At 43.6% G+C, this 57,671-nt stretch carries 48 protein-coding genes (1 of these 48 running past the window's edge); 13 read left to right on the plus strand and 35 right to left on the minus strand.

Translation table 11 applies throughout. The annotated features are described in order from the left end of the window. Nucleotides 1–99: 99 nt before the first annotated feature. From J2T20_RS11930 to J2T20_RS11940, 3 genes are read right to left on the minus strand one after another with little or no spacing between them, the layout of a single operon-like run. A complete protein-coding gene (locus J2T20_RS11930; RefSeq protein WP_307588565.1) occupies nt 100–1,302 on the minus strand; it encodes an Acg family FMN-binding oxidoreductase in 1,203 nt (400 codons plus the stop codon). A 2-nt stretch (nt 1,303–1,304) separates the two neighbouring features. Further along, nucleotides 1,305–2,141 (minus strand): TetR/AcrR family transcriptional regulator, encoded by an 837-nt coding sequence (locus J2T20_RS11935; protein ID WP_307588567.1) that lies wholly within the window; start codon nt 2,139–2,141, stop codon nt 1,305–1,307. Next, nucleotides 2,087–2,776, minus strand: coding sequence for a pseudouridine synthase (locus J2T20_RS11940; protein WP_307588569.1), 690 nt, complete (start codon nt 2,774–2,776; stop codon nt 2,087–2,089). Before J2T20_RS11940 ends, J2T20_RS11935 begins: the two co-directional genes overlap by 55 nt. Before the next feature lie 122 nt (nt 2,777–2,898). On the opposite strand from J2T20_RS11940, the gene J2T20_RS11945 reads away from it, so the two are divergent. Continuing rightward, nucleotides 2,899–3,027 (plus strand): DUF4023 domain-containing protein, encoded by a 129-nt coding sequence (locus J2T20_RS11945; RefSeq protein WP_084146640.1) that lies wholly within the window; start codon nt 2,899–2,901, stop codon nt 3,025–3,027. 70 nt (nt 3,028–3,097) lie between these two features. Here J2T20_RS11945 and J2T20_RS11950 read toward each other — a convergent pair whose 3' ends face one another. Continuing rightward, nucleotides 3,098–3,802 carry a hypothetical protein gene (locus J2T20_RS11950; RefSeq protein ID WP_307588570.1) on the minus strand — a complete coding sequence of 235 codons (705 nt, stop codon included), beginning with the start codon at nt 3,800–3,802 and terminating at the stop codon, nt 3,098–3,100. A 367-nt stretch (nt 3,803–4,169) separates the two neighbouring features. On the opposite strand from J2T20_RS11950, the gene J2T20_RS11955 reads away from it, so the two are divergent. The 7 genes from J2T20_RS11955 to J2T20_RS11985 all read left to right on the plus strand — a co-directional run bounded on the left by J2T20_RS11955 (nt 4,170) and on the right by J2T20_RS11985 (nt 10,236). Continuing rightward, nucleotides 4,170–6,104: an asparagine synthase-related protein gene (locus J2T20_RS11955; protein ID WP_307588571.1), complete on the plus strand. Its 1,935-nt coding sequence runs from the start codon at nt 4,170–4,172 to the stop codon at nt 6,102–6,104. Between the two features lie 30 nt (nt 6,105–6,134). Next, nucleotides 6,135–6,260: a paeninodin family lasso peptide gene (locus J2T20_RS11960; protein ID WP_307588573.1), complete on the plus strand. Its 126-nt coding sequence runs from the start codon at nt 6,135–6,137 to the stop codon at nt 6,258–6,260. Nucleotides 6,261–6,359: 99 nt separating this feature from the next. Continuing rightward, nucleotides 6,360–7,286, plus strand: coding sequence for an aldolase (locus J2T20_RS11965; protein WP_307588575.1), 927 nt, complete (start codon nt 6,360–6,362; stop codon nt 7,284–7,286). A 2-nt stretch (nt 7,287–7,288) separates the two neighbouring features. Next, nucleotides 7,289–7,588, plus strand: a complete 300-nt coding sequence (locus J2T20_RS11970; protein WP_307588576.1) for a lasso peptide biosynthesis PqqD family chaperone — start codon at nt 7,289–7,291, stop codon at nt 7,586–7,588. After that, nucleotides 7,585–8,034, plus strand: coding sequence for a lasso peptide biosynthesis B2 protein (locus tag J2T20_RS11975; RefSeq protein WP_307588578.1), 450 nt, complete (start codon nt 7,585–7,587; stop codon nt 8,032–8,034). Before J2T20_RS11970 ends, J2T20_RS11975 begins: the two co-directional genes overlap by 4 nt. A gap of 20 nt (nt 8,035–8,054) precedes the next feature. Further along, a complete protein-coding gene (locus J2T20_RS11980) occupies nt 8,055–9,854 on the plus strand; it encodes an ABC transporter ATP-binding protein (protein WP_307588579.1) in 1,800 nt (599 codons plus the stop codon). A 52-nt stretch (nt 9,855–9,906) separates the two neighbouring features. Beyond that, entirely contained in the window at nt 9,907–10,236 is a 330-nt protein-coding gene (locus J2T20_RS11985; RefSeq protein WP_307588580.1) for a helix-turn-helix domain-containing protein, read from the plus strand. 59 nt (nt 10,237–10,295) lie between these two features. Here the strand turns inward: J2T20_RS11985 and galE are convergent, their stop codons facing one another. The 9 genes from galE to J2T20_RS12030 are packed head-to-tail and all read right to left on the minus strand — an operon-like array spanning nt 10,296 to nt 21,117. Then, a complete protein-coding gene (galE, locus tag J2T20_RS11990) occupies nt 10,296–11,330 on the minus strand; it encodes a UDP-glucose 4-epimerase GalE (protein ID WP_307588582.1) in 1,035 nt (344 codons plus the stop codon). Nucleotides 11,331–11,335: 5 nt separating this feature from the next. Continuing rightward, entirely contained in the window at nt 11,336–12,883 is a 1,548-nt protein-coding gene (locus tag J2T20_RS11995) for a lipopolysaccharide biosynthesis protein (RefSeq protein WP_307588584.1), read from the minus strand. 10 nt (nt 12,884–12,893) lie between these two features. Further along, the gene (locus tag J2T20_RS12000; RefSeq protein WP_307588585.1) at nt 12,894–14,096 is read right to left on the minus strand and encodes a glycoside hydrolase family 88 protein; all 1,203 of its coding nucleotides are present in this window, start codon (nt 14,094–14,096) and stop codon (nt 12,894–12,896) included. A gap of 20 nt (nt 14,097–14,116) precedes the next feature. Next, nucleotides 14,117–15,301 (minus strand): glycosyltransferase, encoded by a 1,185-nt coding sequence (locus J2T20_RS12005; protein ID WP_307588587.1) that lies wholly within the window; start codon nt 15,299–15,301, stop codon nt 14,117–14,119. Nucleotides 15,302–15,312: 11 nt separating this feature from the next. Then, nucleotides 15,313–16,506 carry a glycosyltransferase gene (locus J2T20_RS12010; RefSeq protein ID WP_307588589.1) on the minus strand — a complete coding sequence of 398 codons (1,194 nt, stop codon included), beginning with the start codon at nt 16,504–16,506 and terminating at the stop codon, nt 15,313–15,315. Between the two features lie 7 nt (nt 16,507–16,513). Then, complete coding sequence (locus J2T20_RS12015; RefSeq protein ID WP_307588591.1) at nt 16,514–17,671, minus strand: polysaccharide pyruvyl transferase family protein; 1,158 nt, start codon at nt 17,669–17,671, stop codon at nt 16,514–16,516. Continuing rightward, entirely contained in the window at nt 17,668–18,720 is a 1,053-nt protein-coding gene (locus tag J2T20_RS12020) for a glycosyltransferase (protein ID WP_307588593.1), read from the minus strand. The genes J2T20_RS12015 and J2T20_RS12020 overlap by 4 nt, the downstream gene beginning before the upstream one ends. Continuing rightward, nucleotides 18,710–19,933: a glycosyltransferase gene (locus J2T20_RS12025; protein WP_307588594.1), complete on the minus strand. Its 1,224-nt coding sequence runs from the start codon at nt 19,931–19,933 to the stop codon at nt 18,710–18,712. The genes J2T20_RS12020 and J2T20_RS12025 overlap by 11 nt, the downstream gene beginning before the upstream one ends. 2 nt (nt 19,934–19,935) lie before the next feature. After that, complete coding sequence (locus tag J2T20_RS12030; RefSeq protein ID WP_307588595.1) at nt 19,936–21,117, minus strand: nucleotidyltransferase domain-containing protein; 1,182 nt, start codon at nt 21,115–21,117, stop codon at nt 19,936–19,938. Nucleotides 21,118–21,307: 190 nt separating this feature from the next. Here J2T20_RS12030 and J2T20_RS12035 point away from each other — a divergent pair, with 190 nt between their 5' ends. Beyond that, nucleotides 21,308–21,964 (plus strand): acetyltransferase, encoded by a 657-nt coding sequence (locus J2T20_RS12035; protein ID WP_307588598.1) that lies wholly within the window; start codon nt 21,308–21,310, stop codon nt 21,962–21,964. A 20-nt stretch (nt 21,965–21,984) separates the two neighbouring features. Here the strand turns inward: J2T20_RS12035 and J2T20_RS12040 are convergent, their stop codons facing one another. The 10 genes from J2T20_RS12040 to J2T20_RS12085 all read right to left on the minus strand — a co-directional run bounded on the left by J2T20_RS12040 (nt 21,985) and on the right by J2T20_RS12085 (nt 33,282). Continuing rightward, nucleotides 21,985–23,151 (minus strand): DegT/DnrJ/EryC1/StrS family aminotransferase, encoded by a 1,167-nt coding sequence (locus tag J2T20_RS12040; RefSeq protein ID WP_307588600.1) that lies wholly within the window; start codon nt 23,149–23,151, stop codon nt 21,985–21,987. Between the two features lie 5 nt (nt 23,152–23,156). Beyond that, the gene (locus J2T20_RS12045; RefSeq protein WP_307588602.1) at nt 23,157–23,771 is read right to left on the minus strand and encodes a sugar transferase; all 615 of its coding nucleotides are present in this window, start codon (nt 23,769–23,771) and stop codon (nt 23,157–23,159) included. 13 nt (nt 23,772–23,784) lie between these two features. After that, the gene (locus tag J2T20_RS12050) at nt 23,785–24,519 is read right to left on the minus strand and encodes a glycosyltransferase family 32 protein (RefSeq protein ID WP_307588604.1); all 735 of its coding nucleotides are present in this window, start codon (nt 24,517–24,519) and stop codon (nt 23,785–23,787) included. Between the two features lie 13 nt (nt 24,520–24,532). Beyond that, nucleotides 24,533–25,606 carry an EpsG family protein gene (locus J2T20_RS12055; protein WP_307588606.1) on the minus strand — a complete coding sequence of 358 codons (1,074 nt, stop codon included), beginning with the start codon at nt 25,604–25,606 and terminating at the stop codon, nt 24,533–24,535. 13 nt (nt 25,607–25,619) lie between these two features. Then, entirely contained in the window at nt 25,620–26,507 is an 888-nt protein-coding gene (locus J2T20_RS12060) for a glycosyltransferase family 2 protein (protein WP_307588608.1), read from the minus strand. Nucleotides 26,508–26,514: 7 nt separating this feature from the next. Beyond that, nucleotides 26,515–27,669: a glycosyltransferase family 4 protein gene (locus tag J2T20_RS12065; RefSeq protein WP_307588610.1), complete on the minus strand. Its 1,155-nt coding sequence runs from the start codon at nt 27,667–27,669 to the stop codon at nt 26,515–26,517. 18 nt (nt 27,670–27,687) lie between these two features. Further along, on the minus strand, nt 27,688–29,535 hold the full coding sequence (locus J2T20_RS12070; protein ID WP_307588613.1) for a polysaccharide biosynthesis protein: 1,848 nt from the start codon (nt 29,533–29,535) through the stop codon (nt 27,688–27,690). Between the two features lie 29 nt (nt 29,536–29,564). Beyond that, the gene (locus J2T20_RS12075; RefSeq protein WP_307588614.1) at nt 29,565–30,230 is read right to left on the minus strand and encodes a CpsD/CapB family tyrosine-protein kinase; all 666 of its coding nucleotides are present in this window, start codon (nt 30,228–30,230) and stop codon (nt 29,565–29,567) included. Next, complete coding sequence (locus tag J2T20_RS12080) at nt 30,220–30,966, minus strand: YveK family protein (RefSeq protein WP_307588616.1); 747 nt, start codon at nt 30,964–30,966, stop codon at nt 30,220–30,222. Before J2T20_RS12080 ends, J2T20_RS12075 begins: the two co-directional genes overlap by 11 nt. Nucleotides 30,967–31,191: 225 nt before the next feature. After that, complete coding sequence (locus tag J2T20_RS12085) at nt 31,192–33,282, minus strand: right-handed parallel beta-helix repeat-containing protein (RefSeq protein ID WP_307588618.1); 2,091 nt, start codon at nt 33,280–33,282, stop codon at nt 31,192–31,194. A 319-nt stretch (nt 33,283–33,601) separates the two neighbouring features. Here J2T20_RS12085 and J2T20_RS12090 point away from each other — a divergent pair, with 319 nt between their 5' ends. Continuing rightward, nucleotides 33,602–37,555, plus strand: a complete 3,954-nt coding sequence (locus tag J2T20_RS12090) for an S-layer homology domain-containing protein (RefSeq protein WP_307588620.1) — start codon at nt 33,602–33,604, stop codon at nt 37,553–37,555. 50 nt (nt 37,556–37,605) lie between these two features. Here J2T20_RS12090 and J2T20_RS12095 read toward each other — a convergent pair whose 3' ends face one another. The 6 genes from J2T20_RS12095 to J2T20_RS12120 all read right to left on the minus strand — a co-directional run bounded on the left by J2T20_RS12095 (nt 37,606) and on the right by J2T20_RS12120 (nt 43,853). Continuing rightward, the gene (locus J2T20_RS12095; protein ID WP_307588622.1) at nt 37,606–38,979 is read right to left on the minus strand and encodes a DUF3329 domain-containing protein; all 1,374 of its coding nucleotides are present in this window, start codon (nt 38,977–38,979) and stop codon (nt 37,606–37,608) included. Between the two features lie 27 nt (nt 38,980–39,006). After that, nucleotides 39,007–39,402, minus strand: coding sequence for a GtrA family protein (locus J2T20_RS12100; protein WP_307588624.1), 396 nt, complete (start codon nt 39,400–39,402; stop codon nt 39,007–39,009). A gap of 9 nt (nt 39,403–39,411) precedes the next feature. Next, a complete protein-coding gene (locus J2T20_RS12105) occupies nt 39,412–40,392 on the minus strand; it encodes a glycosyltransferase family 2 protein (protein ID WP_307588625.1) in 981 nt (326 codons plus the stop codon). Between the two features lie 178 nt (nt 40,393–40,570). Beyond that, nucleotides 40,571–40,891 (minus strand): hypothetical protein, encoded by a 321-nt coding sequence (locus tag J2T20_RS12110; RefSeq protein WP_307588627.1) that lies wholly within the window; start codon nt 40,889–40,891, stop codon nt 40,571–40,573. Nucleotides 40,892–41,008: 117 nt separating this feature from the next. Next, complete coding sequence (locus J2T20_RS12115; protein WP_307588629.1) at nt 41,009–42,085, minus strand: acyltransferase family protein; 1,077 nt, start codon at nt 42,083–42,085, stop codon at nt 41,009–41,011. Then, nucleotides 42,078–43,853: a class I adenylate-forming enzyme family protein gene (locus J2T20_RS12120; protein ID WP_307588631.1), complete on the minus strand. Its 1,776-nt coding sequence runs from the start codon at nt 43,851–43,853 to the stop codon at nt 42,078–42,080. Before J2T20_RS12120 ends, J2T20_RS12115 begins: the two co-directional genes overlap by 8 nt. Nucleotides 43,854–44,148: 295 nt before the next feature. Here J2T20_RS12120 and J2T20_RS12125 point away from each other — a divergent pair, with 295 nt between their 5' ends. Further along, nucleotides 44,149–45,732: an acyl-CoA synthetase gene (locus tag J2T20_RS12125; protein ID WP_307588634.1), complete on the plus strand. Its 1,584-nt coding sequence runs from the start codon at nt 44,149–44,151 to the stop codon at nt 45,730–45,732. Between the two features lie 553 nt (nt 45,733–46,285). Here the strand turns inward: J2T20_RS12125 and J2T20_RS12130 are convergent. Genes J2T20_RS12130 through J2T20_RS12140 form a run of 3 tightly spaced genes read right to left on the minus strand, consistent with a single transcriptional unit; the run spans nt 46,286 to nt 49,315 of the window. After that, nucleotides 46,286–46,855, minus strand: a complete 570-nt coding sequence (locus tag J2T20_RS12130; RefSeq protein ID WP_307588635.1) for a hypothetical protein — start codon at nt 46,853–46,855, stop codon at nt 46,286–46,288. Nucleotides 46,856–46,904: 49 nt separating this feature from the next. Beyond that, on the minus strand, nt 46,905–48,053 hold the full coding sequence (locus tag J2T20_RS12135; RefSeq protein WP_307588637.1) for a S1C family serine protease: 1,149 nt from the start codon (nt 48,051–48,053) through the stop codon (nt 46,905–46,907). A gap of 11 nt (nt 48,054–48,064) precedes the next feature. Then, complete coding sequence (locus J2T20_RS12140) at nt 48,065–49,315, minus strand: FxLYD domain-containing protein (RefSeq protein ID WP_307588639.1); 1,251 nt, start codon at nt 49,313–49,315, stop codon at nt 48,065–48,067. Between the two features lie 256 nt (nt 49,316–49,571). On the opposite strand from J2T20_RS12140, the gene J2T20_RS12145 reads away from it, so the two are divergent. Together J2T20_RS12145 and J2T20_RS12150 are read left to right on the plus strand one after the other, a co-directional pair. Then, nucleotides 49,572–51,503, plus strand: a complete 1,932-nt coding sequence (locus J2T20_RS12145; protein WP_307588641.1) for a VWA domain-containing protein — start codon at nt 49,572–49,574, stop codon at nt 51,501–51,503. A 40-nt stretch (nt 51,504–51,543) separates the two neighbouring features. Then, a complete protein-coding gene (locus J2T20_RS12150; RefSeq protein ID WP_307588643.1) occupies nt 51,544–53,886 on the plus strand; it encodes a zinc ribbon domain-containing protein in 2,343 nt (780 codons plus the stop codon). A gap of 61 nt (nt 53,887–53,947) precedes the next feature. Here J2T20_RS12150 and J2T20_RS12155 read toward each other — a convergent pair whose 3' ends face one another. From J2T20_RS12155 to thiC, 3 genes are all read right to left on the minus strand, one after another. Beyond that, complete coding sequence (locus J2T20_RS12155) at nt 53,948–54,793, minus strand: N-acetylmuramoyl-L-alanine amidase family protein (RefSeq protein ID WP_307588645.1); 846 nt, start codon at nt 54,791–54,793, stop codon at nt 53,948–53,950. Between the two features lie 17 nt (nt 54,794–54,810). After that, nucleotides 54,811–56,517 (minus strand): VWA domain-containing protein, encoded by a 1,707-nt coding sequence (locus J2T20_RS12160; RefSeq protein ID WP_307588647.1) that lies wholly within the window; start codon nt 56,515–56,517, stop codon nt 54,811–54,813. A 273-nt stretch (nt 56,518–56,790) separates the two neighbouring features. Beyond that, nucleotides 56,791–57,671 carry the 3' end of a phosphomethylpyrimidine synthase ThiC gene (gene thiC / locus J2T20_RS12165; protein ID WP_307588649.1) on the minus strand. Its footprint extends 913 nt past the window's final position, so the window shows 881 of its 1,794 coding nt (coding positions 914–1,794); its start codon lies off the right edge, out of view; it ends in the stop codon at nt 56,791–56,793.

Below are 57,671 nucleotides of genomic sequence, written 5' to 3' on the forward strand. Positions count from 1 at the left end.
CTCTTTTTTTCAACTTCTTTTTCGAGCTCGGCATCAACATTTCTTGGCCGGAATAAGAATATATCATGTATAGAAATCAATTGCAAGCTTTTTTTGAAATTAATATTCCGTATCCATTAAGTCCATTACATCCCGCCTCATGGTTTGAGGGAATGCCTGTGTAGGTTTACCTAGTCGAAAAAACATCTGTATCGTACTGCCCGCATTGGTATATCCACGATGTATATTACTATATTGTTCTTTCATCTCTGGATACTCCTCCAGCACCTGGCTTGGCGGCTGCATAACAAATCCTAATCGGTGAGCATTCAATACCAACCTGCTATAAAGCATTCCACTCTTAACCTGTTCTATACGTGTATTACCTTTCGTAATGATCATCGAATACGCTGGCGTATGATTTATCGCTGTTTGAGTAGACTTCACAAAAATATCTGCTGTGGTCTTCTCGCTGTTAATAGAAGGAAGGATTGTTATAAGTCCTTGCATGATGTGTTTCATTACACCAGAGGTCCCTTGCCCTTCAAGAGAAAAACCGTAGCGATACTTATTCTTCTGGTATTCATTAGCTCGAAAGATGGCCGCCGATTCTTCATTGATTCGATGGATGCTCGATTCGATTATTGCTCCTTTTATAGCGTAGTTTCCCAGCTTCTCCATATTCTCTTTATCCTGATATATCTTCAATGTTAAATCATCTTCGTTGTTGATACTTGCCAATTGACTGAGCTGTTCCTCAGTGAATGGGGTATTTTCATACGGGCCCCTATTTGTGTCTGGGGAAAATATGAAGCTATACAGTGGACTGTGTTGTGGGGAAGTCTTCATTAGCGTTACTTTTGCCACTGGCTTTATACTCATATCTTCTATTAGGTTTTGTTCATCATAATTACCGTCAGGGAAAAGTTCTAATACAGTCTTATACCCCAGCTCTCCCCCTGCCACCTGAACATATTCCAGAAAAGTGCCTTGGGAAATCATAGTTTGTCGAGCATAAGGGTCTACCTGCTTGGCTAGACGGTCGCTATCGGCATATAAATAGAAGACCCTAGAATCCTTCGTATCCAATCTGATCTTCCAGGGTTGCATGTTATGACCATTCGCCGCTAATAACCCATGAGCTGCCAGACGTATCCTCGGATCATCAAATTGCTCTGAATATGTTCGCTCCCAGGGCTGCAAATATAACGGTTGTTTCATAATCCCGCTTGAGGCAAATAAAACAACAAGAGTCAGAATCAATAACACAGCCAGCCCTGAAAGGATCATTAGAACAACCTTCTTTATCCCCCTCTTCTTCATTGTTAATGTTCTCCTTTCTTCCGTTGTATAGAACTAATTAAAAGCTCAAATGCTTCAAATACTAATTGATCCGGTTTCCTTTCATGATAATTATTAATGTATTCAGCCTTTTTCTTCGTTGTAGTGAAAACACCAATAATACAGGCCCATAAAATAAGAGTGGTATTTACCACATCCAACTCACTACGAATAACTCCTTGTTCAATCCCTTCAATTAAAGCGCCTGATAAAAACAGAGCCAACTTCTCCCCAAGGGCATAACACTCTTCGCGGGATTTATCGGGTATGCCATTTTTAAAATCCATTTCCCCATTCTCGTATCCAACTATAGCTGTAAAATAATCGGAATAATCATTACTAAATCTATATATGGCCCTGCCGATTTGTTTTATTTTGTCTAATGCATTCATTGGTTTGTTGTTACTCAGTTCATCTTCCAGCATCCCAATTAATAATCTGTATCCTCGAATCATGACTTCAAAGTAGATTTGCTCCTTACTATTAAAATAAACATACACCGTTCTTTTGCTGAACTCGGCTTCCTTAGCCACATTATTCATAGTAGCGGCAGTATACCCATCTCTGAAGAACACCCTTTCGGCTGCATCAACAATGTCATTTCTGCGAATTTCCTTTTCCTTCTCTTTCCGGTCATCAAATCCCACTAAAAACCACACCTTTCTTTTAAAAATGCACAGTGGTGCAATAAAGTATACTAACGGTTTACTTAACAGCATTGTATTGCCAATTCCATCCACAGTCAATACTTTTTCTACTACAGAAGTCAATTTAATTGAGCGAGAAGAGTCCTTAATTCTTCTTTCGTAAGGTTTCTCCACTCACCTTGTTCTAAATCACCTTTTGTAATATTCATTATTCGAATACGCTCCAGCCTTGTCACTCTATACCCGAGAGCTTTGCACATTCTGCGTATCTGAAGGTTAAGTCCTTGGGTCAGGATAATCCGGAACTCATATTTACTTAAGGAAGTTACTTCGCACGGCTTAGTCGTTACTCCAAGGATGTCAACACCACCAGCCATAGCTCGCAGGAATTCCTCAGTTACTGGTTTGTCTACGGTTACCCAATACTCCTTTTCATGACCATTCTCCGAACGCATCATTTTATTAACGATATCTCCTTCATTAGTAAGTAAAATGAGCCCTTCAGAATCCTTATCCAATCTTCCGACAGCAAATATCCGAGAAGGGTGGTTCACAAAATCAATAATGTTACCCTTGACCTGTCTGGCCGCTGTACAAACAATACCTACTGGCTTATTCAAAACAATATAAACGGCTTCCCCTTTACTTGGAATGGTTTTGCCATCGATAAGCACGATATCCTCTTGCTCGACTTCAGCATCGCCTTTACAAACCTCTCCATTAATCGTAATTCTTCCGGCTTGAAGTAATCGGTTGGTTTCTCTTCTAGAGCAATACCCTGTATCGCTTATATATTTATTGATTCTCATTATGAACCTACTTTCTTTTCACATGACTTTTATCCCTTAATTCGGCATAGGATTCGACACATGATTTTGCAGAGGAATGGTTAAATTAACTACAATGATTATAACCTTAGGAGGATAAATAAATGGACAATACCCATGAATTTGTAGAGAAATTGCACGATACTCAAAAGAAAGCGGAGAAGAACAAAAAACACGGCAAAGGAACTCCAAATGAAAATTTACCTACTAAGCAGCACGGCACAAATAAATAGAATTATCCTATAAAAATCAAACAACCCGCCTAATCCGAATGGATTGACGGGTTTGTTAGATATTCTTTGTTTATTGAATCAATTTAGCTACACTTATAGCGACTTTCTCGATCTGTGCTTTGTTCAGAGCCTTATCAGGTGAACTAATTGTTACCGTCCGGTTATCCAGGCTAAAGCCTAACATAAGGTTATCCGCAGAAGGGCTGTACCACTTCGCTTTCGTTCCATTGGACAACTGCACCTCTTGGCTGTCATAGCCGGTGGAATAATCTCTTGGTGAGATTACTACTCTCATGTGATCGAACAAGAAGCTCACACCGTCATCGGATGCAACCACTTTCTGGAAGGCATCCCCCTTAACCATTTGAATCGGAGCATATGCCGTTTCAAACCCCTGGAAACCTCCGAATGCTGTGAGTATAGCTTGTTTTTGTGCTGCATTATACTCTATTGCTTCCAGATTACTAGTAGAGCCAGTATTTGTACCAGTTCCAATTACTACTTGATGGGTCGCGGCATTATAGTTTACAGGAACCTTCAGAACATCGGCTAAGGCACGAACTGGCAGGTAGGTTGTATCCCGGTAGGTAATAGGCGACAATGTATTCCCTTTATTATCAACTGGAGTGTAGGCAGAACCGTTAACTGTGAACCCGATGCTATGATTCAGGAAGGCACTTATTTTTTCCATACTAGTTCCTGCATATACACCCGCCGATCCTGTTACCGCCATCCCAAACACCATTGTTGCTATGATCATCTTCTTGCTTTTCATTTAGATCGTCTCCTCGTATTTGTAATCTATCTCCCTTACTGCTTAATTCAATTTAACCATTAAGTCGTTTCCAACTTGTATCCACTATGTAAATAAGTCCGCATCCCTCTATAATCCACAATCTGTAAAATATTGCGTATCATAAGGGTCATTTGATGCTTATGTAAGAGCCTTTCCGAGACCTCATCTGTTAACTTTACAAAAAATAGTCAAAGTTAGTTGACAATGTTTTGAAGGGAATGGTACTTTATAGTTACAACATGTTCTTTATAAAGAACATGTTGAGCTGAATATTGATTTTCTTTAGAGATAACAGTCTCACTACAGGAAAAAATGTACTCATTTAAAGAACGCTTGGGGGATTAGGATGAGCGCAATTGCCGGTATATACCACCTGCAGCACGGTAGCATAGATTCCGAACAAGGTCCTCTTATGATGAAAACATTGCAGAAGTATCCTGCAGACCGGGTGCTTACCTGGCAGGATAGAGATGTATTCTTCGGATGCCATGCACAATGGATTACACCTGAATCCATCCACGAAGTATTGCCCTATTACGACGTAGAGAGAGGACTGGCTATTACTTCAGACGCGATTATCGATAATCGCACAGAGCTATTCGAGATGCTGCAAGTACCCAAGTCAGACCAACTTTCTATACCCGACAGTCTTTTAATCCTTCTAGCCTATGAAAAATGGGGTAATGAAGCCCCTTCCTATTTAGTAGGAGATTTCGCTTTTATGATTTGGGATGAGAAGAGACGCTCCTTATTCGGGGCACGAGACTTTTCAGGCAGCCGCACCCTTTATTTCCATCGTACCGCCCAGTTATTTGCCTTTAGCACCATTATTGCTCCTTTGTTTTCTCTAGTAGGAGTAAATAAGGTCATCAATGAGCAATGGGCATCTGAATTTTTAACCATTCCTATTTCAACCGATGCTATAGATTCTTTTTCCACCATATATAAAGGAATTGAACAACTGGCCCCTTCCCATTCGATTACCATATTAGACGGACGCGTAAGCTTCTCTAGATATTGCAGATTATATCCACAACCTAAGCTTCGGCTGAAGTCGAATGGTGAATATGAGGAGGCCTTCCGAGAAGTGTTCGGGAGAGCGGTCTCCGACCGATTAAGGACTCACCATGAAGTGGGAGCACATCTAAGCGGAGGTCTTGATTCCGGCTCCGTGGTTAGCTTTGCAGCTGGGCTTCTTCGTGGGAAGAATAAGCCATTACATACGTTCAGCTCCTATCCTGTAGATGGATTCGTGGATTTCAACTTACCACGACGCTTTGCGGATGAAAGACCCTATATACAATCAACGATCGATCATGTAGGGAATATCGAACCGAACTTCTTGAATTTCCCAGAAATGAATCCCTATTCGGAAATTGATGATTGGCTGGATACTCTTGAAATGCCCTATAAATTCTTCGAGAATTCATATTGGCTTAAGGGGATCTATGATAAAGCCAGTGCCAAGGGCGTGGGTATTCTGCTCAGCGGCCAGAGAGGCAATTGGACGATTTCATGGGGACCTGCACTGGATTACCAAGCTAGACTGATTAAGCAGTTCAGTTGGGTTCGCTTTTTTTGGGAGAATAGACGTTATACACAAACCACCTACGCCAACAAAAAGCAGGTTCTTCAAATTGTAGGAACAAAGGTCTTCCCTCCTCTGGCTCGATTTATCGCTCCAGATAAAGAAGAACCATTCCCCGTGCTTATCAACTCAGATTTCGCTAGAACAACGAATGTACACGATCGACTGCGTTCCTCCGGAATTGAGAATTGGGGTTCTGGTTTGGATGCTTATGACATCCGAAAAGATCAATTCAATCAATTATATTTTTGGAACATCAATGGAACGATCAGCACCAAGCTTTCGCTGAAATACCGTATTTGGGATAGAGATGCAACTAATGATTTACGTGTTATCCGCTTCTGCTTGTCTGTACCGGAGAATCAATATGTCCAGGAGGGTGTGGACCGTTCTCTGATCCGCAGAGCAATGATCGGGCTATTGCCGGACAAGATTCGCCTAAACCGAAAAACCCGAGGAGTTCAGGGAGCTGACGGGGTTCATCGAATGCTTCCTAACTGGAATTTGTTCGTTAGTGAAGCGCAGGCCATGATAAAAGATATACGCATTGCCCCCTATCTGAATACTGCCGTTCTGAATGAATGCCTTAACAGAATCCGTACTTCTACCAATCCCGCGATCGTTGACGGTTTCGACTTCCGCATTCTCATGCGTGGGTTAATCTTCTATCGTTTTATCCAGAGATTATCATAATTACCGAATGAATTGAGGGGAGGTGATATTATGAAAAAAGAATACAGCAAACCTTCTTTGGAAGTCCTTGACGTAAATATGACTTTGGCAGGACCCGGTATAAAAAAGCCTGATGCTGTTCAAGCGGATCCTACCGAGATTGTTCATTACTCCTAGAATTCTGTTATAATCGCCCCTTATATCCTTACAAGGATATAAGGGTATCTTTAAATAGCACGCTATTACGGCGAAATTAGATACTATGGAGTGAGGTTCATGACAAATATGACTCAACATCTCGCATACAAGGCCTTTGGTCTGAACATAGAAAGTGAATTCCCCTTACCTGAGCTGCCTTATATGGATAGTCCAGCAGTTTTGGGAAATATAACTGTGATCAGAGAAGACCTATCGCAGCGATGGAAGGCCATTCCGAAGCTAAATTCCTACTTAAGTGTGTCGGATAACGAGGTAATGTTCCAAGTTGCAGATGTCGCTATTTTCAGTATACGGGGCGGCAACACTATCACTGTTTCTCCCTTTGTTACTACTGATGAAGACTGTATTCGCCTATATATATTGGGAAGCTGCATGGGCATCCTCCTGATGCAAAGAAATGTCCTTCCACTTCACGGAAGCGCAATTGTAATTCAAAATAAAGCCTACGCATTAGTAGGCCACTCGGGTGCAGGCAAATCTACACTCGCTTCTTATCTTATGGAACAGGGCTACCGCTTGATCAGTGATGATGTTATTCCAATTAAACTGACAGATAGCACTCCTCTAGCCATACCAGGATATCCACAACAAAAGTTATGGGAGCAGAGTCTGCAGTACTTGGGACGCCAATCATCAGATTACCTGCCTCTATTTAAAAGAGAAACCAAATTCGCCGTGCCGGTGCATGATCAATTTCATTCAGAGCCACTGCAGCTTGCTGGTCTATTTGAACTCGTAGTCAAATCAGAAGGTTCTGTAACGATCGAACCGATCCAAGGAATGGAGCGGTTTCATACGTTATTTAATCATACCTACCAAAATCTCATGATAGACCGTATGGGCCTCAGACAGTGGCATTTCAGCATGCTTGCCCAATTCGTCAATCAGTTGCCTATGCATCAATTAAGCAGGCCAGCAGAAGGCTTCAGCAGTTCCGAACTAACATCACTTCTATTAGAAGCAATCACTGAAGGAGGAGATTAACGATGAGTAAAGTGAGCACATTATCCGTCAATGACGTCCTCGTTCAATGCGAAGGAAATATTGTAAGTGACATGGATGGCGAAAAGGTCATGCTAAGTATCGAAAAAGGAAAATATTACAATCTTGGCGAAGTAGGCGGGGCTATCTGGGAGACGTTGAGCACTCCTCTATCTGTTAAGGACATTATCTATAAGATCCAAACAGCCTACGAAGTTGAAGCCGACATTTGCGAGCAGGATGTCATTCCTTTTCTGCAGCATCTTATAGAAGAAGAACTTATCCGATTTACCCATGCAGGATGAGAACGCTTAGAAGATTAAGATTGTTGTTAACATTCGATAGGACTACGGTTATATTGTTCGCTGAAGCCTTCCTTATGTTAGGTTGGGCACGCATCTTGATGTTCTTAAAATTTGCTAAGATTGCACACCAGCTCGGACAGAAATCCCAGGAAACGCCAGAGGAATTCCGGAATGATGATATCCGTCCCATTAAAAATATCTCCAGTGCCATTCATATCGTCAGCAAATATACACCCTGGGATAGCAAGTGTCTGGTCAAAGCCATAGCCGGGATGAAAATGCTGGAAAGGCGGCACATTAACAGCACGCTTTATTTAGGTACTGCTAAGGATGAGAATGGAAGCATGATCGCCCACGCTTGGCTACGCAGCGGCCCCTTTTATATATCCGGAGCTGATGTTATGAACCGCTTTGTTGTCGTGGAGAAGTTTGCCAAAGAGGTTTAACTGACAATCGGGGTGTTCCTATGAAAACAATTATGTATTACATTAAGCAACTACATGCTTTTTCAGGAATACAACTGTATCTCAATATGGCCGGTATGGTTATAAGCGGACTGCTGGAGAGTGCAGCATTTCTACTATTGATTCCCATGCTCGGCATAGCTGGTATTCAGTTGGGGGGGCAAGCTGCAAGCTTCCACTTCATAGGTTTTGATAAACTGCAGGATCTACCCCAAATCGCTGTCATTATTACGGTGCTTGCCGTCTACTTGTCCATAGTATTCGGTCAGAACATGATTTCGCGTTCGGTAATAATCCGGAATGTGTATATTCAACAGAGATTCAGCCGCAAGCTTAGATTCGAGGTCTACAGTGCTCTGCTTCGGGCGGAGTGGCCCTTTTTCCTGAAGAAACGAACCTCTGACCTAGTTAATTTAATGACCACGGAATCTGCGCGCGTAATCAGTGGTATCAACTACTTTTTGCAGTTCATCACCTCCTTTCTCTTCACGCTGGTTCAGATCGGATTCGCCTTCTGGCTGTCGCCCCCAATGACTTCGATCGTTCTCGGCTGCGGTCTTGTTCTCTCTATGTTCTCCCGTCGATTTATCCGGAGCGCCAAAAAGTTAGGCAGCCGCACATCCCAAAATGGACAGGCTTATCTAGCTGGCATTACGGACCAACTCAACGGAATCAAGGATATTAAGAGCAATAATCTGGAGAGTTCACGGTTGGACTGGCTGCAGACCGTCACACATGGAATGTTAGATGAGCAGATTGAATATATGAGACTCAGAATGAGCTCTCAGCTTCTATACAAGATGTCATCAGCCCTGCTTATTTCCATGTTCATATTCATGTCCTTTCAATTCCTCCATATGGATGGTCCCTATCTACTTTTAGTTATTCTAATCTTTGCCCGTTTATGGCCCACATTCACTACACTGCAATCTCTTCTTGAACAATTGGCTTCTATGCTTCCTTCCTTTAAGGCTCTACAGCAGTTGCAGGATGAATGTCTGGAACACGCGGAGAAAGGCATCCGATCTCACGATGAACAATCAATCACTCCCATTCGAATGGAGAAGGGGTTAGAGGTCAAAGGGGTCTCCTTCCGTTATCACGCAGATATCCCTGTTTATTCATTACAGGATATCAATGTATCCATTCCCGCTAACCGCATGACAGCAGTTGTAGGCCGTTCAGGAGCCGGAAAAAGTACCCTTATTGATCTGCTCATGGGTCTAATGCAGCCTGAAACCGGAGTAATCCTGGTAGACGGAATGCCAATCACAGGTGATAACTTACTTCCATTTAGACGTTCGATCGGTTATGTTGCGCAGGATCCCTTTCTATATAATGCAACTATCCGGGACAATCTGATGATGATTAAGCCTGATTCGAAGGAAGACGAGCTATGGGAAGCTTTGGAGTTCGCCTCCTCGGCTGATTTTGTACGCCGGTTGCCTGACGGATTGGATACCTTAATTGGTGATCGTGGAGTACGGTTATCCGGAGGAGAACGTCAACGCCTTGTCTTAGCGAGGGCTATGATTCGGAAGCCTTCGATTCTGGTATTGGATGAAGCTACCAGCGCACTGGATACGGAGAACGAAAAGAACATCCAGGAAGCACTGGAGCGTTTGAAGCATTCCATTACCATCATTGTTATTGCCCATAGGCTCTCAACCATCCGCAACGCGGATCAAATTCTAGTTATCGATAGCGGACATGTAGTACAGCAAGGAAAGTTTACAGGTCTTGCCTCCGAACAAGGTGGGGTATTTAGCAGCCTGTTGAGTAATCAGGAAGAGGCTATGTAAGTTGTTCCAAGCACTTCCTCTTCCTATGAATCAATTAACGGAGGTATAACCCATGATTGGTGAACGAATTCAAATGCTTCGTAAAAAGAATAACTACTCTCTGACTGAGCTTTCTGAAAGAGCAGGCGTCGCGAAGTCTTATTTAAGTTCAATTGAACGCGGAATTCAACAAAATCCTTCCATTCAATTCTTAGAAAAAGTAGGATCGGTATTAGGTATTACTGTGGAGGAATTCCTCCACAAGGAGAATACTGCAGATAATAAGGACCCTATTGATATGGAGTGGACTGCTCTTGTGAAGGAAGCCATGCATTCCGGTGTTAGCAAAGTGCAGTTCAGAGAGTTTTTGGATTATAACAAATGGAAGCTAAAGCGTGAATAAAAAAAACGTCTCATCAGTAGAATTCTACTTTAGAGGCGCTCTTCTCTTTACTCTTTTCTTCAATTCGCTTGTTCCCATTCCTTCTTACTATAGCCGCTCGGATTAGCTAACTGCCACCTCCAAGTATCCTCGCACATTTCTCCTATATCCTTCTTCGCACTCCATTGCAATTCACGATTTGCCTTAGAGGCGTCCGCATAACACACCGCTATATCTCCAGGCCTCCGCTCAGTCAAAGCATAAGGGATTCTACGTCCTGTGACATCCTCAAAAGAAGTGATCATCTCCAGTACACTCAGACCTTTACCGGTACCTAGGTTATATACATCTACTCCTGCGTGATTCATTATCCGCTCCAGTGCTTTAATATGCCCCTTCGCCAAATCCACGACATGAATATAATCCCGAATCCCCGTTCCATCTATAGTAGAATAATCACTTCCGAACACATTCAGCTGCTTCAGCTTACCAATCGCTACCTGGGAAATATAAGGCACAAGATTGTTCGGAATACCATTTGGATTCTCACCGATTCTTCCGCTTGGATGAGCTCCAATCGGATTAAAGTACCGTAGAATAGAAATGCCCCAGCGAGGATCGGACAAGGCTAAGTCCTGTAGAATTTCCTCTATCATCTGTTTCGTGCGTCCATACGGATTAGTAGCGCCAATAGAGGCATCCTCTTTGATCGGAACACTCTCCGGTGCGCCGTATACAGTTGCCGAGGAGCTGAAGACGATCTTAAATACGCCATGCCTTTCCATCGTCTCACATAAGCATAGTGTGCTTAAAACATTGGTGTGATAGTACTTAAGGGGGAGCTGTACCGATTCACCTACCGCCTTAAGTCCGGCAAAATGAATGACTGCATCAATGCGGTGTGCAGCAAATACATTGTTCAGGGCCTCCGCGTCCAGTACATCCAATTCATAGAAGGTAAACGATTTATTGGTGATTTCTTCAATTCGTTCTATGGCCTCCGGGTGACTGTTAATAAAATTGTCCACACTTACAATCTCATATCCTGCCTCCAGCAGTTCAACCGTCGTATGACTACCGATGTAGCCGGCACCTCCGGTAATTAAAATAGCCATTGAAATCAACCTCCATTATTTAAATTGGGTTTAATTTTCACGGTAAGCTTCCCCAGCATTGTTTTGGCTATACCTACCAGGTACTCGAACTCTTCTTTCCGGTAGAACACGAGGACGTAGAATATATTAATAGAAGTAAAAACAATTAACGCTTTGGCTATCAAGAGCAGAAAAGTATTTGCTTCAATAAGTCCACCTGCCAAGTCACCAATGACAAAAGCACTTATTCCTACCAAAACGTAATAAGTATACTTACGATAGTGATCTGCAACAGACAGATGAAACACTTTTTTATAGACAAGATAAGGGGTGGTCCAAAAAGGCATGGCCATCGAGCTGATCAAGGAACCTATAAACACTCCCGGAATACCGATGGATTGAACAAGAACAATAGAAATAATGAGGCCGATGGCCGCTTGGCCCAAAGGTACAAATCGATCTTCATGAAATATACCAGCCGTTGTTTTTACCGTCGAAATGGGATTTCGCATCCCCCTCTCAAAAAACAGGAGAAGCAGTATAATCAATACTCCGTTCGACATTAGGTACGAATTCCCGATCCACAATGAGATAAAAGGTTGTATCAGAATATACAAGAGAATCGTTAATAAAGAATACAACCAGAAGGTAAGCAGCAGCAGCACTTTATAAACGCTGTATATTTTTTTTTCACTCTCACTGGATACGAGGTTGCCTACACTGTGATACAAATTACTAAAGACTTGGTTGATAAACGTCCGAGCAATATCCACCAGCATCTTATAATTGGAATACAGTCCGACAGCAGCAACGCTAACGAATGATGAAATGAGAATATTCTCGGTTCCCAACACAAGATAGCTGCCCACATTTTGCAGAACAATGGCCTTGACGTTCTTAATAATTCCACCTTTGGTCTCCGCATCGAGCTTTCCGGTAACTTTTTTCTTTAAATAAGGGTATTTCTTATTAGCAATGGTTGTTAATGTAACGGCTGTTGTTATTGTGATGAAGCTGTCTATAATGAGAAACATAATGTAATTGGCCGTATAATACAGGATCCCAATTTTGAGACAGGTGGATATAATGGAAGAAACCGAAAAGGCTACCGTTACAATATAGCCCTTTTGATTTACATTCAAAAATGAGTTCTTGTAGGAAAAAAGGTAAGGTGTCACCGTGTTAATGAGAAAGATAAGATAAATAAGATGTACATTCTCTATGCTTGTATCCTTAACGATGGTATTTAAAAAAGGGAGCAGTGACAGTCCCAGCAGAGTAACTACTAAGGCAATAACCAGATAGGCGCTTCTGTACAACCGCATCAGTCTGTTGATTTTTTCATAATCATTTTCCGCGATAGGTTTATACAAGCTGTACATGATGCTGGTACCAATACCCGCTTCCGCCAGTGTCAGCATCATCAATATGTTGGTGAACAAGCCATTCACACCGAGATACTCAATTCCTAAGGAATTAATAAATACGGTTCTGGAGATAAAACTCAACATCGTGATAATTAACTGGTTACCAATCCCTGCGGTTATGTTGATCAGCGAGTTTTTTACTCTCATAGGCATCCCTTCATCTTAAAAATTGATCATCAATCTCCACAGCCCTATTATGGATTATCCGAATACAGAATCCTTGTGTAAAAGGCAACACATTAAATAGTGAGGAATACACACCGATATCTTTAGTGTCACCCTGCGAGAAATCAACGGCTCCGTTCCTGCGAGTAACCTTCATTAAGTAGTTGACGGCCTGGTCAGCGCTTTTGCTGCAATCCTCGCTTAATTCCTCTATGGTAGCGGCATGCAGCATGAACCAACCCAATGTGGCTGTGGCAGAGGAGTCACTTCTGGACTCTGGACGGGTCGCCGTCCAGTTCCAATTCCCTTCAGGATTCTGCAAAGGCAGTACTGAACGAGCAAACTTTATAACAGAGTCTTTCAGTGTCTCCTTGCATTCGTGGTTATCAGGAAGCTCCCTCCATGCATCAATCAAACCGATAGCATACCAGCCCAATCCCCTCCCCCAGCCATAGAGACCAAGCGGGTAACGGGTCTTAATATGATAAGCATGGCAAGGTATGTAGTGCTCATTCAGCATTCCGAAATGTTCATACGTCTTAATTTGCTTAACCGCAAGCTGTACGCATTCCGGTTTGTCGTACTTCAACCCGTACGAAATCAGAAACGGACAGATAAAACCGATCGTATCTACATAACGGTAATCCTTCATCCACTTTCGATATAAGACGGTACCGTCTTCTTCACCGATATGTTCCTGAATTAGCTGCCACAACTTATCCATGGCCGGTTTGTAATGCCCGGAATCTACGACGGTTTGATTCATGACAGCATAAGCTAGTATGCCGACATCCACATGGTCAGGGTTAACCTTCCAATCACCGCTTTCGGTAAATTTGGAGCTCAAGTATTGTCTTATCGATTTGGCAGACCGTTCATCTTCACGATGCTGTATGGATTCATTAAGACCGAGCAGGATCGCTGCCTCCTGCCAATGTTGAATAGCTGACTTGGAGTAATTCCCTTGCAGCATATCGATTACAATCAACCTGGTATGATCCGTCACCTTGATCTTTGGCGTCTTATTCAGCCATACGATTCCTTTATCCGTTATAGACTGCCCCCATACTTGCCTATCGTTAAATCTGCCGATATGAATACGGCCCAGCCAATCCCCGGCAATCGGAACAACATCTATAAGCAAGACGATAACGGCAATGAATAATAAGATCCCTGCTATGGATTGGATGATCACAGTTATTCCTCCGTTCTGTATTACTGCACTAGTTGATACATCTTTTCAACTTCCGATTCCGTATTCAGATCCTCTTCCGTTAAGTTCCGGGCAAACTTACTACCAAGTTCTTTGTCATCAATTAATCTGCGAATGCCCTCAGTAAGGCCTTCAGGACTCATGTCTACGATTAAACCGTTGTAATTATCCTGAATTTGATCCTTGGCTGTGGAGAAATCAGTTACGATTATAGGCTTGCACATAATTTTCGCTTCATCTATTGCAATGGATTTTCCTTCAAATCTTGATGACTGTACATAAATGTCCGCTTCCTTGATATAGGGATAGGGATTCTCCTTAAGCCCAAGCAGGATGAAATTTCTCTGCAGCGAGCATTCGGCAATCAGCTTCTCCAAGCTGCTTCGTTCCTCGCCTTCTCCAATCACGTACCAACGAAGATCATAACCCAGGTCCACCAAGCGCCGGCAGGCCTCAACAGCCCATTCGAATCCTTTTTGAAAGGTTAATCTTCCTATAGATAATAGCTTGATTCCTTCATGGTGACTCCAGTCAGCCTTCTCTGACGACATTTTATGGATAAGCTCCGGGGAAACAATATTCTGGATCACCTGCACTTTGGAAGATAGATCGGGAAAACGATTCTGTAATACAGTCCCGCACTCATCCGACACGGTAACCAGATAATCCAAACTTCGAAAGTAGAATTCGTCGATGGCAGGGTCCATGCCCAGCTTGTCATAATCGTTATGAATAAAGCCTATCTTTGTGGTGGCATTGGTTTTCTCGATAACATAATATATAGGGCTCTTCTCCATAAAACCGATGGCTGCATCATAACGTTTGGTTAGACGAGACAGTGATTTGGATAGATGCTTCCATACCCGCTGCTCCCGAACCGCCGGATGGGTTTCTGTGCGAAAGATCAGACCGGCACGGATACGGTGTATGGCCAGACCCGGTTTTCTTTTATTCAAACTATCCTTAACAGCCGCCATGACAGGCATATCATAATGCCTATAGAATTCAGGTTCCTCCAAGATATGGACTTGCTCAGGGACCCTGCTAAAAAAGAGCCCTTCGTGCTTGAAAAGAAATAAATCGACCTCATATTTGGAGTAATCCAGACTTTGAAGCAGGGAGATCAGCGACTTCTCAGCACCTCCGCAGTTCAGATTACCCATTACGAACAGGAGCTTTTGCTTCATCGGAATTCCACCTATACCAGCAATTTGTAGAACTTATGGATTTCCTCTTCGGTACCCAGTGATGACTGTGCCAACTGATCGGTGATTCTGGCTCTAAGCGCTTTATCCTGAATCAACTTCTCAATGCCTGCTGCAACAGCCTCTGCATTCATATCTACAATCAAGCCGTCCACACCGTCCTCAATCTGATCCTTGGCTGTGCTGAAGCGCGTTACAACAATCGGTTTATTCAATATTTTCGCTTCATCAATCGCAATCGATTTCCCTTCAAATCTGGAGGTTTGAACATAAAGATCCGCTTTCTTCAGATAGGGATATGGATTAGACCTCAGTCCGAGCAGCGTAAAATGATTCTCCAGTCCATTGGCTTGGATCAGGTCGGATAACTTCTGTCTTTCTTCCCCTTCTCCAATAATTGCCCATTGAACAGGATATCCTTTATCCACAAGCTTCCGACAGGCTTCAATCGCCAGCTCGAATGCCTTTTGGTAATGCAACCGGCCGATGGACAATATGGAAATTTCCTCATCCTTGGTAACCGCAGTCTCATTTTTACTCTGATCAGCCAGCTGTCTAATAACCTTTGGAGAAACAATATTATGGATGACACTGATTTTTTCACGCTGCTGCGGAAAACGGTTCTTTAAAATGTCAGCGCACTCTTCCGAGACGGTAACAATATGATCCAGCTGCTTAAAATACGAAACATCGAAGTTAGGGTCCATTCCCAACTGGTCATAATCAATGTGAATCCATCCAACCTTTGTATTCGCCTGTACCTTATCGACACCAAAGTAAATGGATGTCTTCTCCATAAACCCAACCACAGTATCATAAGGCTGTTCCAAAGATTCAAAAAAGACGGACATATGTTTCCAGCTATACTGTTCTCTAAGAGCAGTTGATCTGAACAATCTATTTTTTAATGCAAACATAAATCTGTGGTAGGCAAGGCCAAACTCGCCCTTAAAAAGTAATAGTGACATAGACTTCCACAACGCCAGGGTGAACTGCTGATACTTATCCGGCAAAGGCAGCAAATGGACATGTTTCGGAATAAACTCCATAAAAAGCCCATCATGGTTTAATAGAAACAAATCCACCTCATACATTTCATAATCAACCTGACTCAGCAGATTAACCAAACTTCGCTCACCACCGCCGGAGCTTAACCCGGGCATAATAAACAGCAGTTTTTTTCTCATAGTCACCTCATGCCAATTCTCTTAAGTATTCCACTGCTTGATAAGACATTTGTTTGATTTGCGGTATGGCCTGCTTCAGTCTGTCTCGGATCGCCTGCTCTTCCTGCACCATTTCCTCAAATTTAGAGGCCAGAAGTTCACCCGATGAGATTTCCTCGATACCAAGCACCAGCTTCTCCTCGCCGAACAAGTCTGTGGCGATTCCCTTTGATTTCACGCTGTATCCCAGCACTATAGTGGGAACCATATTGGAATAAGCAGCAATCGTCGCATGAGTCCTTGCACCTATGAAAAATCTCATTCTAGCGATATACCCCTTGTATTGCACAGCCGTCAGGTTGCCCGGCAGCAGAATAACACGTCCCGTATGCTTGAACTCCCGATAATACTCATTCAGAACATCAAAGTCGTTGTTGCCATCTTCAATGACATGAGGGGTCAAGGCAATAGTCATATCTGTAGTCTGCAGAATATGGCTGATCAGTTCCCGAATCGCTCCCTTGGATTGTTGATTTCGGCTCATAACCAGAGGGCTGAAATTGAGGCCGATGGTATTCCCCTCTTGCCATCCTACAGGAAGAGCAAGCTCTATCTTTTCCATGGTAAACGCTGGATCGGCTACTAATCTCACATTCGTAAGTCCTTTATTCTTAAGCATGTTATAGGTCAGGGTCTCCCGGGCCAGAATGAGGTCAAAGAGCTTCAAATCCTCCAATTTACGGGGGGTGATATCCTCTTCACCGATGGAGCAGCCCCATAGAACCAGCTTTTTCCCTTTTTTCTTAATTCTTCGGTTGATTTCGTACCAGCCCGGTTGCTCACCATAACAATAGTTGTCCCCTCCAATCGACATACAGACATCAGCCAGTCCAATACGCTTTATTACGTTGTGATGAATTTGACCGAGAGCATATTTCTCATCCTTGAACAGCCTTACTCTTAGCAATGACATCAACCATTGGGGTGAATATTTAGAGATTGGTATTGCAGAACCGTCATAGATATGATCAAGCGTGCCGATGATTCGATCCGTATCCGGTCTATCGGATAACAAAAAGACCTTAGCTCCGCCTATTCCTTCTTTGATAATTCCCGTAGAGGAGCGAACAATGGCCTCGCATCCCCTGTTTAAGCTGCCTCCATGGGCGAACATCATGATTCTCACATTGCTTTCCTCCCCTTCGATTGATTACGGATTCTGCTGTAAAGAATAGCCAGATAAATACCGCCGACTTGCCTCCTGCGCATCATTTCAACAATCCATTTGTAATATCTGCCCAGCGAACTAAATTCCTCCTCGTAATATAAAGGAATCGACGCCTGTATCTGTTCATTGTTTACCACACTTCTGATATAGGCGTATCTCGTTCTGAAATCAACCTCACGGGTTGGCTCCATATAAATATGTAGAATGGCTAAAGCCGAATGAATGAGCCTGATGGATTTGAGTCTTCCAATATCGACATTTTCAAGCTTAGCCACATAAGCATCAGGTAAAATAGTTTGATAAACCTCTAGCGCTCTCTTGAGATAGTCCTGCTTCACTATGTTTCTTGTGGCACTCCCTGGAGTCTCCCGATAGTGGTATCCGGTATAATCCATGTATTTGGCTCTCTCTGCAACACAGAAGAAGCTCATATTGAACATCCCGTCTTCCCCTAAGGCCACCCTCTCCGGAAAAACAATGCCATGCTCTATTAATGTTTGTCTCTTGTATAGTTTGCTGCAGGCTGTATTGCAATTATCGTTTTTGATGAAATAGGGAAGGATGTCCCGCTTGATATCTACTTCATGAAGGACCGCTTCCACTGAGAAAGGATACCTAGTAATTACAGTGTGGATTCCGAGTTCACTTTCAAAATTGGTGATCACCGCATCGCAATTATCTTGTACTGCAGCTAAATACAGAGTTTCGAACATTTCTCTCTCCACGGTATCGTCCGCATCCACAAAACCGATGTACTCTCCCGAGGCTGCCGTCATGCCTGCGTTCCTAGCTGCACTAACCCCCTGATTATCTTGATCTATCAGAACCATTCGCGTATCCTTCTTTGCATGTTCCCTTAGAATTTCTAAGCTGCCATCCTCAGAACCGTCATTTACAAATACAAACTGGCATTCGTGAAGACTCTGGGATAGGAGAGAATGTATACACGGAATTAGATACTGCTCAGCATTATATACGGGGATGATAACACTCACCTTATATTGCACTGAGAACAGCCTCCTCCCTTTCGCTGATCAGGCCATACAGCTTCTCCAATTCATAAGTGTTACTGTGATCAGATCTACTGCAATGACCGGATAACCTTTGGCGCAGGTCCGCGTTCAAATACAAACGCTCAATACCTTGGACAATTCCTTCTACAGATAAATCTGTAATGAAACCATCAACTCCATTCGTAACCTGACTGGGTGCTGTGGAGTAGTTGGTAATCAATATCGGTTTCCCTAAAATTTTGGCCTCAGTAACTGTCACAGCCTTACCCTCATAGCGCGAAGGTTGAACATATAAATCGCATGAACTCATATATGGGTATGGGTTGGTTTGTTTACCCAGTAGGATAAAGCTGTCCTCCAGATGATGTTCAGCTATCATCTCTTTCAGCATGGCCTCATCATTTCCATACCCGACAATGTACCAGTTGATCTTGTCATAACCCTTGTCTCTCAGTCTTCTTAAAGCTTTAACAGCAAGGTCCAGCCCTTTCTGATAAGACAATCTTCCCACGGTAACCAATTTGAAGTTAGGGTCATTCACCATGGGGTTTACTGCCTCTTTATTGGCCATTATTCTAATAAAATCAGGGGATGTGATATTCTCAATCACAACTACCTTCTCTTCCAGTGACCCGTATTTCTGCAAAAAAGAGACTTTGCACGCTTCCGACACCGCGATAATATAATCAAACTTGCTCCACATTTTAAAATCAGCCTGGATATCTGTTTCGATCGTTAAATAATCGGTATGAATCCATCCGATCTTCAGCTTGGCTTTCACTTTATCGGCTACAAAGTAATGAGGCCATAAATAACTGATCGCAACGTCATACTCCTGTTGAAGCTTAGGGAGGTAAGGCAGCACATACTTCCACATCAGCTGCATTTGATAATAGCCGGGTTCAGTTATCTTGCGGATTCTTCGAATACATTCCGTATGGATTTTTGCCAAAATGCGTCCCATTGCGATGCGATAATGACCTTCCCTGAATGCTTCCTGTATTGTTTTTCGAAAGGTTGAATAGGTGGGCTGCTCCTCCAGCAAATTCACCTGCGGGGAAAGCAAGTCCAGAAAATCACCCTGATGGCGATACAGCATCAGATCCACATCATGGTTCTCATAGTCAAAATGCTCCAGCATGCTGGCCAGACTTCTTTCCACCCCTCCCACTTCCATATCATATGAGGTGATCAATATCTTCTTCATCCTTACCCTCCAATCGTCTTCCTCCAGGCCCATAAGACCGGTCTCAACGGAAAATAGAGAAAATGTAGATTCCTCGGTAACGGTAACGTCTCCGCATCCTCCGGGTACGGAAATAGAAAGCTCAGAACAAACAAGAACTTACGGCTGATTGTCAGTAATGCGAATTGATGCCGCTTATGATAACTCTCTACTTCAGGTGGAATAGGAGGTGAATGCAGATTAACCATCCGTTCCAGATAAAATAGCGCTTCTTTCGCTAACTGTCTGGACTTGTTCGCACTTTCCATAGGCTGAAGCTGCGAATCTATGGAAACAGACAGCAACCCGGAAGTAAGTGCCAGCGCCTGTCCTCCAATGTAATAATAATGATGTTTACGGAGAAGAGCGGTAAGCGTTGGAGCGTCCAACTGCTGTAGAAGCAGCTGCTTTATATCCAGCAGCCAACGTATTCTCGACCAACCATGCCTCGCTCCATGGGATACAAGAAAGAGGAACAAGTCTTCACGTCCCAAGTAATAAATGGGGTGCTTTGTTAAACTGCTTGTTCTTCTATGCTTCCACAATTCGGCGAATGATGGTTCTTTAGCTGGAGCGGGGTTAAGCCTCCAATGAAGTTCAAGCTTGATCCCCTTCCCGGAATGGAAGAAAACAATATGATGATGCCTCCATTTCCAATCATTCAAAACGGTACGTATGTAATCATCTTTGAGATAACCCTGCTGAAGCAGAATTTCTTCCGCCTTTGACAAATCTTCAATAGGAAGAATTAAATCCAGATCGCAGGAGGTTCTAAGCGAAATATCCCCGTAAAGGTCCTTGGCAATAACCGGCCCCTTTAAGAAAAGACAATCAATATCGTTATCCGTAAACAGCTTGCCGACTCGTTCCATTTCACCGCTTAAATGAAGCATCTGAAAGGTGTTTTTAGTATATAAGTTAAACATTCTCCTAACGACCCAGGCTGGAACCCACGCATCACCCATATGCTTAAGCCGTCGGTATAGATAAGGGTAAACTCTATGATGCAGGGCAAGTTCTATAAAGATCTCCCAATCGGTCTCACGGAACAGCTCCGGCTGAGACACCAGTAGATCATTCGGATTATGGTCTTCAGCAAGAAAGGCAAGCAATAGCCGCATTTCTTTTGATAAAGTCCCCGTGCTAAGACCCAGAGCATTTCCCATGGGGTTTCTCCTCACTCTAAGCGGATAACGAACAAAATTATTAGCTTTTGTTCTATTTAACGAACACAAATAAAGCGTAACACTCTATCTGGAAAGTTGTCAATTGATTGTTACAATAAGTTACAAATTACTCTAGCTCATCAGATGAGTATGATATAGTTTGAGAATAGAAAGGGAGGCGGATGGAGTTTTGGAAAAGATCATTGTATTCGGTGCAGGAGGCCATGCCAAAGCCGTAATTGATGTTATTGAGAAAGCAGGTTTGTACGAGATCATCGGAATACTGGACAGCTATAAGGCACCAGGCTCCATGATTTACGGTTATGAAGTTCTTGGTGATGAGCAGGTGGTTTTCAACTTGGGGAGCCAGATTTACGGCGGGATTATAGCTATCGGGGATAATTGGAGACGATCGCAGCTGGTTGACCATATGACTTCACTACATCCGGAATTTAATTTTATTTCTGCTGTACATCCCTCCGCCACACTCGCCAAAGGCACTGTCATAGGGCAGGGGTGTGTGATTATGGCTGGTGCTATAATCGGCAGCGATACGAACATCGGAGATCATTGCATTCTATACTCCCAAGCCTCGGTTGATCATGATAGTACGTTAGGAAACTTTGTGACGTTCGCACCCCATACCGCTACAGGCGGAAATGTACATATCGGTGATTACAGTGTGATCTCCATAGGTGCCAATATCATCCACTCTACAGTAATTGGTGAACATACAGTTATTGGGGCAGGATCCACCGTATTAACCGATATATCGGGCTACTGTGTCGCCTACGGCACTCCTGCCCGGATTGTACGTGCCCGTCAGCTAGGGGAACGCTATCTATAGCCAATAGAGCAAAATGAAGATTAGCGGGACTGGGGAGACACGGTCATTAAAGATTCCTCAATACAAGTAATCACTCTTTGCTGTTCACCCAGACTCATGCTAGAGCCCGAAGGAAGGCATAGCCCAGTTTGGAATAACTGCTCGGATACACAAGTTTCATCGTTATGGGAATAGAACAAGGTACCTGCGAATAACGGCTGCATATGAAGAGGCTTCCATACAGGACGTGCCTCTATATTTTGATCCGCCAACGCCTTTAGCAGCTCCGGGAGCTTAATCCCATTTTCCTCCTCGTCAACAGTAAGGGCAGTCAGCCAGCGGTTTGACTTTGTACCTGCCAGCTCCGGCATGAAGTGGAGTCTATCTATGCCTCCGAGTGAAACCTGGTACCTATCAAATATAGCCCTTCTCGATTCCACTCGCTCATCCAGCACCTGCAGCTGTGCTCTGCCTACACCGGCTAGAAGATTGCTTAACCGGTAATTGTAGCCCATAATGCTGTGCTGGTAATGCGGAGCAGGATCCCTGGCCTGAGTCGCCAGAAAACGCGCTTTTCTCAAGGCTTCCTCATCATTCGAAATGAGCATACCTCCACCAGAGGTTGTAATAATCTTATTACCATTAAAGGAAAAGATTCCGAACTTTCCAAGCGAGCCGCTAGGCTGTCCTTGGTATGTAGAACCAAGCGATTCAGCAGCATCTTCAATAAGCGGAATATCGTACTGATTGCAGAGGGATAGGATTTCCTTCATCTTGGCACTTTGCCCATATAAATGCACTACGATGACAGCCTTTGGCAGCTTGCCTATACGATCAGCCTCTTCCAGAGCACGCTGCAGGGCGCTTGGAGACATGTTCCATGTATCAGGTTCAGAGTCTATGAAGACGGGCTCTGCATTCAAGTAGCAGATCGGATTCGCACTGGCTACAAAAGTTAAAGTCGAGCAGAACACCCGGTCTCCCTTACCGACTTCAAGCAGCTGCAGGGCAATATGAAGGGCTGCGGTACCAGAGCTCAATGCCGCGGCACCCCTCACACCCGAATAGTCGGCAATTTCTTGTTCAAAAGCATCCACATTGGGTCCAAGCGGAGCGATCCAGTTGGTCTCGAATGCTTCATTAATATAGTATTGTTCTCTACCGCTCATGTGAGGCGGAGACAGAAAGATCCGATTGTTGGTTGTCATAGGTCTCACCCTCTACTTCCCTCTTCATTTTTAACAGCTCCTAAGAACATCGGCATGGTAGCATGATCCGCACTGTTAATCCCCTCAGTCTTAACCACTTTAAGCAGCGTAAGCCATAATATCTTGAGATCCAGCAGGAAGCTATAGTGATCCACATACCATATATCCAGTCTGAACTTATCCTCCCAGGATATCGTATTGCGGCCGTTAACCTGAGCCCAGCCGGTAATCCCGGGTTTAACCTCATGTCTTCTGGCCTGCTCCTGTGTATACAGCGGCAGATAGTCCACTAACAGCGGCCTTGGACCCACCAGACTGATATCACCTTTAAGCACATTCCACAGTTGCGGTAGCTCATCCAGACTATATTTTCTCAAAAACTTCCCAAAGGTGGTTAAGCGAAGATGATCAGACAACAACTGGCCCGTGGAGTCCGACTCACTTGTCATCGTCCGGAACTTATACACATAAAAGGACTTCCCATGCAGACCCGGACGGCTTTGCTTAAAAAGGACCGGTGAACCTAACTTGATACGAACAAGAAGAGCCGTGATGGTGATCACTGGCAGAAACACAAGAAATACAGGAATGGTAACTATGAGATCAAATATTCGCTTCATATCCAGTAGCTCCCTAAGAGAAAATCTTCCTTATTTTCGATACATTCTCATGACCGATCACTCGGCTGACCGTTTTCTTGAGCTGACTTCTCATCCGAATATGAAAAGGCAGCCAGGATTGGGCAAAATGATGTATCGTGTAGCTTTCCTCCGTAATATAGTTCCCTCCATTAATATAATCGTAGGGACTAAAGTAGCAGCGCGGGTAAAAGATTACGCCATTGGAAAGTGCCTGGTACTTTCCATTCAGTTGCAAGCCGTGTTCCCGGCAGATTTGGCTGATCACGGTAGTATTGGTAGTAGTATCGTAAGAGCCGTCAGACCGCTTAAAGCTTCTGGAGTTATAATACTCCATCAATTCTCTAATCCAGCCATGTCCCTTCACTGCGCCCATCGTTCCTGATTGGAGAAAGCTCTCATCCTCAAAACCTGAAAAAGCGTCATGTACCAAAAATGGGTCCAGCGGCTGAATAACCTCAACATCAGTATCCATATAAATACCGCCCCGTTCATACAAAGCATGCAGCCGTACATAATCACTGACAAAAGCAAATTTTCTAGCCTCGTAAGCCTCTCGAACGTACGGATTGGCGTTGATGTCAAAGTTATCTTCATTCCATTCCATGAATTCATAACCTTGCAAATATTTTTTCCAGCTAATGATGCACTTTTGCAGAATTTTCGGCTTGGCGCCTCTTCCAAACCAGCAGTAGTGGATAATCCTTGGAATTCTCTCTACATCCTCCATCTAAATTTCTCCTTTATAGAAACCACTTTAGATAGTCGCTCCTGTATTGAAGTCCCAGTGTAATCACATTCTCATAGAAGAAAAAGATTAGATAGATGATCAAAAAGCTTAAGAACACGAGCTTTTGATCTTTCTTGCGGAACACCTTAACTACCCATGAGGTCAATATGATCTGATATAGCGTAAAGTAGATGGCCAATCTGGCAAAAATCCAGTTTTGTGTAGAAATGATCATTAGGAGCAGCCCGATTAACGAGAGATTCACTACAATATCAATGTGTGGAAACAACACTCTCAGCTTCTCTCTTCCCAGAAAAGCAATAACAAGTGGCAGAGCATAAAATGCGACCCGGAAGACGTTAGCACCGCCTTCACTAAAGCTTTGATACTCACCATATTGAGTATCCTTAATAGCGGAGAAGAGAATATCCGAGAACTGATTGAAGCCTAGAACAATCAGCACAGCCAAACCCAGCATTAAAAAAGATGCCGTTGTCCAAGCCTTTCTACGCACGATAAAGTAAATGGGAATCAGGATAAGGGCGCTTTGGTGAAACAATGCCGCAAACAGAACAACAAGCATGTACTTCTTCCAGCTGCCATTTAGAATATACTTGGTAGCGGCAAAGATAATGGCTGCTGTAAGGTACTGTCTAATCCCGTTCATCGAGACGATAAATGCACCCGACGTGATATAGAGGTAAACCGCCATATCAAACAATCTTGCATATTTGTACAGCACCATTACAATCAGAACATTGGTTATGAGGGCTGTAACTACAATAAGGATTTGCGGATCATTGGTATAGCTTTTCAATACCATTTGAAGAACACCGAAGCCGATATCCTTATTCTGAAGGATATCAATCCACGAGAAGTCGTCAACGAGATAAGCATGCATGTAAAAGAAAGTATCGCCTATATTTTTTCTCAGGCCCGAGCATATCACGATTACAGCAGCAACGACGTAGGCTAGGGACTTACTGGGTCTAATGAATACAGGGCTATTCATATCGGGCACAGCATAATAACGGGCAAGAAATGAGAAGAAAAAACCCACCATGAGCGTAAGCCAAATGATCGTCATGCGCTCATCCCTTTCAGCTGCTAGTCTTTGTCTTGGACATAATGTATAGATATAGAGCAAAACCTGGAAACAAAGTGAGTAAGGTAAGCAACTTTTCCGGTGTTTCTCTAAGCATCCTTTTATTTCTCATGATCAATGAACTGGATACATAGTGTATGGATTGCCTAATCTTGAATGGCACCCCCGCAAAAGGCAGCTTCATTAGCTCCACCCGGTAAAAGGCAAAACCCTTCGGATTTCTCCGGTATTGCTTGAGCATATTGCGAGTAGATCCATCCGGAAGGTACTCTACACAGCACAGAACCTCATTCATAATCAAGAGCTCATAATGAATATCCAGCATGTAATACTTGTAAGCCAACCCTACATAATTCTCACCCTCGAACAATGGGTACGGATATTCCTTCATTAGCGCCGTACGGTATACCAGCTTCTTGTCTCCCGTAACGCCATACTTGTAGTAAAGGTCAAACAATGTGGCAGTCTTCACATCTTCAGGTAGCCGTGTCCCGATAATTTCACCGTTGAAATAACTATCCAGACCAATAAATCCGCTTACCTTATCACTCCCGTGCTGCCTCCAGAACGATATTATTTTCTCAACGGCATCATCCGGCATATAATCGTCCGAATCGATACATACATTCAGTTCGGTCTTAATATGCTCGTAGGCAGAGTTATGCGCGCCGTGCATTCCCTGATTCTGCTGCCGATAATAGCGAATAGATACCAAGTTCTCCTGCATCCACCGCTCCACGATTTCCGAGGTGTTGTCTGTGGAACCGTCATCGATGATCAGCCACTCAAAATCCGCATTGGATTGTCGCGCAAGACTCTCATACAGTACATGTAAGCAGTAGGCGCGATTATAGGTGGGTGTAAATACAGTTAAAGTTCTCATGTTCACCTCATATAGAAGTAATATTGGGATACCGCACGGGATGCTCCATATGCGGGGTATAAATTTGGCTTAGCTGTTCTCTTACCTGTCTCAAATCGTACTTCCTAATGTATTCCAAGCTTCGCTTGCCCATTCGCTGCCTAACCACATCAGACTGTGCAAGAGTCAGCATATGGATAGACATCTCATTCACCTGCTCGGGATCACATAGGAATCCATTCTCATGAACCTTCACCAATTCCAGATGTCCCCTGTTTCGTGTGGCAATCACCGGCAGTCCGCAGGCCATCGCTTCCATGATGTTAACGGGAAGACCTTCTCTCAAGCTTCCTGATACAGCAATATCACATAAAGGCAGCAACTTATCGATATCCTTACGATAACCTAGAAACTCAACCCTTTCCCCCACACCTAGCTGTATGGCCAGTTCTCTGCATTCCTTCTGAAGGTTTCCCCTGCCCGCGAAAAGAAGCTTCGCCTGAGGGACCTGATCCTTAATCCTTGCGAGTGATCGGATCAGCAACTGATGGTTTTTGTTGTGATTGAACTCAGCCGCGTAGAACATAAGAAAATCATCTGAATCATAAGACAACTGCTGCCTCAGAAAAACTCTCTCAGCCAGCGCTAAAGGTCTATAGCGTTCGGTGTTGATTCCTACTCCGTGCACATGCTCAATCTGCTTCGCTTTAAACCCGTGATTAACCGCCAGGTTATAATCCTCATTGTTTATGGTGATCAAGCAGTCTGTGAGGCGGGAGAGATTCTTCTCAATCGGGTAATACAACGCCCAGTTCAGAAGAGAAGATCCTTTGCAGAAATGAAATCCATGCGCAGTATAAATGACCTTTGTCCCTTTTTTTCTCGATCCTCTGGCAGCCAACCGGGCCAGAACACCACCCATGGGCGTGTGAGAATGGATAATTTGGTACTCATTTTGTTCGATAATTTCTTTTAACTGGCGGTAAGCCTCAATGTTATTACGGCTGAAGGGAGACCGCTCAATCGGGATATTAAATTTCTTGTCTACAAAAGGAAGCTCCATCTCGCCCTGTGCGGCAACATGAACTTCCCAATTCTGCTGCTTGAACCATTCCAGCACAGGTAAATGAAATGAGCTGAAATGAAAGTCGACGGTTGCACAAAACAATACTTTATTGGACAATTCGCCGCCTCCCCCCTGTTATTTCCACCCTACTGTAGCCTTCATAATTGGGGCCGCCATCTCAAACCGGTTATTAGCGATATCGAGCAGCATCTGTCTAAGATCTTCAATGGTAAGCGTATCGTAGACCTGCAACAGGTGATCGACTCCGTCAAAACTCATTTCGGTTGACTTTCCGATATAAATCTTGGGATATACCTGGACGTCATGCACTTCCGTATCCTTAAGAAGTTCTTCATACATCTTTTCTCCCGGTCTCATACCGGTGAATTCAATCCCTATCTCTTCAAGGGAATACCCAGACATTCGGATGAGATTCTTCGCCAGATCCACAATCTTCACGGGTTCACCCATGTCGAGCACGAATACCTCTCCGCCTCGCGCGAGTGCCCCTGCTTGGATAACCAATCTGGAAGCCTCCGGTATCGTCATGAAATAACGAACCATATCTGGATGGGTGACCGTAACCGGTCCACCATTCTCAATCTGCTTGCGGAATAATGGGATTACGCTACCCCGGCTTCCAAGAACATTGCCGAAACGAACGGCCACAAATTTCGTCTGGCTGAAGCGGTCCATATGCTGAATAATCATCTCCGCTATCCGCTTGGTGGAGCCCATGACACTGGTCGGATTGACAGCCTTATCGGTAGAGATCATTACAAAGGTTCCAACCCCCGACAAGCTTGCCGCTCTAGCCGCATTCATCGTGCCGATGATATTGTTCTTAACCGCCTCTTCCGGATTCCGCTGCATTAAGGGTACATGCTTATGGGCGGCAGCATGATACACAACATCCGGACGATGAAAGTTCATCACACTGATAATTTTGCTCTCATCCTGAAGATCCGCTATCTCCGTATAGAATTGAACCCCTTGATCCCTGAACATGGCCTTTAGTTCAATTTCGATGGAATAAATACTATTCTCGCCATGCCCGAGTAGAACGAGCTTTTTCGGGCTGAATTTAGTGATTTGTCTGCATACCTCCGACCCGATCGAACCGCCAGCCCCTGTAACTAAAACAACCTTGTCGGTTACATAACCGGATATGCTCTCAAGATCTAGCCGTACCAGTTCCCGCCCGAGTAAATCCTCCACCTGTACATCACGGAATTGACTTACGGAAACCTTGCCGCTGGCGAGATCCTCAAGCATAGGAATCGTTTGCGTTTTGGCTGTCGACTTCGCGCACTCCGCGTAGATCGCCTTGAGCTGACTTTTATTGAGCGAGGGAATGGCAATAACAATATTTTCGATTTGATACTGCTCTGCTATGTCTTCAATGGATTTCGTACTTCCAACAACGGGGATGCCCATGATATCTAAACCATGTTTTTTGACGTTATCGTCTACAAAGGCAACAGGTTTAAGTTCTTTATTGAAGCCGGATAGTAATTGTCTGGCAACCATCGTACCTGCTGAGCCTGCTCCAACAATCAAGGTGCGTTTGGTCTGTAATAACGGTTGTTCCTGCTTGATAATACGACCTCTTATGGCACGCCAGCAGAATCTTGAACCCCCGATAAGAAAGATATGCAGCATCCAAGTCACAGCCAGCAGCCTGTATTGAATCTGTTGAGAAATGACCAATTGAACCGTAGCCGCTGAGATAATCGAGAAAGATACTACTTTTGCAATTAGGATCATTTCCCCGATGCTGGCGTATTCCCACGCCTTCTTATACAGGTGGTATACCAAAGCAAACACATGATAGCTCAATAGCAAAGTGATGGAACTAACCACTACCGGTTGTGTAAAGACATTAAAAGAGGCGTTTACCAAAAAACAGCTGATAAATATAGCCGACAGTACAATAAGCGAGTCCATTAACAACAATACTGACAACCGATTTTTATAAATCAATGTTCGCTCACCCCTTCTATACTAAAATGCTACTTCTTCTTTCTATTTAGGACTGCGCCCACTAATTTGACATTCGCGAACTCCAGCAATCTCTTTGCTTCCAGCGCATTCTTCTGTTGTGTCGTTCCGCTCTTTACGACTAAAATAGCTCCGCTGCATCTACGGGCAAGCGCGATAGTTTCCGGTGACTCCAATACCGAGGAACCATCGAAAATAATAATGTCATAACGGTTCCTTGCAAGCTCCAGAAAGGTCTTCATGGCCCATGAATCAAGCAAATCAGCTGCATTGGGGATTGAAGAGCCGCCAGGAATCACTGACAAATTCTCGATGTTGCTCTGGTGTATCGTCTCCAGAATATCAATATGGTTCGCCAGACCATCCGTTAGACCGGGCCACAGTTTGAGATTGAATACATGATTTAAATTTGGATTTCGAATATTGGCATCAACCAGCAACACCCGTGACCCATGCTGCGCAAAGCTAATAGCCAAATTCACAGCTACCGTAGATTTACCTTCCCCCTCGGAGGAAGAAGTAACGACTAAGGAGGACAACTCTTCGCTGCTTGAAGAAAAACGGATATTATTCCTAATAGCACGGTACTGATCAGTTATTGCGGATTGAGTGTTGTTGTGAGCGATCAAGCATGCGTTAATGCTACCTTCTTCCGGTTTTCTCTCCCTATGAGCCAATAGTCTCACCCCGTATGTATTCATTCTTCCGCTTCACTTTTCCGAAATGATCTTTCTTGCTGATCTTTGAAACTGAGCCTAACGGCTTAATACCCAAGTACTTTTCAAGGTCATCCTCGGATCTTAGAGTATCGTCTAGAGAATCCAACAGAAATGTAATCCCCACCCCAATGACCAAACCCATAATGATCCCCAGATACAAAGCGCGATTGCTAGGGGGATTAATCGGTACTGGATCGGGCGATGTTACTGCATCGGACAAAACACTGGCTCCGTAAAATTGCAGCTTCTTCTTTGCCTCATCCGTAAAAGCCTTCACTACCGCATTAGCCATACCCGCAGTAAGCTTGGGGTTGGCATCGAATACTGTAACGATTGTAATAATAGAATTGTCCACACTACCTACGCTCACATTCTCTCGAAGGGCTCCAACGGACATCTTAAGATTAAGATCCTTAATCGCCTTCTCCATCACAACAGGTTCCCGCAATAACGCCCGCAAGGTGGACAGCATCTCAGGACTGCCTGATGCAAGCATAAGTCTGGCAGAAGAAGCATACATCGGAGTCTCAGGAATTGAACTATAAAGACCGCCCAAAAACCCTAGCAAAGCAGTTGAGAGCAACACAATCCATAACCTTCTTGTAATCACTGAAAAAAGTTCCTTCAGATTAATTTCTTTGACTGGACTTTTGAATGTCTTGGCCCGTTCGTTCATAATAAGTTCTTCTTCCACGCTCTCACCCACTTCAAAGAATGACTTCAATAAAGAACATTATTCGTCAATTTTAGTTCTTTATATAGAACATGTCAACCTCTGATTGATCCATTCTTTATACTTTTGTTCGTTATATGGTTCGTTCACATGAAGAAAAGAGATGAGCGAGTTCGCCCATCCCTGTGGATAATTATCTGTATAATTGCCTTCCTTTCGCTCATAAAGTTCTTATTATATCTATGGTTAAGGCAGTAATGTGTTATTACTTAACTGGTCATTCGGCTTGGAAACGATTTTGGCTTTGGTGAGTGTATTGTTCTCAATAACATACGGAGGTGCGTTCTTGCCCGCATATTGCGTGGAAATACCAAACGCCTGCATATTGCTCGTGATTGTATTGCCTCGGATCGTGGCGCTGAGTATATCAGATGGAGCTTCTTTAGTCCAATAGCTGTTGATCTTAATGAGTTCAATACTGTTTGCAGTTTGGGTGAGAGCACTGATTATATTATTTTCTATTACTGCACTCTGGGCTGCCTGAACATTAATTGCCGTTGAGTTCCTCTGCATTTCAAATGTAGAACCTTTGACGGTAAAATCCAGATTCGTTTGCTCACCATACAGCCCTCCCGCACCTGCCGTATTGGATTTGAAGCTGCAACCGCTGAAGATATAACTTCCCGGCATTGATGCCGTAAGGCTGCCCATACCGCTACCCTCTGCTGCCTCAAACACGCAGTTATTATAAGTGCCTGGGGGAAGAGTAAGCCCATAGGTGGAGTTATAACCAAGCACCCGCAGATTCTCAAATATAGATCCACCCGCGCCTCCACCCGTCAAGGAACGCAGCGTGCCTTCACCCGAGATCGTCAGATTATGGAGTCGAATCGGCTTGCCCCAAAGAACAAGACCGGTATCGGCCTTCTTATTGTTAATAAGCGTTACATTCGAAATTTCTAAGCCAAAGGATTCTTTGGCGGTGATCATCAACCTGGAGTCTGTTAATTCCAATCCATCCACAACTATATTAGGCCCTTGAAAGGTGGCGCTGGAATCATTCATTCTATTGCCCACAAACAAAGCATCATTCTCTGCTATGATCCGGGAGCCATCAAAGTGATTATTCGCTACCCGTGCATTTTTAAAAGGATCGGAGACAGCAATGCCAATTCGGTCTTTCGAACCAAGATGGTTCCCCTCTACCACCGCGTCCTCGCCGTCATAGAGAATGACATCATAGGCCGCGTTATTATAAAACTCATTGTTTCTGATAGTAATGTTGCTATTAAAGTATCCGTTAACCTGGAACCCGCCTTCCACGTCAATGCCGGACTGGGGTGCGGTTCCTTTCATATCATGAAATACACTATCTCTGATGAGGACTTTATCAGCCCCACCGACCGTAATTCCCTGACGCCGATTAAAAGCAAACTCCGAGTTCTTAACGATAACGTTTCGTGTAGCTACACGACTCCAGGCTTCCAGATAGACGCCCTTGAGTGAAGTTTGGCTAAATACTAGATGGAAATGATCAGCACCCGCAGGAATTTCCACCTGATTTCGTGCTTGTGCATATACTTTTTTGAGAAATGAGCCATCTAACCTGTAGAAATACACCTCAAATCCTCTAGGCACCTTCATAAAATTGGAGAGCTCGAAGAGCTTTTCCGTTTTAAAGATTGGATTTTTAAAAGTTAAAGCTGTTTTGGTGCGAATTTTCGCTGCATTTTTAACCGGAATACCTAGACTATTCATCCCCCCTGAGACAAAACTACCTTCGTAGAGGTCGGTAATCATAGTTCCGTAACCGCCGAGGATCAGACCATCACCGGTAAAATCGATGGCTTTCACATTCTCTATGACGATATTTGAAGCACCCTCTGTACTGATTCCATATCCACCTTCATGAGTACCTGAGCTGGAAGTACTATCTTTTTTGGAATAATCATGGGTCTTTCTATCTCCTACATATACACCTCCACTTAGCGTTACATTTTTAACACCGTAGCCAATGTACATTAATTCATACTTTTCTCTACCGTTAGTTTCCTTCTGTAGCACCACATCAGACGTCAAAGCAAACTTCATATCGCTAACCATGTTAATTCGGCTGTCCTTATCGATCAGATAGGTTCCCGGTGGAAGCGTAGTTGCCTTAATTCCACTCTTGTTGGCCGAGGCCAGCGCCGCGTTGATCCCTTTTGTTGTTTCAATCGGATGAGTCCCATCCTTATAAATTCCCCATTTGGCGAGATCAATGATTTGCGCAGTTGCTGTATCGGCATTGTCCTCACTGAAAGCATCTCCCGGAACACAAATAAGTAACAAAATCATAATTATTGATAATCTCCCAAATATATTGCTCACCTATATCACCCCATTTTGAGTTTCTATCAGGAACATTTTTGTTCTTTAAAACGAATGGCACTAATCTAGACTACCATGCTTTCCATCCAAAAAAAAGTTAAACCGCTGGCGAGCTGCTCATCACATTACTAAATACCCATAAATACCTATTGAAAAGATAGAACTTTAGTCATCCCTTTTTTCCAAATAATCCTTGGTTTCTTCCTAAAAATACTACTTTTATTTTCCGATAAATAGGTGGTAAGGCAATTGAAAAATTTGGTTTTTAATAGAAGGGAAAACAATAATGAGAAATTTACTATTGATTATTGTTCTGCTGTTCACCACCCTCCTGATACCTATTACACCCGTAACACATGCCGCCGGTATCACCCACTTTTCTGATATATCGTCAAAACACTGGGCTCAAAGAGAAATTGAACGACTGCAGGAACAAAACGTGATTGGTGGGTATAGTGATGGAACTTTCCGTCCCGACTTGCCAATAACAAGGGCTGAGGCTGTCAAGATTATCGTAGAGACTAGCAATATTGACCTTAGTCAGGAAGTAAGCTTAAAACCTTCCCATTCTGATGTTCCAACTTCCTATTGGGCTTTCCCCTACATTGAGGCTGCAGAAAAACATGCCCTCATAACAGGATATGCAGACGGGTCGTTTCGGCCTGTGGCAACGCTGACAAGGGCAGATAGTGCTGTTCTAATCGCCCGAGCTTTTGAACTCAATACCCCCTCCTCAACTACCATCCAACCCAATGATATAGCGGGCGATCACTGGGCCGCTTCCTCTATTTCTAAATTAATTAGCAATGGTGTGGCTGTCGGTGACTCTAATGGCAACTTTCAGCCAGCAAAAATGGTTAGCCGCTCTGAATTTGCAGCTTTGCTAGCCAGAACGCTCTATAAAGAATTCCGCTTAGAGCCTGCTGAAGAGAAGTACCTCATGGTACAAAAGCCTAAATCTGACGATAAGGTAAAGAATATCTCCTTGCCACTACCTTCACCCTCACCAACACCATCGCCTTCTCCAGATACAACTGGACTTGGGACTGCAGGGGCTGGATCAGGGGGAGTGTCGATCCCATTGCCGCAGCCTGCACCCATTCCGACTATGGGTTCCAAACCCGTACAAACACCAATAGCTAGTCCTAGTATTGCTCCAGTTCATGCGGAGATTTCTGGCCTCCAAGCAAGCATTAAGGAGACAAGCCTATCCCTTACTTGGGTCAATCCAAATGATGGCTCTTTTAAGAAAGTCAATATCTACAAAGAAGGCTCGAAGGTCGCTTCAACGCCCGGAACTTCCCATGAGGAGAGCGGACTCTCACCTTCAACTTCATACAGCTTTACCTTTAAAACCGTTGATAAAAACAACCTTGAATCGGCAGGCAAAACCATGAGCTTTACAACAGCAACTTCTGAACCTCCTTCCTCACCGGAAGAACTGGTTGCTGTCCCTGATGATGGCGCTATACAACTGCAGTGGAAGAGCAATTTGGAGAGTAATCTTTCAGGCTACAATGTGTATCTTGACGGACTCCAATACAATACGACCTCTGTAACTGAGGCCACTTATGTAGTTAAGGGATTGAAAAACGGCGTAACCTACAACGTATTCGTGACCACTTTAAATACACTTAGCAAAGAGTCCGAGCCATCTGCAACTATTAATGTCGTCCCTGGGCTTCCCGATATTCTTGCTCCCGAAGAAGTCAGTGGCTTTGCCTCTACCGACAATGGCACATCTATTTCCATGACATGGAATAATCCTTTGGATCCAGACTTCGTGCGCACGGATCTTTATCAACACGATGTTTTGATCGGTTCCTCCACCCAGGGTTCTTTTACAGTAAAGAATCTGGTGAGCGAGACAGAATACGAGTACGTGCTCAAGACTGTGGATAGCAGCAACAATACGTCAAAAGGAATCAGCGTTTCAATCCGCACAAAAGATATCACACCACCTGCCGTGCCTGCCAATGTTTCGGCTGTGGGTGGGCCTAGCAGTATAACTTTCTCCTGGGCAGCCAATACGGAGTTGGATCTGGCCGGATACAACATCTATGTTAATGACACTATGTTAAACACTGAAGTCATTAACCAGGTTTCCTATGAGTTAGGTAATCTGGAATTTGGTAAAATGTATAATCTTACTCTAGAGGCTGTAGATACAAATGGAAATATATCCAAACGCAGTGAAATCGCTACTTTTACACCAAGCCACCATTTAATCGAACGGTCACGCTGGGGGATTTACAATGACGGCACTCATCCGATAGAAACAACTAAAGGGATTAATAATGCCCTAATTTGGGCTTATCAACAAGGCATTACCGCAACTACATTAACACCTGGAACTTACCTGATAGACAAAGCCAGTCAAATTAATATGGTTCCTAATATGCTGTTTGACCTTCCTAAGGAAGTTATTTTACAAAAAGAAACCAATGACAAAGAATCTTATCAGATCGTTGCTCTTGATTATGGAGACGATAATGTGACACTAAGAGGCGGAACCTACATCGGTGACCGATTGACACATGATTATTCCAAGAAAGATCATGTTGGTTCAGCAGGCACTCATGAATTTGGGTACGGTATAATCGCAAGAGGTGTCAAGAATCTGGTCATCGATGGCGTGAAGACCACCCAGTTCACGGGTGACGGCATTATATTGGCAGGACACGGTACACTCGTTGATATCTATGAGCAGAGCTTTGTCTCAGGTTCCGTTAATGACAGTGGTCAAACCATTTCCGATGCCTCTAAAACAAGAACAAAAGTAATGCAGCAGCTGACAAATCCAATTTTCCAAAAAGAGCCTTACTTCGAACTGATGAATCCGTTAAATCTGCCGGGCAAGTTTGATATTTACTTCTATACATCAAACGGCACTTTTCATTCGAAATTAGCAGATAAGAATATGCGGGACATTATAGATATTCCTCAAGGGGTTACACAGTTTCATCTCGTATTCGCTAAATCTACACATACCGGCGCTTATGTAGAGTACTGGAACCGGGCGTTGACAAGAGATTCCGTGATAATGAATTCCGAATCCGCCTTTAACCGCCGTCAAGGAATTAGCCTTATCGGTTCGAATAACATCGTAATTAAAAACAACATTCTGCATGATATTAAAGGCATTGCTCCTCAATCCGGAATCGACCTTGAAGGCGGTTATGGTGAGAACGGCGATCTCGTTATGAACACTACTATTCAGAATAATGAGTTCTTCAACAATGCTTCTTACGATTTGATTCTCTATGATGGTCACCATGCAACTGTAGAAGGAAATCATTTTGCGTCAAAAGGAGTTATAGGCTTAGCGGTTTCTCCACCCTTCCAAAGTGCGCTGGTAAAGGGAAACCATTTTGACGGCACACGCATATTGGCTTATCATGATACGACACTTTTGAACAACCGTATGAATGATTCCAACACTTTCTTTGAGGGACCTAATATTATCGTTGACGGATTAGATATCACCAACGGCACATTATCCGTAACTTCTAAAACGCCGTTTGGAGTTACTCTCTCCAATGTAAATATTAATATTACCAAGAGTATCGATGCAGGACTTCGAATCTGGAATCAGCCTATCCATCTCACCAATGTAACGGTCACAGGTGCAGGCAGTATTGGCACACTATCCGGGGGTGTAGCAGAAGGCAGCATATTCGACAATCTTCAGATGATCGGGTACAACTCCAATAATGGAATATCCCTGCCGGCAGGTACCTATAACAACAGTGTTTTTCAAGCAGCTGAGGGTTACAAAATGGGATCGCCCAAGCTTGGCGCCGGAAAATATATTTTCAACAACTGCACTTTCACCTCAAATACTACCGGAAATACGGCTCTTTACGGCGAGAACGCCGCGTTGGATCTGACAGTCCGCAACTCCACCTTTAATGTGCTGGGGGATGCTATCGCAATCTCCATTCAGACAGCTAAAAAGGTAGTCTTTGAGAATAACACGATCCAAGCCATGAAAATGGTTCGAACCAACCTTGAACTGATCAAAATCAATGATTACTGGAAACGAAATGATCCTTATGATGTGCTAAATGTAACGATCAATAACAACACGATAACCTCTAATATAGCCGCCATAGGCATTTCTACCATTTACGCCGGAACGGGAGCACCTCCCTACCTGATTCAGAACAATACGCTAAATAAAGCGATCTTGTCCCTAAAAGCAAATGACCTTCAAAGCTTGAACATCTTAAACAAATAAAAAAAAGGAAAGAGTTGGTGCCTAGGCGCGGCTCTTTCCTTTTTTTCTGCTTACTTGATTTTAATTGAATCCAACTCTAAATATTTCGCATAAATCGTATTTGGCCAAACTCCAGTCTCTTTCCCTATATCCGCTACAAATACATGCCCAAAGTAGTCTTGATAAGGGCTGGAGGCTTTAATACTATAGGGCTCAACTACAACATTTTGCACATCCGCTCTTTTATTGTCCGCCACAATTTGCAATCGGTCATGGTCTTCGTTCCACAGCTTCATATACTGTGTCATCACAAGACCCATAGAGATTACTAATATAAGACTCACCGGTATACTGATCACTTTCAATTGGGTCGAAAAGTAATTTCCAATCCTATCCAACTTCAAGAAACTCATCACGCCTATGATTAGAAATACGGTGGAACCAAACCCCGCCCGCAACGGGAACATGGGAGAAGCAAACATGATTAAATTATTAAACACACTAAGGCAAATCATTAGAAGAGAATACATTAGCTCTATCCCGATATCTCGCTTCATTTCAGCAAATGCATATCGTTTACTGACCAATTGATGTAATACAAACGATACAATTATAGCCAGCAGGATCCACATAGGCAGTTGGTACATCATAATATGAAATGTAGTCAGAAGCGGCATTTTAATATGAGTTAGAAAAAAAGAGGCGTCAGCAGAGGTTTGCAGCCCTTCGGCCCTAACCCTATTTCCAGGAGCCAGCAAGAGAAAAAGGCATCCTATGATCGCACCGCCAAAACCGGTTAACATCCATATGTAAAGTCGACGCACCTTGTAAAAATAAGTTAGCATTATAAAGGTCAACACCAGTGCGGTTATTGCTGTATTCTCGTTCGTCCATCCTGCAAGACCGCCTAATAAAAGCATACCCGCTCGGCTTATTGTATGATCTCTGAAGCTGTTCTTTCCTAACATCTGGAGTCTATACGGCAGCAAAAAGAGAAGGATAATGACGGACATCCAAAGATAATTGACAGAACCTATCAACCATACTGCTGTTGTTCCGAATGAAGGAAGACTAGTCCAGCAAAAGAAAATAACCATTAACATAAGGACTCCGGAATGAGCACCCGGTCTCTTGCCTTGGGAATGCCAAAATATGAGGGTAATCAGAAGAACAAACATCAATGAATTGCTAAGCGCAATTACCCACTTGTCAGACATCAGAAGAATCTGCCCAAGGGTATGCGCGACAGTTCTCCCTCCCCATTCAAAATAATGCATATATTGCGACCGGATCACATCCATCAAATTCTCAATTCGTTTCGACTTATCCCACATAAATGAATAATTAAAGTCATCTGCGAACAGCGGGATTAGGTAATTGATGGATGCCATGTACGCAAACAGTAAGGCCAAGAGGTAAAGACTGCTATACTTAGTGAACTTCAAAGTGGATCATCCTATTCGCTGGTTTTATTAGGCTGCATTGGATTTGAACACGATTTTCTTACTGAGAACATAATTAAATATGACGACAAGGATATTAACTGCAATCTTTGACAGGGTATCACTAACATGAAGCATTCCGACAAACAGGATCATGCTTGAAGCATCGAGGAGATAGGAGGAAGCCCTTAGCAGAATAAATAAACTCAGCTGCTTCATAGTGCTTCCGATTCCCTTCTCCCCGCTGTTGAACACATAAGACTTACTGGTAATAAATGAAAACAAAACGGAAACCACCCAGGATATCGTTGTAGCCGTAAGAAAGTGGATATGGAGCAGGTTGGTTAACAGCCAGTAGATAACTACATTTATAGCCGTCGTTACTATGCCGACAATTATGTATCTTCCCAATACTTTTTTATCCATATTCCACTCCTAACGCACCATCGTTAGCCGTTCTTCCCTGAATTCCTCCAGCTTCCCTTCTTTGTCCCCATTGTAATTTTCCACAAAATAAAGCGGCCGTCTCTTGGTTTCATTAAAAACTCGGCCTAAGTATTCCCCAATAATCCCTAGGGACAAAAGCTGAATTCCACCTAAAAATAGCATAATCGTCATTAATGAAGCATAACCTGCGACTGGATCACCGAATAACATGGTTTTGATGATAACCCAACCCATATATATAAAAGCCACCATAGAGACTATGCATCCAAAAAAAGAGGAGACACGTAATGGTGTTGTAGAGAAGGAAGTAAATCCTTCAATAGCAAGATCAACTAATTTGATATAATTCCATTTGGACTCCCCTGCGGCTCTGGGATCACGATCAAACATAATCTCTTTTTTGTGATATCCGATCCAACTGAACATCCCTTTAGTATATCGCTGTGTTTCCCGAAGGGATTTCAAGGCATCAATACACCGCCTGTCGAGCAGTCGGAAATCTCCGGTATTCTCTTGCAAGGGTATCCTTGTGAAACCCTGAAGCAGCCTATAATAAGTTTTGGCTGTCCATTTCTTTATCCACGTTTCGCCTGAGCGGCTATTTCTCTTGGCGTAGATGTCATCGTATCCTTCTTCCCAGTATTGAATCATACGGGGAATTAATTCCGGAGGGTCTTGAAGATCGGCATCAATGATAATGACAGCATCACTATTGACGTAGTCCAAACCAGCTATCATTGCGATTTCTTTTCCAAAATTCCGGGATAAATTAACATAACTGATTCGACGATCGATTTCCCGCAAAGCAGTAATGATATGAAAGGTATTATCCTTACTTCCATCATTTACAAACAGGATCTCAAACGTGTAGAATGGCAATTGATCGATTACCATCCGTAGACGTTCATATAGCTTCTCAATTACATCTTCCTCGTTATACGCAGGAATTAGGATAGAAATATGTTTCAAATTCAAGCCTCCATTTTTTTGAATTAATATTCAAAATTTTACATTTACCGTACTTTATTAAGGATATCATCGTTCGTTAAAAAGTACAACAGCATTTTATTAGGACATCCTAGGCAAAAAAAAGACCGATCCCCGGCCAAGCTGGCAGGAGAATCGGTTTTTTATTTTCATTACTTTTTCAATAACAGTAATACTTCTCCCACAGCATGAAGGAGTCATCCTTTTTGTCTTCCCACCAATTCTTGATGTCATTTCCCTTTAACCAGCTGAACCAGCTATTGCTGACTGTCTTGGTATCATTGTAATAATAGGTGGTCTTATCTTTCTGAAATAATGAAGAGATTTCACCGGCTAGTGATGAAAAAAAGGAAGTGGCATAAGAGGAGGTGTTCTGTGACACCGACGAAGCAGATGCATAGGCAGAAGCAGGCAGCATGATTGTACTTATCAATACAACGATCAACGTCAGCCTGGTGCACTTCTTTATATACCTGAACATATTATCGGTCCCCACTTTCCTCTAGTCTAAATGGACTACTGCAAATGGTTCTTTATAAAGAATATAACGAACCTGATGATTTGTAAATAAATTCAAAGAGAAGCTGACCGGTAATTCTCACGGAGCCAGGGTTTTCTTCCGTCCGACCGGAAGCCATCTCTTTCTAGTGGACAACAGATAAGTAAGAGTCAGACATTCCACAAGGGTCACGAGCAAATATACCAGCCCTTGAACAATATCCACACCCGTGAAATTGCCCACCCCCAGCAGAACATTCAACTTCATTAAGGGGATATGTCCGAAAAAAATGATCTTGCTAAATCCATTAATAAACGGATGATATTTCTGGATTGTAACGCTCTTTATTCGCAAAATACCATAAAACAGCAGGATGGTGCTCGAGATCATGCTTAGGGACAGTGAATAATCGGAATTCCAATCCGCAAAAAAGAACAGCAGCAGAGTTTCTATCATCAAAAGTGAGGCTGCCAAGATCAAAAGGGGAATTGCTCTATACTGCAAAAACTTCTCCTCATACCTTCCCATCAACACTCCTGCGGATACAAAGGTCAAGCCGTATCCCAGATATCTTTCGGTGAATAGCTCCAAATAATCTCCGTAACTTGAATCCAAAAAAGAAAGCCCGCCCGTAATAGAGTCGAGTCCGATCCGCAAAGTGCCTACCAGAAGCTGAGCAATCAAATACACGAACAGTGTCAAAATGACCACAGCCCGCAAGGAAAGTCTGGTATACAGCAGATACGATACCCAAACACCGAATAGAAGCGGCGGAATGAACCACAATTGGATGAAGGGTCCATTCAGGAAAAAGGCCATCCCCGCAATCTTCAGCTGAAGGAATAGATTTCCCGGTGATAAGCCTCCGGAGGTCAGGGCAGGAACAATAAACTCCACCCAGAAAAACAGGTTAAAGAAGACGTATACCCAACCTATGCTAATCAGATATCTCCTGATATACATACGGGAGTCTGCTGCATTCGACCAGCCCTTGTAAACAAGAAAACCGGAAATCATATAGAAACACGGCACGATTACCTTGGACGCATTAAATATAAAATTCATTTGCGTATGAGGAAGATGATCCAGGTACCTGAAAAGAATGACATGGGCGACCAACACCGTTAAAGAGCCTGCAAGCTTAAAAAAAGTAATTCCCGAATAATATTTACGCATTTTTTTTAAGCTCTCCGATTCGCTCCAGCGCCATTAGCTGAATATCAGAGACGGATATTTTCCCCGTGGCAGACAAGGGGAACGATGGCAGGAACAGAATATAACGCGGAATTTTAAACGCTGACATATGAAGTGTTAGTTCTGCCTTCAACCTCTCCTCCGTCAAGCTTGCCCCCTTTTCAGGGATAATACAGGCACAGACCAGTTCCCCGTACAGATCATCCGGAATGCCCACTACAAAAACCTCTTCTACCCCTTTCTGCTTTATTAGAAGGTTCTCGATTTCTACAGGAGAGATTTTCTCTCCCCCCCGTGAAATCAAGCGATTCAACCTCCCAGTTATCATCAAATTCCGTTGTTCATCCAGAAAGCCCGAATCCCCCGATCGGTACCATCCGTCCTCCGTAAAACAGGGACTGACTGTATTCTCTTTCATGTATCGCATGACCCTGTGACTGCGAATTGCAATCTCACCATGCGCATGCTGAGGCAGATCCTCTCCTGTTTCCGGATTTACAATTTTGACTTCCACCCCCTTGTCTACCTTGCCCCCAAAGCTAAAGCCTCCCTTCTCTAATTCCTTGGGATCTATCAATCCACTAAGGAAAGAGGTATAGCTTAGCAATAGATAAAGCAAGGACCACAGCGGATTTTCCCTCCGGTTTAGGAAGCAGATACCGTTTGCAACAGAACCTGCCTCGGAGGAGCCGTAGCTTACCATAAAAAACACAAGCTTCAAGCCCGGGTCCCTGCTGACTTTTTTCAGCAAGGTATTATTTATAGCTGCCGATGTAAAGGCCAGCCCTACCAGGGAAGATAAATTGAATTCATTCCTTCTAGGTGAAGTGAGTATTTGTTGGATCATGAATGGCGTACCCGTCATAATTTGGCACCTTTCAAGTTCAAGCACCGACAATGCATTCACGGGGTTAAAGTGCGTCAGCATGACGACCCGAATATTGCATACCTTGAGCGCGGTAAATAAGGTAGCAAAGCCCCCCAGATGATATAAGGGCAGTAGACTGAATAGTGAGAATTTATGGGCGATCCGGTCGGTTAAGCCGGCCATCAGCGCGGATCCCTTTTTCCCTGACTTCTCTCCTCTTTTCTTAACCAGAAAGGAAGCTGTGGAGCGGAGAACCCCTTTCGGTGAACCCAAGGTTCCTGAGGTGTATAGAAGAATCAATGGGTCTTCCGCCCGGATAGACTGATAAGTAAAACGGAACATTTGTTCATCCATCATGGCTGCCAACTGATATATATCTGAAAAGGGACGGAATGGTCTTTGGAGGAATGCCCCCTCATTCAGCACAAAAATATGAGGGGGCAGCCAGGAGCTGTCGGTACCATTTAATGCTGCCTCCGCAATCAACTCCTGTATCATCAGCGGGTAATATTGTTGATGGCCGCCCGAACCTATGACCATAAGAGCAGGCTTGGAATCCTGAAGGTAGGTTAGTAGCTCTTCCTTTTTGGAATAAGCATTTAGGGGAACGATTACGGCACCGATACTAGCAGCTGCGTACATAGAAAGGATCAGCTCTATTCGCCCCTGCATAAGCAGCGCCACCCGGTCGCCTTTTTGGATTCCCAGCTGCAGGAAGCCTTTACCTAAGAGCTGTACTTCGTTCCATACTTGTGACCAGGAATAATGCTGTCCAAGCTCTGGAAAGCTGAATACAACGTCATGAGGAAACGTGGTTGCCCTTTTACACAAAAGTTCGGATATCGTGTCTTTATGATTAAGGGACTGCTTCGATTTTCCCATTTCCTTCTCCTCCTTTGTAAAATACGGTCTGTTTATTTTCATCATAACGAACAAAGGAGTGTTTATCTTTAATTTACTGCCGGTTTCGTAAATGTTGTCTTTAATTTAACATCTTTATTGTACTTTATAAAGAACAAATAAATAATTTTAATTAAAACCTGGACAAGTTCCTCTTTTGTTGCCACCCCGTTCAAATAATGTTTATAGTTTCGGCAAACTGTTTAGAATCTGGTACTAGGAGTTCATGCTATAATATGTATTGTGGTTGCTACTACCTTTTTGATATGGGAGATGGATGGAATTGAATGATCAGCAATGGATTTCACCTGAATATTACAATCTAACCTCGGAGATGGAGCATCATCCATCCGGCAAAATTGCACTCAAATGGTTAAATGAAAAAGGGGATCGCGAAGAGATCAGCTACGGTGAACTTCTGCAGCAAGCAAATCGGCTGGCCGGCGGACTAGCTCATCTTGGACTACATAAAGGCGACAGAGTTCTGGTGATGGTTCCGAGAAGAATCATTGCATACGTTATCTACTTAGCTTGTCTAAAACTGGGACTGGCCGTTATCCCTTCCTCAGAAATGCTCCGGGCCAAGGATTTATCCTATCGCCTCCGTCATTCTGAAGCTCGGGCCGTAATCGCTTGGTCGGAGGTTATACACGAGGTAGATAAAATTAGTGATGACCTGCCCGCTTTGGATTTCCGCCTTTCTGTGTCAGGGAATGGTGAAGTTGACGGATGGCTAGATCTGGAGGATTTAATGATTGGGCAGCCGGATCAACTGACTGCGGTTAACACCCACCGAGACGATATGGCTATCCTGGCTTATACCTCAGGAACCACCGGCAATCCTAAGGCTGTAGTTCATAGCCATGGCTGGGGTTATGCTCACTTGCGAATCACTTCGTCCCCTTGGCTGGATATCCGGGAGTCAGATACGGTATGGGCGACGGCTGCACCTGGTTGGCAAAAGTGGATTTGGAGTCCGTTCTTAGCGGTATTGGGAAATGGAGCCACAGGTTTTGTCTATAACGGACCATTCCATCCGAACCGGTACCTGCAGTTAATGCAGGATGAAGGAATTCAGGCATTGTGCTGTACTCCAACAGAGTACAGATTAATGGCCAAAACAGAAGGCTTGGATACCTATGACTTGTCTCGACTGCGCAGTGCTGTATCTGCCGGAGAGCCTTTGAATCAGGAAGTCATCAACGAGTTCCAGCGCCATTTCAATATCACCATCCGAGACGGATACGGACAAACGGAAAGCACTCTTTTAATAGGAACACTTAAAGATACCCCGATCCGCACAGGTTCAATGGGTAAAGCTATGGCGCCAGGCCTAGTTGAGGTAGTAGATGAGCAAGGGATTCCGGTTGCACCGGGAGTGGTTGGCGATATAGCCGTTCATTTGACCATGCCGGCTCTGTTCCACACTTATTACAAAGACCCAGAGCGTAAAGCGAGCTGTACCCATGGAGAATTCTTTGTAACCGGAGACCGTGCACGCAAGGATGAGGATGGTTACTTCTGGTTCGAGGGTCGGGGCGACGATATCATCATCAGTGCCGGTTACACCATCGGCCCCTTTGAAGTTGAGGAAGCACTCATGAGACACTCCTCCGTTAAAGAATGTGCGGTAATCGCCAGCCCCGATGATATTCGAGGCCATGTCGTTAAAGCCTTCATCGTTCTAAAGGATGCCTCAACGGCTTCACCAGAGCTCGTTAAGGAGCTGCAATCCCATGTAAAAGAATGGACGGCACCCTACAAGTATCCGCGTAAGATAGAGTTCATCAGCGATCTTCCGAAGACGAGCTCCGGGAAGATTCGGCGGGTTGAGCTGCGTGAGCTGGATCGAAATTCCTAGAGGTTGAAAAAGAGACTGTCCCAAGCCGCTTTGGGTGCAGTCTCTTTTGATGATGTAATTGCTAAGTTACTTGACCGCTATGCGGCTACGCCAGGTCAACATTTACAGGGAAATTAATCCCTCTGAATAGTTAAAACCAAGAGGTATCGTCAAAAAGTTTGTGTAAGAGAGTAGAAGTAACTCCACAGGTAACCGTGACAACTACGGCAAATTGTCTGCCTACATGGGTTTCAATATATATAGTTGCACAACATACACTTATATTGCTTTCTTAGCACACTTTAGGATGTTTAATTGTACTTTATACACTTATTTTTTGGTAATCCGGGGTTTAACCGGCATATTCGTGTTTTTAGTTGTACAAAGTACATCTATCCATACAATCGAGCGCCAAAGGCCAGAAATAAGTGTATAAAATACATCTATTACTCTGACTACCTCCGAAACGTGCCACTTCGGGGTAGGGTCAAGTTTGTGTAAGAGAACAGAAGTAACTCCCCAGGTATCCGTGACAACTACGGCAAATCGTCTGCCTACATGGGTTTCAATATATTTACTCTGACCAATACTTAGCCTCTGGATTCAGCTCCGCCCCTACTTCGCCTTCTTTAACTAAATCACAATCCAGATAGCCCTCTTCGTCCAAGAAATAAACCTCTTGCTTATAGAATTCGCAAAGCGTTTCCAGAAACTTCTCAGGCGACTCATACATAACCACCAAATCCCCAAAGTCATGCAAGAGGTCACAGACACGCTCCACACCGTCAGCTGAACGATAGTAACAAATGAAATCACTACCGTAGTTCGTGAGGATCGGCAGAACAAGCCCGTCCGCTTCGTGTCCTTTCTCTTCTAAAATCTGTGACAGTACCTTCATTTGCTGTGCGTATTCATCGATATGAATCAACCTGTACCCTGGCACAAATTCGATTAGGCTCGGTTCCTCTTCCTCACTACTAGTTCCGGAAACCGTGCTATATATAGCTTTCAGAAGCAATGGTGTTTCAGGTAGAAGGTTTGTGATGGTGTTCTGTCCATCTTCACTTGTGCCTAAGCTTGAAATATAATCTGGTCTTAACTGTGCCGATAAATTGAGATATTCTTGAAATTTTTGAGTAAGCATGTTGTCATCCTTTATGTCATTCTGAATTTTTACAATCGCTATCTTGACTCTAGTCTATCTTCTTGCCTTTACCATTTAGGATTTTTAATTGTCCGTTTTCATTTCCTACCGTATAGTTAAGCTGGTATTGTTGATATACGGTTTCGCCATCGCGTCGTTCCTCAGCGGTTATAATGGCACTCACCTGCGAACTTTTTCCTCCATCATCTTCAACCGATGAGATACTCTCGATCACTACTTCACCGGTATTTAAATACCCCTTACGGAAGTCTTCATAGCTAGTTCCACCTTGCCATTGACTGCCAAGAAGGGAATAGGCCGTTACATAGTCGCTAGTAGACAGACTATCGTAAAAAAGCGTAACTATGCTACTGCTATCCGATAACACATCCGCCGCCGAGTTACTATTGCTGCTGTTATCGGCCCCACCCTCCGACTCTGCTTCCGGGTGTTTCGACCATTCCTCCACCTGCTTCAATATGCTGCTGATCGGTATACTGAACCCAATCCCCGCTTCCTCCGTAGCAGCGGCCGAATTAATCCCTAATACTTCACCCGTAAGTGCGTTAACCAATGGCCCCCCGCTATTCCCATTCGTAATGGGTGCCGAAATCTGATATAGGTTGTTGTAAATATAAGGATCGATCTCTAAGTTCCTCCCCACTCCGCTAACTATGCCTGTCGTTACGGTATTTTCCAACCCGAGTGGGCTTCCGAGAGCGAGCACTTCATCTCCAACCTCTGCTTTATAAGTACGTGCGATAGGCAACGGAGTGATATCCTTAAGTTCTAGAACCCGAACAACCGCTATGTCTGTATCGGTACCTATTCCAATAACAATTCCCGTATATTTTTCATGATCCAGCGTGGTTACTGTAACCTCATGCCAGCCTTCTACAACATGGGCATTAGTTAACAGGTCACCCTGGTTATTATATAGGAATCCGGAACCTAGTCCACCCCCGGTCTCTATGGTAACCACCCGTTTCTGTGACTCTTCGATAATTTCCTTACGAGTCATCGGTTCCGCTTGTGTTGTAGAATCCTGTACCTCCTCAAGAACTTCCGCCTCAACCGCAAGAAGCGGTTCTCCATCCAATTGTTGTGCAGCATACTGATGAACCCAGATGCCTCCTCCAGTTCCTGCTCCTAATATCAGTAGTCCCGAAATAACGCTCGCCCATACTATTTTCGACATTTCCCCACCTCCTATTCCAAATACCAATTCGCATCCGCTGCAGCGACTTTAACATCCCCATACGCTCCGTAGTAGGAAGTTGTGAATTCACCCGACTCCCCCGGGGCCAACCGGTTAGGATATACACTTACATACGCTTCGTCCAAATAGGAATCTGCAGCATCTAGTATATTAATAGTTAGGTTGATCGAATAAATAGGTCGAGTCGCCCGATTGGTCACCGTTCCACTGATTTCAAGATACCCATACTCATCGTATACAGCCACCAGACCTGAAACTTCAACCGCAGCCGTCCGATTTGTAAGGTCTTCCTGAGCAGCTTGTTGTTGAGCCAGCACAATTCGATCTTTCTCCGCTTGTTCAAAGATCGTCTTCTCTTCCATTATCCGCTCTCTGAAGGTTGTTAATTTCTTATTCTCTATTGCATAAAATAAACCATCATCCACCGCCTGCAATGCACCTGTATAATCCTTGTCCTGAAGCTTTTTCTCGGCTGCCGAATAACTGATATCGGCCAATTTCACGATGATCTGTTGTTGTACAGCCACTGCTTCCTCACCTTCAAACTTCTCTACAATTTTGAGCTTGTCTGCCAGCGCTTCTACCGTCTTCAACTGACCCAGCTCACCTTTTACCTTTAGGATAGCCAGCTTCGTCTGACCTTCAGAAAGCTTCTTCTTAATCGATGCAAAAAGCGGCTCCTGCCTTTTATCTAAAGCAGCGGTAAGAGTCTTCATGGAACTCTCGCTCGCCTGCAATTTTTGTGTATCCAAGCCCTCAATCGTCTGTTTCAATTGCTCCTCAAATTGTTGTGCTTCAACAGTAACAGATCGGTCCTGTTTCAACACATCGTAACCGGGCCGCTTCTCAATCGCTGAGTCCAGCAGCTTAATCGCCTCACTGTACCGTCCCTTCATCGCTTCTCCTTCAGCCTTCTGCTGCAGAGCTAACACCTGATCGTTCACCTTAATCTCGTATTTATAGAACAGGAACAGCGATAACGTGACCATTACCAGCAATAGGGGAATTATCCATAAGAACATCCTGCCTCTTCCCCGAATGGGTTCTTTCACAGGAATTATGTCTCTATTGGACAGCTCAGTAGCCACTTCATGCCCCGCAGCCACTTCTGTATTTGCCAACTCCTTAATCGCCGCTTCTTCCTCCAGCGTTAATAACCTAGCACCGCATTCGATACAAAACGTTGAATCCGATATGCTTTTGGCACCACAATTGTGACAGTACAATTCGCTCTCCCCCATCTCTGCTCCTTCAAAATCCTGCTTATCGGATAAAATCCCTTTATTATTATGTCATTATATGGTTTGTAACAGCAATATGAAATTTGCAGGAATTCGTCGCCTTTTCCCACAACAAGATGAAAAATATGACGATAAAGGGGATTTTACGTAAAATTATGGCATAAGACTATGGAACTAGATATACTTAGTCCAGAAGACTGGAGAAAATATTGGAAATAATGTCTTTGTTCATTAACAGCGGGGGGATTGGTATTTATTGATTTGTAATCATTGTGGCCTAGAAAATGAAGTCGACAGCAAGTTTTGTATACATTGTGGAAAACTCGTATTCGATGAGACAGAAGCAATTAACCCGTCACCTCAGGAAGAAGAAATACATAAGGTTTCAGACAAGCGCCGCTTAAGCAAGTGGTGGTATATCGGGATTGGATCGGCATTGTTGATCTCAGCTATAATTGTGATCTTCAGTTTGCTTCCTTCAGCAGCATCGAATCCGCTCTCCGAGAAAAATGCAGAGGTTAACGTTCCCTCAGGAACTCCTGACGCTAGTGCCGAACCAGCAGGTAGCGCCAGCCCGCTAAGCAACGAAATACAACCGTTTAAGATTAGTACGATCAACCCCTCCCTTTACCCAATGATTGGATTGGTAATAGAAGCCGAGGATATAGAGTCCCTGGATTTATCACCGCAAAATTTCACAGTCACTGAGAATGGAGTAACTCAAAAGGTAGTTAAGGTGGACTCAGTGGAAAGCGGACAAATTACCGTTTCCTATGAAACTACCGTTGTGAATATTAGTCACGACAGTCCAGAACCACGAAATATTCAGCTGCAGTATTTGAAGCAAACCACCAGTGCGCATTATGAAGCTCCGAAACCACAGACGCTTAGTATTGGTGATTTCAGCTATAACACAGATCAATATCCACAGGTTAAGCTGTACTTTTCGTTATATGATTCCAATAATCAACTAGTCGAAAATCTTCCTACGGATTCTTCATTCTTCCAACTCCAAGAGGATAAAAAACAATTGAAAACCTGGAAATTCTCCAAAATGTCAGAGATCAAGGAATCACTAAGCACCAATGTTGTTATTGATGTGAGTACCAGCATGGAAGGAATTATGGAAGTGGTGAAGAATCAAGCGCTGCAATTTGTCAGTCAGTCCGCTCTTTCCGGATCAGACCAGATGGCATTGATGAGCTTTGCCGGAGCCACCGAAATTACCCAAAACGATTTCACTAATGACAAGAACTCTATTCATTCTCAAATATCACAATTGAGTTCATACGGAGAATGTACAGCATTGTATCGTTCTATGGAGCAAGCTGTGTACAACACAGCCTACAATGGGGCCGAAGGATCAAAATATGTCGTGATCTTCACCGATGGCGGAGAAAATTGCAGCAATGACGTAAGCAATCAAAGTGCTGTTAGTGCCGGAACCGTTATTAACACTTCACTCCAGCTGGGAGTACCAATCTACGCGGTAGGTGTGCAGCAAGATGATGAACTGCAAAGAATTGCTAAAGAGAGCAACGGTGATTATATCTCGATTGGATCGGATATTGATAAGCTTGGCGGGTTCTACAGTTCGATTTATTCAAGAAAAAAAGCGCAATATGTAGCAACTTATACCTCGTCCAATCCAAAAAAGACACTGAGGAATACCAGTATTGTGGTAAACTCCCCTACTTATTTTGCAACGTTAGAGCAGTCTGTTACACCTAAATTACTAGATGACCCTGATGTAGCTACCGCTATGGAGATGTATCAGATCAACTGGTCTGCCGCCATGAGCTCAGGGGATATATCCTATTTATCTCCTTACGTAACAGTCAATAGCCAATCGGCTAATTCTGTTTACAACATCGTACTTAATCAAGTTAACAGCATAAATGAAGCCAAAAATACCGGATCTTATTTTGAATTTGATGTTCCTATCTACAGGCTGGAGGATGCTCTAAAAGTCACTCCGGAACATTATCAGCTTAAGTTGAAGAAACGGTTCAAACGGACGGTCTATGAAAATGGAAGTATCGAGAACACCGCCTTTAAAGAAACCGCCTACACATATAATGTGGTCAAACAGGACAATAGCTGGCTGGTTGATTCTACCGTTGAATCTAAAGTTCCGGAAATCTGTTATGTCGATGATACTTATCTCACCAAAAAGAAATGTAATTAATACACAGTCTAAGGAATGACTAAAGGAGTAGATACTACTAATGAACATGGCAAAATTCTGCGCTAACTGTGGCGCCCCTCGTAAAGAAGATGCGAAATTCTGTAACAAGTGTGGGCAACCATCGCCCCAAAGTAATAATACTACTCATAATACGACTACTCCCCTTGAAGCGGAAAAGGAAATGACACCCCTTGAGACGGGTATTCCTGTTCCTGTAGGTACAGATCCTGTAGTGGTACCTGAGTTAGAAATGGTTCCATTAACCGTACAAGAGGATTCAACCGAGGTCGTGATTTTATCAGGAAGCACAGTCATAACTGAGACTCCTAATGAAAGCGAGGAGACCCAGACTAAGCCGCAAGGCGGCATTATTAATCTGATGACCGGAACCAAGAAGAAATTCATGACAAAACCTTTTATCTACGGAGCAGCATTATTAGGAATAATACTTATAGCCGGCGTTGCCTGGTCCATCTTCCAATCCGGGTCTTCAAGCTCCTCTACTCCGCTTGTATATATCAAGGATTATGAGTTAATGCTCAAGGGCAGTAAACAGGATAAACCGAGTATTGCCACAAAAAATTGGCTGGATACCGAACTTGATGATGAAGCCGTTGATATGTCTTCTGATGGAGACGGAGGTTATACCGAGGATACCAGCTTCTATAATTTAAGATATACGACTGAACATATGGTGAAATTCAATAAAACCGGAACACGTATGTTCTACCTGAATAAAATCAATGATGACGGATCTGCAAATCTTTACTACTTAAATCCCTCAAAGGTTGCCAAGGCTGGGGAAGAAAGTATGGACCAGGGCGTACGTATTGCATCCAATCTGGATGCTAACCAATATAATTCTTTTCAAATTCCTGCATCCGGCGATTTTGTGCTTTATTTGAAAAATTATGAAGACAGCTCCGGTGGTAGCTTATATCTCTATGATATGAAGGAAGAAATCCTGATTGATAAAAATGTAGCCCTGAACTTCTCCCTTTCTGGAGATGAATCCTCGATTATTTATATGAAAACACTTGATGATGAGACCTATGATCTATATACCAAGGGAGTTAGCACTAAAAGCGAAAAGGTTAAAATTGATAGCGACATTAACAGCATCATTAGTTACTCGAGCAATCTGGACAAGGTTTATTATACGAAATCCACTGACGATGACTCTGAGAATCCGAACCACTTCACACTCTATCTTAGAGAGGCAGGGAAAGATAAACAAAAACTCATTTCCGATTTCTCCGATGTTGTGTCCAGCACTTCTACTGGCCAATTTTTCTTCAGCCGGGCTACGGTAGAACACTCTGCATTAAGCGAGTTCGTTGAAGATAACATGGCAGCTGGAGATCTCAAAATCACCGAGCCGTCCTACAGTGATTATGAACATGAAGTAACCAATACCGATTATTGGGGTTATACCTATACAACAACCGATGTTGATTATGATGCTTATAATGCTGCATATGATCTATATATGGCTAAAATGGAACGGGACAGCCTCAGAAGTGACTTAAAGAATGAGGAGATTATTACAACTACCAAGCAATTATTCCTGTATGCCGATGGCAAAGAAACAGAAACAACTAGCGAGCTGGCCCGGGTCATTTATGCGGACGCAACATCGAAATCAATCATTTATGCTAAAGCAGCCAAGAACGAGGTCAATAAACTCAAGTTATCTGATATTACAGATACCTATGCTGTTAAATCGCAATTTGAAAATAATCCAACTGAAACTAAGGAAAGTTATATCGTATTAAATGGTGCACCCGAAAAGGAAATGGCTGAAGTTACGGTTGACGCCTATAGCTTCTTGTTTAGTGAAGATGGCAAGAAGTTGTATTACATGGAGAGTGAAGGTGAAGGAGATACCATCTCCGATACACTTGCTTCGTGGGATGTTATAGAGGGCAAACTGAATAATCACCAGATTATTGACGAGAATGTAGATCATTACACAAGTGTCAACGATGTGATTTGGTATTACAAAGACGTAAAGGATGGCCAAGGAGAGTTGTTACGCTATGCGGATGGACAGAAATCCAAAGTCGCCTATGATGTCCAGCTTGGCAACACGACTTTTTATACCGATGATAATGTTGTGATGTATATGACCGACTACAATGAGAAGCGTCTAATGGGTTCCCTCTACATGTTAAATGGAGAAAAAGGCGCCAAAGGTGTTAAAATCAGCGACGATGTCAACTTCTATAATTACAATACAGGAACCAGCGTATTCTATGTCACGGACTATCGCTTGAAGAATGGAGAAGGCGATCTGTGGGAATACCTGGGTAAGAAGGACAAGAAGCAAATCGACAGCGGTGTACAAACCATGCTCCCTATTCAACCAGGCTTTACATTCTAGTAAAAAAAGACAGAGGGCTGTCCCCTAGCCATGAAAATGGCTGGCGGGATAGCCCTCTTTTTTAATAAGAATAGTAAGAATCCAATCCTGCTTTGATACCTGCTACAATTTTATCCTGATATTCAGGCTTGCTCATTAATACATCCTCTTCGAGATTCGTCATAAACCCCATCTCAATAAGAATGGATGGAATCTCCAGCCAGTTGAACCCCGTTAAGTCAGTTCTTGGTTTAAGACCATTGGATTGGGCTCCCGTTTCCTGAATGACATATTTAGATACTACTTTTATGACCTCCAGGCTCTTCTTGGCGACCTTCGACGTATACTTGCTATCTAGCGAGGGATATAAAAAGGACATCCCTTTCACCTTATGATTATCGCTGCCATCCGCATGGAGTCGAATCATGAGATCGGCATTAGCCTTATTGCAGAAGATAGCCCTTTCACTATTCGATATATCCACTTCATTGGACCTGCGAACCATTATGACCTTGTAATCGGGATTTAGTCTCTTCTCCAGCTTTAGAGCCACCTCAAGATTCAATTGGTATTCCGGTTTTTTGGTTTTAATACCTTGTGTACCGCTTAGAACCTTCTGCTTCATCGTCTTACTCCCGGGAGCGTTAGGCTCCAATTCCGAATTTCCTTTAACCTGATGTCCCGCCTCGATACAGATCACAGGCTTTTTAGGCTCCACTTTTTGGGTGGGTATTGGCGCTGCCGGCTTCCGGTATACGGCAATAGTTGCCGTTTGCTCTACGTTTGGTACAGCACTCTCCGGCTTAGCTTCAACTGGAGTATTTCCGCTAGGTACTGAAGAGGATTCAATGGTCTCTACGGATTTCACCCCACAGCCCGACACTAGTAACGAGAAACAAAGACAGATACATACTACTACTGATTTCATTGTTAGCTTTCCCACTCCTAATTAGCCGGCCACGGATTGCCACTATATAATGTATCCACTGCATTCTCGGTACACAGGGAACCTGGATCTGATTCATTACGGTAAATCGAGCACTCTTTTCTGCCAAACTCGCTAATCTGCCATTTATTCGACACTTTGTTCTGAGTTAGAGTGTAGGTATTCAAATCCGCCTCAAACACATTCTCATTGTTCAGCAGCAGCGGGAAAAACTTAAAGAAGACAATCTTGTAAGACCCATCGGCTTGAGGGTTAACGGATTCTACACGATAATTCTTCAAGGTGTCAATGATCTTTTGGTTGCCCTGATTCATAGCATTCACATAATCAACCTCAATGCGATTCTTCAGGTTTTTATAAAATGGAGAACCATTGTTTACATTATCACTTACGATACTGAAATCCAGATTATTAACGGCATTTGCGTAATTGACCTGGTATTCAAACAAACCATTTAACACATTGATGGATGCCGTATCCATTTTGCGTGTAAATGTTAAAGCTTCTGTCTGCGCTTTTTGCTCTGTGGATTCCATATTTATAGCTACTGAAAAATCCCCTCCCGGCTTTATTTTTTGTTGAGGAGTGTATGTAATCTTGTATTGCTTAACATATCTCTGAAATACCTTGGCGTAGATCAGCTCTAGCTCCTGCTGAAGATTATCATCTATACTGATTGCAAAATATTGCCCACCCGTTTCTTCCGATATCATTTGTAATTCGGTCCCCATCTCTCCGAACCCGATGCAATAAATAGGGATACCCAACTGCTTGGATAAATCAATGACTGATTGAGCCGAAGAACCATAATTGGAGTCCTGTCCGTCGGTGAAAGCGATTATATACTTCGGTCCATTCATCATATTCGTGTCGTACAATGCTTTCGTCAAAGAATCATATAATGCCGTTTGGCCATTATCTGATTCCAGACTCTCCAGATAGGTGCCCACAAAATTGCGATCGCTAGTGAACGCAATATCTGGAACTGGAGGCGCGTAGGTCGAAAAGGACAACACCTCAAACTGTCCTTTTGCCGCTGGGGGTACATTTTTCAAAAACTCGACTGCTGCCCGGCGGACCATATCCATCTTGGATTGCGATACTGTACTGCTCGGTGGTTCGGTCATACTACCGCTCTTATCTATAACCAGATTCACACTAACGGTATCCACATTTTCTACTTGGTTAACCGCCGAAACAGGTAACTGATTGACCTTAAACATTTCCTTGGTCAGAGATTTGCTCTCTATCTCATGCTCATAGGCTTGATCAGAAAATAAGGAAAAATATACATCCACCTTCCCCTGTTCATAATTTGCCGAATCCACTTGGTTTACTCTTATGTATACAGGTTCTGCTGCAGCAGGTGACGGCGTATTTTCTGTTACTTCCTTCGCTTTTTCCGTACTTTCCGGAGAGATCGGTTGTTCCGTTTCCTCTTCCAATGAACTGGAATTCGTAGAACTAGAAGGCGGTTGAGCAAGCGTCTGGTTGTTTATCTCAATGAACCAATACCCAGCTCCCCCCAGCAGAATAAGCGAAACAACCGCTACCCATATCCACATATAAGGGGGTTTGGTTTTTTTGAATTCCGCCCCCTTTTCAACGGGTTGTATTTCTTCCTGTCCACCTTTTAAATTCTGCCCGCAGCTCACGCAGAATTGATCATCCGGTTGAGTATTGGCACCACAATTTGTACAATACATAACACACTAACCTCCCACTTCACATTCATTTTCAAAGTCCGACCCCGCTTCTCCCTCCTCAATAACAATATATATCCTCTAAAGTATTATTTTACTACGAGATATACAATCTGCCTATTATAAATGGGATGGGATTGGTTCATTTGGGATACATGTGGAAATGGATGTTCGAAAAGCAAGAAGCATCCTTAGCTATATGGCTTTTAGGATGCTATCTCTAGATTAAATATATGATTCTGGATTAACCGACTGAACTACAATAGTATCGATTTGTTATTTATAAATCACGCTTCCGCCTTCTTTGAACTCTTCTGCTTTACCTCTCATCCCGGCCGCAACGGCCTCTTCACTCGGCTGCACTTCCTTCTCGTGTTCTTGCTGCTCCTGCTGTCTCGCCGTATCCCGGATATCATGAGAAATTCGCATGCTGCAGAACTTCGGACCGCACATAGAGCAGAAATGAGCGGTCTTTGCTCCCTCTGCAGGAAGGGTCTCATCATGATATTCAAGCGCCCGCTCCGGGTCGAGCGACAAATGGAACTGGTCACGCCAACGGAATTCGAAACGTGCTTTCGAGAGGGCGTTGTCCCGATCCTGTGCACCCTTGTGACCTTTCGCCAAGTCGGCCGCATGGGCAGCAATTTTGTAGGTTATAACGCCCTCCCTTACATCATCCTTATTGGGCAATCCCAGATGCTCCTTCGGAGTAACATAACAGAGCATAGCCGTGCCGAACCAACCGATCATAGCCGCTCCAATGGCCGAGGTGATATGGTCATAACCGGGGGCAATATCTGTTGTTAAAGGACCCAGTGTGTAAAAAGGAGCGCCATGACATAGTTCAAGCTGTTTATCCATATTCTCTTTGATCAGATGCATCGGCACATGGCCCGGCCCTTCCACCATTACCTGAACATCATGCTTCCATGCCAGTGATGTTAATTCTCCCAACGTTTCCAGCTCAGCAAATTGGGCTTCATCGTTAGCATCAGCGATAGAACCCGGCCGCAGCCCGTCCCCCAGAGAGAATGCCACATCATAAGCCTTCATAATCTCGCAAATATCCTCAAAATGGGTATAGAGAAAGTTCTCCTGATGATGTGCGAGACACCATGCCGCCATAATTGATCCACCCCGTGAAACAATACCTGTCA

Source organism: Paenibacillus wynnii, from assembly GCF_030812855.1.
GTDB classification, from domain to species: domain Bacteria; phylum Bacillota; class Bacilli; order Paenibacillales; family Paenibacillaceae; genus Paenibacillus_AQ; species Paenibacillus_AQ wynnii_A.

Bases quoted from the DNA above. Each gene is read 5' to 3' on its own strand.
- J2T20_RS11970 (WP_307588576.1), top strand. From the start codon at position 7,289: ATGAGTAAAGTGAGCACATTATCCGTCAATGACGTCCTCGTTCAATGC.
- J2T20_RS12160 (WP_307588647.1), bottom strand. From the start codon at position 56,517: ATGTATTGTACAAATTGTGGTGCCAATACTCAACCGGATGATCAATTC.
- J2T20_RS11995 (WP_307588584.1), bottom strand. From the start codon at position 12,883: ATGAGAGTAAAAAACTCGCTGATCAACATAACCGCAGGGATTGGTAAC.
- J2T20_RS11945 (WP_084146640.1), top strand. From the start codon at position 2,899: ATGGACAATACCCATGAATTTGTAGAGAAATTGCACGATACTCAAAAG.
- J2T20_RS11980 (WP_307588579.1), top strand. From the start codon at position 8,055: ATGAAAACAATTATGTATTACATTAAGCAACTACATGCTTTTTCAGGA.
- J2T20_RS12050 (WP_307588604.1), bottom strand. From the start codon at position 24,519: ATGGAGGATGTAGAGAGAATTCCAAGGATTATCCACTACTGCTGGTTT.
- J2T20_RS12120 (WP_307588631.1), bottom strand. From the start codon at position 43,853: ATGGGAAAATCGAAGCAGTCCCTTAATCATAAAGACACGATATCCGAA.
- J2T20_RS12005 (WP_307588587.1), bottom strand. From the start codon at position 15,301: ATGAAGCAAAAGCTCCTGTTCGTAATGGGTAATCTGAACTGCGGAGGT.
- J2T20_RS11965 (WP_307588575.1), top strand. From the start codon at position 6,360: ATGACAAATATGACTCAACATCTCGCATACAAGGCCTTTGGTCTGAAC.
- J2T20_RS12010 (WP_307588589.1), bottom strand. From the start codon at position 16,506: ATGAGAAAAAAACTGCTGTTTATTATGCCCGGGTTAAGCTCCGGCGGT.
- J2T20_RS12150 (WP_307588643.1), top strand. From the start codon at position 51,544: ATGAACATGGCAAAATTCTGCGCTAACTGTGGCGCCCCTCGTAAAGAA.
- J2T20_RS12110 (WP_307588627.1), bottom strand. From the start codon at position 40,891: ATGTTCAGGTATATAAAGAAGTGCACCAGGCTGACGTTGATCGTTGTA.
- J2T20_RS12115 (WP_307588629.1), bottom strand. From the start codon at position 42,085: ATGCGTAAATATTATTCGGGAATTACTTTTTTTAAGCTTGCAGGCTCT.
- J2T20_RS12045 (WP_307588602.1), bottom strand. From the start codon at position 23,771: ATGAAGCGAATATTTGATCTCATAGTTACCATTCCTGTATTTCTTGTG.
- J2T20_RS11940 (WP_307588569.1), bottom strand. From the start codon at position 2,776: ATGAGAATCAATAAATATATAAGCGATACAGGGTATTGCTCTAGAAGA.
- J2T20_RS12030 (WP_307588595.1), bottom strand. From the start codon at position 21,117: ATGGGAAATGCTCTGGGTCTTAGCACGGGGACTTTATCAAAAGAAATG.
- J2T20_RS12085 (WP_307588618.1), bottom strand. From the start codon at position 33,282: ATGATTTTGTTACTTATTTGTGTTCCGGGAGATGCTTTCAGTGAGGAC.
- J2T20_RS12100 (WP_307588624.1), bottom strand. From the start codon at position 39,402: ATGGATAAAAAAGTATTGGGAAGATACATAATTGTCGGCATAGTAACG.
- J2T20_RS12130 (WP_307588635.1), bottom strand. From the start codon at position 46,855: ATGCTTACTCAAAAATTTCAAGAATATCTCAATTTATCGGCACAGTTA.
- J2T20_RS12090 (WP_307588620.1), top strand. From the start codon at position 33,602: ATGAGAAATTTACTATTGATTATTGTTCTGCTGTTCACCACCCTCCTG.
- J2T20_RS11930 (WP_307588565.1), bottom strand. From the start codon at position 1,302: ATGAAGAAGAGGGGGATAAAGAAGGTTGTTCTAATGATCCTTTCAGGG.
- J2T20_RS11960 (WP_307588573.1), top strand. From the start codon at position 6,135: ATGAAAAAAGAATACAGCAAACCTTCTTTGGAAGTCCTTGACGTAAAT.
- J2T20_RS12135 (WP_307588637.1), bottom strand. From the start codon at position 48,053: ATGTCGAAAATAGTATGGGCGAGCGTTATTTCGGGACTACTGATATTA.
- J2T20_RS11985 (WP_307588580.1), top strand. From the start codon at position 9,907: ATGATTGGTGAACGAATTCAAATGCTTCGTAAAAAGAATAACTACTCT.
- J2T20_RS11975 (WP_307588578.1), top strand. From the start codon at position 7,585: ATGAGAACGCTTAGAAGATTAAGATTGTTGTTAACATTCGATAGGACT.
- galE (WP_307588582.1), bottom strand. From the start codon at position 11,330: ATGGCTATTTTAATTACCGGAGGTGCCGGCTACATCGGTAGTCATACG.
- J2T20_RS11955 (WP_307588571.1), top strand. From the start codon at position 4,170: ATGAGCGCAATTGCCGGTATATACCACCTGCAGCACGGTAGCATAGAT.
- J2T20_RS12125 (WP_307588634.1), top strand. From the start codon at position 44,149: ATGGAATTGAATGATCAGCAATGGATTTCACCTGAATATTACAATCTA.
- J2T20_RS12155 (WP_307588645.1), bottom strand. From the start codon at position 54,793: ATGAAATCAGTAGTAGTATGTATCTGTCTTTGTTTCTCGTTACTAGTG.
- J2T20_RS12140 (WP_307588639.1), bottom strand. From the start codon at position 49,315: ATGGGGGAGAGCGAATTGTACTGTCACAATTGTGGTGCCAAAAGCATA.
- J2T20_RS12060 (WP_307588608.1), bottom strand. From the start codon at position 26,507: ATGAGAACTTTAACTGTATTTACACCCACCTATAATCGCGCCTACTGC.
- J2T20_RS12055 (WP_307588606.1), bottom strand. From the start codon at position 25,606: ATGACGATCATTTGGCTTACGCTCATGGTGGGTTTTTTCTTCTCATTT.
- J2T20_RS11950 (WP_307588570.1), bottom strand. From the start codon at position 3,802: ATGAAAAGCAAGAAGATGATCATAGCAACAATGGTGTTTGGGATGGCG.
- J2T20_RS12040 (WP_307588600.1), bottom strand. From the start codon at position 23,151: ATGACAACCAACAATCGGATCTTTCTGTCTCCGCCTCACATGAGCGGT.
- J2T20_RS12025 (WP_307588594.1), bottom strand. From the start codon at position 19,933: ATGAAGAAGATATTGATCACCTCATATGATATGGAAGTGGGAGGGGTG.